The organism is Streptomyces sp. NPDC001617 (genome assembly GCF_053596855.1).
The window spans coordinates 1-57,671 of sequence record NZ_JBSFHA010000039.1 but is presented as its reverse complement, the minus strand read 5'-3'; the positions used below and the strand labels follow the sequence as shown (position 1 = coordinate 57,671).

Annotated in this window: 38 protein-coding genes and 4 pseudogenes (1 of these 42 running past the window's edge); 25 read left to right on the top strand and 17 right to left on the bottom strand. The window is 68.8% G+C overall.

Annotation, left to right across the window (positions count from 1 at the left end; all coding sequences use genetic code 11):
- Window positions 1-2,601, bottom strand: partial view of a helix-turn-helix transcriptional regulator gene (locus tag ACWC09_RS27470; protein WP_450853394.1) — the 5' portion only. 324 nt of this gene lie to the left of the window's left edge; only the first 2,601 of its 2,925 coding nucleotides appear in the window; it begins with the start codon at window positions 2,599-2,601; its stop codon lies off the left edge, out of view.
- A 1,014-nt stretch (window positions 2,602-3,615) separates the two neighbouring features.
- Between ACWC09_RS27470 and ACWC09_RS27465 the strand changes: the two genes are divergently transcribed.
- Entirely contained in the window at window positions 3,616-5,451 is a 1,836-nt protein-coding gene (locus tag ACWC09_RS27465; RefSeq protein ID WP_450853393.1) for a BTAD domain-containing putative transcriptional regulator, read from the top strand.
- Between the two features lie 293 nt (window positions 5,452-5,744).
- On the opposite strand, the pseudogene ACWC09_RS27460 reads toward ACWC09_RS27465, so the two are convergent.
- A pseudogene (locus tag ACWC09_RS27460) lies at window positions 5,745-6,074 on the bottom strand (transposase family protein); the annotation flags it as partial.
- A 53-nt stretch (window positions 6,075-6,127) separates the two neighbouring features.
- Here ACWC09_RS27460 and ACWC09_RS27455 point away from each other — a divergent pair.
- A complete protein-coding gene (locus ACWC09_RS27455; RefSeq protein WP_450853446.1) occupies window positions 6,128-6,301 on the top strand; it encodes a hypothetical protein in 174 nt (57 codons plus the stop codon).
- A gap of 70 nt (window positions 6,302-6,371) precedes the next feature.
- A complete protein-coding gene (locus ACWC09_RS27450; RefSeq protein ID WP_450853444.1) occupies window positions 6,372-6,497 on the top strand; it encodes a hypothetical protein in 126 nt (41 codons plus the stop codon).
- Window positions 6,498-6,628: 131 nt separating this feature from the next.
- Here the strand turns inward: ACWC09_RS27450 and ACWC09_RS27445 are convergent.
- The 4 genes and pseudogenes from ACWC09_RS27445 to ACWC09_RS27430 form a co-directional block, all read right to left on the bottom strand.
- Window positions 6,629-6,739, bottom strand: a pseudogene (locus ACWC09_RS27445) (JmjC domain-containing protein); the annotation flags it as partial.
- Between the two features lie 75 nt (window positions 6,740-6,814).
- Window positions 6,815-9,373 (bottom strand): class III lanthionine synthetase LanKC, encoded by a 2,559-nt coding sequence (gene lanKC, locus ACWC09_RS27440; RefSeq protein WP_450853392.1) that lies wholly within the window; start codon window positions 9,371-9,373, stop codon window positions 6,815-6,817.
- Window positions 9,374-9,425: 52 nt separating this feature from the next.
- Window positions 9,426-10,706 (bottom strand): MFS transporter, encoded by a 1,281-nt coding sequence (locus ACWC09_RS27435; protein ID WP_450853391.1) that lies wholly within the window; start codon window positions 10,704-10,706, stop codon window positions 9,426-9,428.
- Window positions 10,707-11,124: 418 nt separating this feature from the next.
- Complete coding sequence (locus ACWC09_RS27430; RefSeq protein ID WP_450853390.1) at window positions 11,125-11,286, bottom strand: hypothetical protein; 162 nt, start codon at window positions 11,284-11,286, stop codon at window positions 11,125-11,127.
- Between the two features lie 320 nt (window positions 11,287-11,606).
- On the opposite strand from ACWC09_RS27430, the gene ACWC09_RS27425 reads away from it, so the two are divergent.
- The 9 genes and pseudogenes from ACWC09_RS27425 to ACWC09_RS27385 form a co-directional block, all read left to right on the top strand.
- Window positions 11,607-12,686, top strand: a complete 1,080-nt coding sequence (locus ACWC09_RS27425) for a radical SAM protein (RefSeq protein ID WP_450853389.1) — start codon at window positions 11,607-11,609, stop codon at window positions 12,684-12,686.
- Entirely contained in the window at window positions 12,683-13,366 is a 684-nt protein-coding gene (locus ACWC09_RS27420; RefSeq protein WP_450853388.1) for an iron-containing redox enzyme family protein, read from the top strand. The genes ACWC09_RS27425 and ACWC09_RS27420 overlap by 4 nt, the downstream gene beginning before the upstream one ends.
- A complete protein-coding gene (locus ACWC09_RS27415) occupies window positions 13,363-13,563 on the top strand; it encodes an aroma-sacti cluster domain-containing protein (protein ID WP_450853386.1) in 201 nt (66 codons plus the stop codon). The genes ACWC09_RS27420 and ACWC09_RS27415 overlap by 4 nt, the downstream gene beginning before the upstream one ends.
- 29 nt (window positions 13,564-13,592) lie before the next feature.
- Window positions 13,593-16,649, top strand: coding sequence for an adenylate/guanylate cyclase domain-containing protein (locus tag ACWC09_RS27410; protein WP_450853385.1), 3,057 nt, complete (start codon window positions 13,593-13,595; stop codon window positions 16,647-16,649).
- Window positions 16,646-17,455, top strand: coding sequence for a S8 family peptidase (locus tag ACWC09_RS27405; RefSeq protein WP_450853384.1), 810 nt, complete (start codon window positions 16,646-16,648; stop codon window positions 17,453-17,455). The genes ACWC09_RS27410 and ACWC09_RS27405 overlap by 4 nt, the downstream gene beginning before the upstream one ends.
- 58 nt (window positions 17,456-17,513) lie before the next feature.
- Window positions 17,514-18,083 (top strand): GAF domain-containing protein, encoded by a 570-nt coding sequence (locus ACWC09_RS27400; protein ID WP_450853439.1) that lies wholly within the window; start codon window positions 17,514-17,516, stop codon window positions 18,081-18,083.
- Between the two features lie 153 nt (window positions 18,084-18,236).
- Complete coding sequence (locus ACWC09_RS27395; protein ID WP_450853383.1) at window positions 18,237-21,239, top strand: helix-turn-helix transcriptional regulator; 3,003 nt, start codon at window positions 18,237-18,239, stop codon at window positions 21,237-21,239.
- A gap of 935 nt (window positions 21,240-22,174) precedes the next feature.
- The gene (gene lanKC, locus ACWC09_RS27390) at window positions 22,175-24,778 is read left to right on the top strand and encodes a class III lanthionine synthetase LanKC (protein ID WP_450853382.1); all 2,604 of its coding nucleotides are present in this window, start codon (window positions 22,175-22,177) and stop codon (window positions 24,776-24,778) included.
- A gap of 588 nt (window positions 24,779-25,366) precedes the next feature.
- Window positions 25,367-25,591, top strand: a pseudogene (locus ACWC09_RS27385) (IS256 family transposase); the annotation flags it as partial.
- Between the two features lie 47 nt (window positions 25,592-25,638).
- Here ACWC09_RS27385 and ACWC09_RS27380 read toward each other — a convergent pair.
- The gene (locus tag ACWC09_RS27380) at window positions 25,639-28,518 is read right to left on the bottom strand and encodes an AAA family ATPase (RefSeq protein ID WP_450853380.1); all 2,880 of its coding nucleotides are present in this window, start codon (window positions 28,516-28,518) and stop codon (window positions 25,639-25,641) included.
- A gap of 174 nt (window positions 28,519-28,692) precedes the next feature.
- Here ACWC09_RS27380 and ACWC09_RS27375 point away from each other — a divergent pair.
- Together ACWC09_RS27375 and ACWC09_RS27370 are read left to right on the top strand one after the other, a co-directional pair.
- A pseudogene (locus tag ACWC09_RS27375) lies at window positions 28,693-29,291 on the top strand (transposase); the annotation flags it as partial.
- 525 nt (window positions 29,292-29,816) lie between these two features.
- Window positions 29,817-30,101, top strand: coding sequence for a hypothetical protein (locus ACWC09_RS27370; RefSeq protein ID WP_450853443.1), 285 nt, complete (start codon window positions 29,817-29,819; stop codon window positions 30,099-30,101).
- A 702-nt stretch (window positions 30,102-30,803) separates the two neighbouring features.
- Here the strand turns inward: ACWC09_RS27370 and ACWC09_RS27365 are convergent.
- From ACWC09_RS27365 to ACWC09_RS27340, 6 genes are read right to left on the bottom strand one after another with little or no spacing between them, the layout of a single operon-like run.
- Window positions 30,804-32,510, bottom strand: coding sequence for a thiopeptide-type bacteriocin biosynthesis protein (locus tag ACWC09_RS27365; RefSeq protein WP_450853379.1), 1,707 nt, complete (start codon window positions 32,508-32,510; stop codon window positions 30,804-30,806).
- Window positions 32,501-33,694 carry a hypothetical protein gene (locus ACWC09_RS27360; protein WP_450853378.1) on the bottom strand — a complete coding sequence of 398 codons (1,194 nt, stop codon included), beginning with the start codon at window positions 33,692-33,694 and terminating at the stop codon, window positions 32,501-32,503. Before ACWC09_RS27360 ends, ACWC09_RS27365 begins: the two co-directional genes overlap by 10 nt.
- 13 nt (window positions 33,695-33,707) lie before the next feature.
- Window positions 33,708-35,654 (bottom strand): TOMM precursor leader peptide-binding protein, encoded by a 1,947-nt coding sequence (locus ACWC09_RS27355; RefSeq protein WP_450853377.1) that lies wholly within the window; start codon window positions 35,652-35,654, stop codon window positions 33,708-33,710.
- A complete protein-coding gene (locus ACWC09_RS27350) occupies window positions 35,651-37,333 on the bottom strand; it encodes a hypothetical protein (protein ID WP_450853375.1) in 1,683 nt (560 codons plus the stop codon). The genes ACWC09_RS27355 and ACWC09_RS27350 overlap by 4 nt, the downstream gene beginning before the upstream one ends.
- A complete protein-coding gene (locus ACWC09_RS27345; RefSeq protein WP_450853374.1) occupies window positions 37,330-38,502 on the bottom strand; it encodes a lantibiotic dehydratase C-terminal domain-containing protein in 1,173 nt (390 codons plus the stop codon). Before ACWC09_RS27345 ends, ACWC09_RS27350 begins: the two co-directional genes overlap by 4 nt.
- Window positions 38,499-41,117: a lantibiotic dehydratase gene (locus ACWC09_RS27340; RefSeq protein ID WP_450853373.1), complete on the bottom strand. Its 2,619-nt coding sequence runs from the start codon at window positions 41,115-41,117 to the stop codon at window positions 38,499-38,501. The genes ACWC09_RS27345 and ACWC09_RS27340 overlap by 4 nt, the downstream gene beginning before the upstream one ends.
- A gap of 330 nt (window positions 41,118-41,447) precedes the next feature.
- On the opposite strand from ACWC09_RS27340, the gene ACWC09_RS27335 reads away from it, so the two are divergent.
- Complete coding sequence (locus tag ACWC09_RS27335; RefSeq protein ID WP_450853372.1) at window positions 41,448-41,609, top strand: thiazolylpeptide-type bacteriocin; 162 nt, start codon at window positions 41,448-41,450, stop codon at window positions 41,607-41,609.
- A gap of 639 nt (window positions 41,610-42,248) precedes the next feature.
- On the opposite strand, the gene ACWC09_RS27330 is transcribed toward ACWC09_RS27335, so the two are convergent.
- From ACWC09_RS27330 to ACWC09_RS27320, 3 genes are all read right to left on the bottom strand, one after another.
- Window positions 42,249-43,451, bottom strand: coding sequence for a beta-ketoacyl-[acyl-carrier-protein] synthase family protein (locus ACWC09_RS27330; protein ID WP_450853371.1), 1,203 nt, complete (start codon window positions 43,449-43,451; stop codon window positions 42,249-42,251).
- A gap of 84 nt (window positions 43,452-43,535) precedes the next feature.
- On the bottom strand, window positions 43,536-44,912 hold the full coding sequence (locus tag ACWC09_RS27325; protein WP_450853369.1) for an FAD-dependent oxidoreductase: 1,377 nt from the start codon (window positions 44,910-44,912) through the stop codon (window positions 43,536-43,538).
- The gene (locus ACWC09_RS27320; RefSeq protein WP_450853368.1) at window positions 44,909-45,667 is read right to left on the bottom strand and encodes a hypothetical protein; all 759 of its coding nucleotides are present in this window, start codon (window positions 45,665-45,667) and stop codon (window positions 44,909-44,911) included. The genes ACWC09_RS27325 and ACWC09_RS27320 overlap by 4 nt, the downstream gene beginning before the upstream one ends.
- A gap of 313 nt (window positions 45,668-45,980) precedes the next feature.
- On the opposite strand from ACWC09_RS27320, the gene ACWC09_RS27315 reads away from it, so the two are divergent.
- The 4 genes from ACWC09_RS27315 to ACWC09_RS27300 all read left to right on the top strand — a co-directional run bounded on the left by ACWC09_RS27315 (window position 45,981) and on the right by ACWC09_RS27300 (window position 48,985).
- Window positions 45,981-46,976: an acyl-ACP desaturase gene (locus tag ACWC09_RS27315; protein WP_450853367.1), complete on the top strand. Its 996-nt coding sequence runs from the start codon at window positions 45,981-45,983 to the stop codon at window positions 46,974-46,976.
- A complete protein-coding gene (locus ACWC09_RS27310) occupies window positions 46,973-47,785 on the top strand; it encodes a cupin-like domain-containing protein (protein WP_450853365.1) in 813 nt (270 codons plus the stop codon). The genes ACWC09_RS27315 and ACWC09_RS27310 overlap by 4 nt, the downstream gene beginning before the upstream one ends.
- A 215-nt stretch (window positions 47,786-48,000) precedes the next feature.
- Window positions 48,001-48,237, top strand: coding sequence for a hypothetical protein (locus ACWC09_RS27305; protein ID WP_450853363.1), 237 nt, complete (start codon window positions 48,001-48,003; stop codon window positions 48,235-48,237).
- Between the two features lie 460 nt (window positions 48,238-48,697).
- Entirely contained in the window at window positions 48,698-48,985 is a 288-nt protein-coding gene (locus tag ACWC09_RS27300; RefSeq protein WP_450853361.1) for a hypothetical protein, read from the top strand.
- A 473-nt stretch (window positions 48,986-49,458) separates the two neighbouring features.
- On the opposite strand, the gene ACWC09_RS27295 is transcribed toward ACWC09_RS27300, so the two are convergent.
- Window positions 49,459-49,599, bottom strand: a complete 141-nt coding sequence (locus ACWC09_RS27295) for a hypothetical protein (protein WP_450853360.1) — start codon at window positions 49,597-49,599, stop codon at window positions 49,459-49,461.
- A 232-nt stretch (window positions 49,600-49,831) separates the two neighbouring features.
- Between ACWC09_RS27295 and ACWC09_RS27290 the strand changes: the two genes are divergently transcribed.
- The 6 genes from ACWC09_RS27290 to ACWC09_RS27265 all read left to right on the top strand — a co-directional run bounded on the left by ACWC09_RS27290 (window position 49,832) and on the right by ACWC09_RS27265 (window position 57,607).
- Window positions 49,832-50,659, top strand: coding sequence for a 3-hydroxybutyrate dehydrogenase (locus ACWC09_RS27290; protein WP_450853358.1), 828 nt, complete (start codon window positions 49,832-49,834; stop codon window positions 50,657-50,659).
- Between the two features lie 140 nt (window positions 50,660-50,799).
- On the top strand, window positions 50,800-52,200 hold the full coding sequence (locus ACWC09_RS27285) for an MFS transporter (protein WP_450853357.1): 1,401 nt from the start codon (window positions 50,800-50,802) through the stop codon (window positions 52,198-52,200).
- A gap of 71 nt (window positions 52,201-52,271) precedes the next feature.
- Entirely contained in the window at window positions 52,272-54,212 is a 1,941-nt protein-coding gene (locus tag ACWC09_RS27280; protein WP_450853356.1) for a helix-turn-helix domain-containing protein, read from the top strand.
- Between the two features lie 31 nt (window positions 54,213-54,243).
- On the top strand, window positions 54,244-55,008 hold the full coding sequence (locus ACWC09_RS27275; protein ID WP_450853438.1) for a CoA transferase subunit A: 765 nt from the start codon (window positions 54,244-54,246) through the stop codon (window positions 55,006-55,008).
- Between the two features lie 2 nt (window positions 55,009-55,010).
- The gene (locus ACWC09_RS27270; protein ID WP_450853354.1) at window positions 55,011-55,661 is read left to right on the top strand and encodes a 3-oxoacid CoA-transferase subunit B; all 651 of its coding nucleotides are present in this window, start codon (window positions 55,011-55,013) and stop codon (window positions 55,659-55,661) included.
- A 482-nt stretch (window positions 55,662-56,143) separates the two neighbouring features.
- Complete coding sequence (locus tag ACWC09_RS27265) at window positions 56,144-57,607, top strand: extracellular catalytic domain type 1 short-chain-length polyhydroxyalkanoate depolymerase (RefSeq protein ID WP_450853353.1); 1,464 nt, start codon at window positions 56,144-56,146, stop codon at window positions 57,605-57,607.
- The last annotated feature ends 64 nt before the right edge of the window (window positions 57,608-57,671 follow it).

Sequence of the window (57,671 nt, the reverse complement as noted above, 5' to 3'; positions counted from 1 at the left end):
CATGGCAGCGTCGGCGGCGTCGCCTGCGGCCCTTTTGTTCGCGGACGCGAGAAGCAAGGACTGCGCCTCTCTGAGTGTCGCCCCGGACCGGGCGCTCAGCTCCGCGGCCTCGGCGAACAGCCGAGCGGCCTCGGCGGACTCGCCGTGGTGAGCGGCGACCTGGGCGAGACCACGCAGCGCCGCTGAGCGCTGAGCGCGCAGCCCCAGCTGCGCCGCTTCCTTGTGCGCGAGCTCGGCCCAGTGTGCGGCGTCTTCCGGTTTGCCGGTGGCAAGCGCGGCATTGGTGAGCAGTTCCAGATAGCCAGGACGCACCGTGGGCTGCAAGTGGCGCACGTCACTGTCACCACCGCCGCGCAACAGGATGTCTACCGCCCGGTGCGGATCGCCGGCGTCGAACGCCGCGTGGGCGAGCGCACAAGCCGCCAGACTCGCCCACCAACTGTCGCTGTTGCAGACCGCCACCGCCTCCTCGGCCACAGACAGCGCGGCCCGACGACCCGGAGGACGGGCCTCAATCAGGACGTGGGTCTGGAAGGCCAGGATGAAGGCAAGGAGGTCCCTGCAACAGCCCAGTGACCGCGCGATCGACTCCGCCTGCTCGGCGAGTTCCAGTGCCGTGGTGATCCGGCAGGTATCGAAGTGGATGTGCGCCTGCACCGTCAGGAAGTGCGGCAGGAGGGAGACCTGGCCGGTGCGCCGGGCGATCTCCAGCCCACGCTCCAGGTGGCCTTCGGCGTCGTTGTAACTCTCCAGGAACACCTCGGTCCAGCCCAGTACGCACAGGTATTCACACAGCTCGGCAAGGTCGGTGTCGGTCAGTGCGTCCATCAGTTCGGCCGCCGACCTGGCGAAACTGCGGGCCCTGACCATGTCGCCCTCGTAGGCCTCTCCCAGGGCGATCAGCGTCAGGGCGCCGGTCTCGCCGATCTCGTCGCCGAGGGAGCGCGCGGTCGCCAGGACCTCGGCCATGTCCGCCCGGACCTCCGGGAAGCGGGTAGTGGCGATCGCGCAGGAACACAGTTCGAGGCCGAGTCTGACGGTCTGCGCCGGCGATGGCCCGGGACTGCGGTCCAATTCGCGGCGGAGCAGCGCTTCGGCCTCCCGATGGTGTCCGAGTTTGCGTTCCATCCGGACGCCCAGCATGACCGCGGAGGTACGGATGTCCTCATAGCCGTCCGCCTCCGGCATGTCCATCACCTGGTGCAGCAGGTCCCGGCTCTCCTTCAGCCCACCGCTCATGCCGAGCGCGCGGGCCCTGAGCAGCATCAACTCACCACGTTTCGCCAGGTGTTCACGGCTGTCCGGCAGAATCCGCAGCACGACCTGGAGCCAGTGGGCGGAGGTGGCCGGGGCGATCGCGACGGTCTGCTCTGCGGCGGCGATGAGGATGGCAGCCGCCTGCTGGTCCCAGCTGCTCACTGACTGTTCGACATGGTGCGCCTGCTGCACGACGGAAGCGCCGGCCCCGGCGAGTTCGGCCGCTGCCCGGCGGTGCAGCTCGTCGCGTCGCCAGGGTTCGATGCCTTCGTGGACCAGCGCCCGGATCAGCGGGTGACGCAGTGCCAGCCGCCGCCCATCGTGTCCCCGCCGTACCAGGTCGCGCACCGTCAGCCCGCGCAGGGCCTCGATGACGTCCTGGGGGGTGGAGTCGGTGAGGGAGCCGAGCATCGCGGGTGTGGTGTCCTCCCCGAGGACGGCCGCGGCCTCCACGATCCGGCGTTCCAGCGGGCTCAGCGGCGCGAGTTCGTCGAGCAGCAACGCTCCCAGTCCGATGGGCGAACCGTCCAGTTCGCCGACCATTGCGGGGATTACCGCCTGGGAGGGCTCCATCCCCGGGCGTGTCCCGCGGTGGGCCTTGAGGAGCGCAAGGAAGTACAGCGGGTTGCCGTCGCTCGCCTCGTACAGCTGGGCCGCCAGCGACGGCGGAAGGTCGCCGGCCAGCTCCTCGACGCAGTCGCGTTCAGGGAGGGGCCCCAGGCCGATCCGCAGCACAGTCCCGGCGTCGACGCCACGGGTGAGTGCGGCGCTGAGGGCCGCAGGAGCCTGCCGGTCCCGGCGTGAGACAACGAGCAGGAACGGCGCCGGTACAGGGTGACGGACAAGGTGGTCCACCAGTTCCAGCGACGCCGGATCCGCCCAGTGCAGGTCCTCCAGCATCATCACGAGCCCCGCCCCGCCCAGCCGGCCCAGCGCGGCCGCCGTGGCCTGGTACAGGCCGAAACGGTCGGCGGTGCCCAGCCCGGCCGGGGCTTCGCCGGCACCATGCAGTACCGGAGACAACTCCGCAAGCCCGGGGAAGCGGCGCTCTGTCACCGGGTCAAGGTCGGCGAAGGCATCGGCGAACGGCCGGAACGGGCTATGCCGTTCGTACTCCGTGGCCCGCCCCCGCAGCACCGTCAGCCCGTGCCCGCGGGCCCGAGCACCGAACTCCGCCACGAGCCGGCTCTTGCCAATCCCCGCCTCACCCGTGACGTCGACGACCGCTGGACCCCCCTGCCCCAGCTTTTCCAGCACCGAACTCAACCGGCCGAGCTCCACGCCCCTGCCGACGAACGGCGCCCTGCCGGTCGGTTCCTCCGTCTGGCCATTCTGGTCAACCACGAGGATCTCCCCTCCGACGCCGGAGCGCAGTCACAGCCGCAGGCGGCTGATTCGTCCGGGGATCAACCCCCAGACGGAACGCACAGGTTCCAGTTCGTGTAGGGCTTTTGTACAACATGCCACTGCCAGTCGCTCCTCTGGGTACTGGCGCTGGTGTCAGTCTCGCCGTTCGCGGAGGGGCTCACCGACCGGCAGGCCGTGCGGGTGGTGCGTTCGCGTCCACGAACCGGAAGCAGGTGATCGAAAAACCTCTTCGGCAAAAGGCGCTTCACCAGCGACTGACCATCACACCGTCATCTGCCCTGGAGGCAAACGAAGCACTGCCTGATCGAGAGACCACCAACGACTGGGGCACCCTGTGCCCCAGGTCGAGTCCCCGATAGTGCGGCCCGTGCGATCCGCGGGCATCACACAGCAACTTACCCCTCGGCCGCGCACTCACCTTCCGCCCCGAGCCGAACTCGAGATCCTGATCGCGCCTCACCGGGACACGCTCGGCGGCAACCAGCACGCCTCTCCACTCAGTCCGAACGGCCACGGCCAACAGATGCAGAGAGCTGCTGTGGGCTGTCGAGCCGTTGCCCCGTCCACCGCCAGGCCGCTTTGCCCGAGCCGGGCGAGCACTCGCCCGACGCAGCAACAGGACCGAGACGGTTGCGGGGCCGCCTCCGCCGACAGGTCGGATGTGGGGGTTTCCCCAATGTTAGGGATCACCATCCACGGCACAGTCGTCTCCGGACTGACGGCTTCTGGCGGTGCGTAAGTCCCGCCGCAAATACCTCCGTCGCCTCCCGTCCAGTAACACAGGAGCGCACGTGTACGTCCCCGTGATGGGCCCCACCAAAGTGACCGCCCGGGACTCCGGCGTCGAGACGGCATCGGGTGACCGCGCCCGGCGGGTCGGCGAGCCCCCAGGTGAACACTCAGGAGACTGCGCCCGAGTCAGCGAAGCGGGACGGCACCCCGGGGATGCCGAGGTCGACGGAGTGTACGACGAAGCGGAGGCCGATCAGCATGAGTGACCTGCCCGACCTCGGACCGCGTCCGGAGGCTGTGCGCTTCACCGTTCTGGGGCCCCTCTCCGCCCGGGCACGGGGGCACGCGCTCCAGCTCGGCCCTCTCAAACAGCGATTGGTTCTCGCCATGCTGTTGTGCCGCCCCAACGCGCTGGTCTCGGTCGACCTGCTGACTGAGGCGGTATGGGTCGACGAGCCTCCGAGAACAGCACGCAAGAACCTTCAGGTGTACATCTCTGCACTGCGCAAGACACTGGCCGAGGCCGGTGTCGGGGATCGACTCATCAGCCGCACGGGAGGCTATCTGCTCCAGTTGGCCGACTCCGAACTGGACTCTCTGGAACTGCAGGCGCTTGCGCGGGCCGGTCGCACGGCGGCCGACGACGGCGACACCGAACTCGCAGCCCGGCTGCTCAGCCGGGCGAGGCACCTGTGGACCGGTCCCCCGCTGCCCGAGCTGGCCTGCTCGGAACCAGTCCAGGACGAGGCCGCACGGCTGACGACTCGCTATCTGGCCGTCTGCGAGGACTGGTCCGAGGTCGCACTGGAGGCCGGCCAGACCCGTGAGGTGGCGGAGTTCGTGAGCGTCCTGGTCGAGGAGCACCCGCTTCGGGAACGACTACGGTCCGCGCAGCTGACGGCCCTGTACCGCTCGGGACGCCGGGCCGAGGCTCTGTCGGCGTATGACGAGCTCCGGCAGCGCCTCTCCCGGGACCTGGGTCTGTCGCCGAGCCCGGTGCTGGAGTCGGTGTACCGCTCGGTCCTCGCTGAGGAAGGGGGAGGCCCTGGGCGACCGCACGCCGACGAAGTCATGCGCCGCGGTGCGCCTGTCGCGCTTCCCCCCGACATCGCCGACTTCACCGGCCGCAACGACCCATTGAAGGAGTTGCTTGAGATGGCGGCTCCCGGTGGCACATTGACCCTCGTCATCGGGACGGCCGGTGTAGGGAAGACCGCGCTGTCCGACCGTGCCGCACACCGGCTGGCGGACGAGTTCCCCGGCGGACGGATCCGTGTGAGTCTCCGGGAGAAGGACGGATCGCCTCGGTCTCCGACGGCTCTGACGGCCGAGCTGCTACCGTACACGAACCCGGCCGGGTCGTTGCCCGCGGATCCCGCCCACGCCGCCGCGCTATGGCGTGCCTGGCTGGCGGGACGCAAGGTCCTGCTCCTGCTCGACGACGCACCCGACGAGGCCAGCGTCCGGCCGCTGCTGCCCGACACCGGCCCAAGCGCCGCCATCGTCACCGCCCGCACCCAGCTGGCCGGGCTCGCCCCGGCCCATCGGATACACCTGTCGCCGTACTCCACCGCCGAGGCCCTGGAGCTGCTGGGCCGGCTCATCGGCCCGGGCCGAATGCTCTGTGACCGGTCGGCAGCCGAGCAAATCGTCGCAGCCTGCGGAATGCTGCCACTCGCGGTCCGGGCTGCGGGCCTCAAGCTGGCCATGCTGCGCCACCTGCCGCTCGGTGAATACGCCGCCCGGCTGACCGACCCCCGGAGGGTACTTGACGAATTGGCCGTGGGCGACATCGACGTGGGATCCCATATGTCCGACGCATGGCGGCAGCTGGACGAGTCGCGCCGTTCCACGCTACGGCGCCTGGCGACGCTGCCCATGTCGAGGACGTTCACCGTGGAGGAGGCCGCAGTGGCCCTCGGGTGCGAACAGGACCAGGCTCAGCGGGAGCTGGAGCTGATGATCGAGCACGGCGTCGTCGTCTCACCCTCCAGCGAGGTCACCGCCCACACGGCGACCTACTCCCTTCCCCATCTCACCCACCTCTTCGCCCGCGAGGCGACCTCCGACGACCTCGTGTCCCGTCAGCCGTAGCACGGAGTCGTCGCCGATCGGGCTGTGACGCAGTGCGGTCGGCTTCACGCCGCCTGTCGGCCGTCCGGACGGGATGCGGACCAAGTCTGGCCGCTCCAAAAGCCGCGCGCACAGGGGCCGACGCCGCATGCTCCTTGCTCTGACCGTGCGGTACTTCACCCACCATCTGTGATCCCGACCCGCGAGCGCTCGGCCGACCGGCGCGGAGCGCTTACGGCTCCACGCCCGTGTGAAGTGGCTGAGGTTCGGCACCTTCAGCCGAGGCCGAATGGAAGCAGCTCACTGAACCTCTTTCATCCTGAATAGTCGCAGGTGAGGAGGGTGTGGATGGCTTGGACGGCAGTGCCGATACGCCGCGTTCAACATCGGGCTCGCCGTAGTAGTCGCCAGGACTTCAGCTGTGCGAAGGCGCGTTCGCCGGGAGCCCGCAGCCGGGCGTGGTCACGGTTGAACTGCTGGTAGTGCTCGGGCTGTTCGTGGTGGTCGTAGTAGGGGGTGCGGACGGTTGCGCCGGCACCCTGGTAGGCCCGGTCGGCGAGGACGAGGATCTGCCGGGTCAGGCACGATTGGATGATGCCGTGGGCGCGGGCCACGGTGAGGTCGTGGGTACGTACCGGTGTCGCGCTGGGGCTGTCGGGCTGGCGGTGGCCTCTCCGGGTGGCTATACCGTGGCTGGGTGAACAACCCCTGCTTGGACGCGATCAAGATTCCGCGTTCGACCAGCCGCTTCAGCTTCAGCCGGACGTTGTTGACGTTGCTGGGCGCGATCTCCAGATCCATCGCCTCGCAGTCCGCCCGTGCCCACAGCGGGGCGTCGGCCGCGGCGAACACCGCCATGATCTGCCGGTAGGCCGGATGGTCCGGCAGCTTCGCGGCCGGGGCGTCGGCGGGGACGGATCAGGCAGCGCCAGCAGGGTCTTGTGGGTGATGCGCACCTCCTCGGCGACCCGGTCGAACTCCTCCAGTTGCGCGGCGAGTTCCGCGCTTGGTGCCCGCGTGACCTCGGCCTGCGCGATCTCACGCTCAATGAGCAGGCTTTGCAGTGACGTGTACAGGTGTTGGGCGCTGACCGCGTGAATGAAGATAGTGAGGTGGGCTGACGGCCCAGGAGCAGCGGAGCATCATCGGTCACCGCACCGGTCTGCCATTCGCCGTCCGCCGGGCACCCATGCACACGCCATTGCTTGCTGCCGCTCAGCTGAAGGACGAAGGCGTCTGCATCATCCCTGTGGAGGGTGAGCCCCTGTGTGTGAGGGCGTGTCACGAAGAGGGCAGCATCCGTGTCCACGAGCACGCTTGCTTCCGAATCCGTCCTATGCCCGTATAGCCGAAGCTCGACCGCCGCTGACGGCCCCGGGGACCGTCAGCCGATGCCAACCGGGAGCAGCGCACCAAGATCGCCCTTGCCCTCGAACACTGTGTGCAGGGCGAGCAGGATGCCCGCCGAGCCGGTCGCGAGGTCGGCGGACAACCGCGTCAGCCCCTTCCCGGGGAAGTACAGGCCGCTGGCCTTGGGTACTGCGTGCCAGGAAAGCCTGCGGATCGATCCGAGCACCTGCTCCTCCTGACCGGGTTCGCCGAGCAGGCCCAGGATCGCGATCAGCCCGGCCCGGCCGTGGAAGAGCCCCGGCTCACGGACGAACTCGGAGGCGCAGATGGGACGGACGGCCGCCGCTAGCGCGGTGAGGGCAGGATCTTCGGCGTGGGTCAGGTACTCCCGCGCGACGAGCGCCATTCCACCGCTGCCGCCCTCCAGGTAGGCCAGGTGGCGGTGGCCGTACTTCGCCTGGACCGTGCCGTCGGGCATGGTGACGCAATGCCCGAGGTCCCAATCCAGGGCGTCCCGCGCCGCCGTCAAATACCGCTGCTCCCCGGTGATGCGGTGAAGCCGCAGGTGGAGCAGGGCGGGACCGCTGAAGCCGTCCAAGAATCCGGCGGTGGACGGCATCCGCAGGCCATCCTGGTCCCCCTCGCGGAGCAGGGTGTCCAGTCGCCGGGCGGTCTGCACGGCCTCGTCGAGCAGTTCCGCGTCGCGGTTACGTTCGGCGAAGTCGCAGAGGCTAAGCGCCACCCCCGCCTGCCCGCCGAAGAGGCCGGGCCGCACCGGATCGCCGGCCGTGCGGGCCAGCCACAGCACCTCAAGTGCCTCATCGTGGCGGCCGAGTTCCTCCAGTACCACGGCGGCGCCGTGCAGTCCGTCGTAGAGCCCGGAGCCCTGCTGGTGGCGAGCGCGCCGCGCCGAGTCCACCAGCCAGGCGACGTACTCCGCGGGGACCGCCGTGCCCGCCCGGTGCAGAGCAAGCAGTACGCCCGCCGCGCCATGGGCGAGGGTGTGACCGCCGGTGTCGAAGACCTCCCAGTGGGCCGGGAACAGCCGGTCGACGCGATCCGGGGTCGCGCAGGCGTGGATGCCCGCGACCAGCTGATCGCGTACCGCGGGCCAGTCGAAGGGCAGGCGGTCGAAGAGGTCGTCAGCTTCGTAGGTCGGCCGAGGGACGGTGCCAACGGCCCCCCGGCCCTTGATAACCGGCCGGCGCGGGCCCTCAGTGGGGGGCAGCCGGAAGTGTTCCCGCACCGCGGCTTCGAGCACCGCGGCCTTGGCCGGATCGAGGTCGATCATCTCTGTCAGCAAAATCAGCGTGGACAGCCAGGTCGCCCACAGGCCGTACGCGTCGGCTTCGGCACCCGTCGCCCCGGCAGGGGCCGTGAAACCGGCGGCGCCGACCCTCGGGAGGTCGGGCGCGTCCAGTGCGGCAGCATACTCGAAGTCCACCAGCACGACGGAGTCGTCGGGCCGCACGATGATGTTGCGAGGGTGCACGTCCCGAAAGCACACGCCTCGTTCATGGATTGCGTCCAGGGCCGCGGCCAGGTGGCCGGTCACGGTCGCGACCCAGCTCGCGTACGCGTGGACGGCCGTTTCGGAGCTGTCTCTGCCAGGGAGCGGGTAGCGGCCGATCGTGGCTTCCAGGAGTGTCGGCCCCTCGATGTACTCCTCGATGAGGAAGTGGTGCTCCCAGACGGTACGCAATCCGTAGAGGCGGGGCACGCACTCGAGTCCCTGGAGCGTCAGGAGTGCGCGGTACTCGTTGTGCAGGCGCTCCACCCCGTCGACGCGGGCGCCGTCCAGTCCGCTGAACGGCCGTGCTTCCCGCAGGACGACCTGCTGGCCGGTCTCGCGGTGCTCGGCGCGGTAGATGCCGCCCGCGTTGGAGAAGTGCAGGGCCTCGCGGATGATGTAGGGGAAGCTGTCGTCGCGCGCCTCCCGCCGGGCGGCGACATACGGTTCCAGGACGGGCGGCAGCTTCACCCACTCGGGTACGTGGAAGACCGGTGCCCGCACATCGGGGACGAGTTCTCCGGAGGGGGTGAGAAGCGCCGGTACGGGGACGCCGTTCTTGTCCGGGCACCGCTGATCAACGAAGGCCCCGTAACGGACGTATACCGGTCCGCGGCCGATCCGCAGGTCACTGAGGATGTACGGGCCGGGGAGGCCGTCCAGGGCGGCGACCAGCTCGCCCAGCAGCTCATCCAGTTGGGTGTCGTCCGCCGGATACACGGTGACGAACTTTCCGCTGCTGCCCCGCGGCATGTTCTTGCCGGACATCATCTGCAGCGCCTGTCTGCTGCGCAGGAACTTGAACGGCACGGCGCGGGCCACGCAGATGGCGGCTGCCCGGTCGAGGGTCAGCTCCGTGGTATGCGGGGTCGCCGACAGATGGATCTTCCAGCCCTGGCCAGTCGGCGGAGCGTCGGCGGGGGTCAGCACCACCCACAGCCCCGTGGTGGAGCGACGCCAGCCCTGCGGGATCTCGCCGAGAACCAGCGGGAAACGCGTGGCGTGGTCATCCAGTCGGGCGGGGGTCTCGAAGTACAGGGGGTCAGCGGTGCCGTAGATCAGCGCTTCGCGAGGATCTGCCATGGTGGCCTCTCTCCGGTAAGGGTTCAAGGGTGAGCGCGTGGGGCTGATGCAGCTACTCGCTGGTCACAACCGGGCCCGGGACGCCCGCCATATTTGGCGGGGGCTGCCTGCGCACGGACGGCGCCCAGGAGACCAGCGCCGCGCACGTCAGGAACACCCCGCCCAGCACCAGATACGTCGTGCTCGCTCCGCAGGAGACGAGTAGCGCGCCACCGGCCAGCGGGCCGAGTGGCTGGACGAGCGAGGAAACGAAGCCGGCGGCGCTCTGCACGCGCCCGACCATGTGCTCCGGAGTGGCCGTCAGCAGAGAGGTGAGGAAGCCGATGCTCGCCACGGAGGCGGTGGCGATGACCAGGGAGCACAACATGCCCACGTACAGCGGGCTCCGGCTCGCCGGCAGCAGGAGGGCCGCCCCGGTGCAGACCCAGCAGGTGGCACCGATCAGCATTCCGGGCCGCAGACCGGAAGGAACCTTCGGGGCCAGCAGCGACCCTGCCAGCGAGCCGACCGCGGTAAGCGAGACGATGGTGCCGCCGCCGATCCCGGAGCTTCCGCCGCGAGAGGCCGTCGCCAGCGCCACGAACATCATGGAGCCAAACGCCGCGTTCATGCCCAGCCCGAACACGAGCAGTACGGTGCGCAGATACGGTCGGCTCCAGATGAATGTCACCCCGGCCACGAACTCCCGCTTGGAGAAGGCGGAACGGGCCCCCGGATCCGGTGCCGAGCGGGTGCGAACGAAGGCCAGGCAGCTGGTGGACAGCAACAGGCCGATGGCCTCGGCGGCGAACGGAAGAGCCGGGTGCACCGCGTACAGCGCCCCGCCCGCTATCGGACCGACCAGGCGCGCGGCGGCACCTCTGGCCTGCAACCGGGACGAGGCGCCGCCGAGCAGTTCGCTGGGCACGATCGCGCGCAGCAGGCCCAGAGCAGCAGGGCCGTACAGGCTGCTGATCACAGCCCCGATCGCGGCCACCAGCAGCACCAGAGCGAGCGGCGTCCGGCCCATCAGGACAGCGACCGCCAGTGCCCCGGCGGCCAGCGCGCTGGCCAGGTCACATACCCGCATGAGCCGCCTCCGCTCGACAGTGTCGGCCAGCATGCCCCCGGGCAGCATGGTGATCAGCAGCGCACCGACCGAGACGCTGCCCACCGCACCGGCCTCGACGGGAGAACCGGTCTGGTGCAGCACCAGCAGGGGAAGTGCGATCGCGGACATCTGCGAGCCCAGGGAAGCCAGCAGTCCGCTGATCCACAGCAGCCGGAAGTCCCGGATGCCGCCAAGCCCGACGGCACTGCCCTGACCGGCAGTGCCAGACGACGAATCATTCAAGAGATCGCCCTCCAGGGAGTGGGCCGCAGGACGGCAAGAGGAATTTACGCACCTGGGAGTCGTGGACACAGGCGAGGGGGCTCACAGGCACCCGGGACATCTCAGGTACGGAAGATTGGAAAGGGGTGCGGGCCGTTTCCGCCCCCCACCCAGGTATCAATCCAACCCGTTGATCGTGCTCAAGTACCTGAGGCACGTCCAGATACCGGCTTGTCGACACCGTCGCCCAGACCCTGGTGGTCTAGGACCGGGTGGGCCTCAACCTCCGTGGCATTCTTTGACTCGTACGCGTCATTAGTCGACCCGGTGTTGTTGGCCACGATGATCTCCCGTGAGTCCGCGACGGCGGTCAGGGTGCAGCAGTCGGATAAGCGGTGGCGGCTCCGCCGCTGCGGTGGAGCCGCCCTGCGCCTGAGTGTTACCTGGGGTTCTCGATCGAGCTGACGAGGCTGATGCAGGCGCTCTCGGACTTGTCCATGTCCTTGCCCAGGCCCTGGTTGTCCAGAACCGAGTGGGCCTCGACCTCCGCGGCGTCCTCGGACTCGGACGTGTTGTTGGTCGGCTCGGTGTTCTCAGCCATGACGATCTCTCCTCTGTTCGTGAAGACGGTTGGCAAACGAAGCCGGGCGGGAGCTGCCATCCCCGACGAGACGAGAAGTTAGGCAGGGGAAGTTCGACAACGGCCCGCCAACGGTATGGAAAAGGCGTTCTGCCAGGTCGGAGGAGATTTTCGGTCACCTGGCCGCGCCTGCCGTCCGGTCGCCAACTTCACGTCGCACTCCTGGACGGCAGATATACCGGTTACACGCCGCTCCCCAGCCGCATCCGAACCGCCCGTCCGGACACTTGCGTGAGACAGCCGCGCCCGGGCGGCGCACCGAGCGACGGAGAGGGCGGCACATGGAACTGGCCGAGCTCATCGCATTGCGGCCAGTACCCGGCGCCGGCCTGTTGCTCACCCTCACGCGGCGCTGCCCGCTCAGCTGCGCGCACTGCTCGACATCGTCCACGATGGCTGCCGAGGAGCCCGTTGCGGAGCAACTGCTGCGATTCGTCGGGTCGTTCACCGCAAAAGACCGTCCCGAGGCGGTCATGCTGACCGGTGGGGAACCTCTGCTTCTGCCCGGTCTGGCGTACCAACTGGCCACCCGCATCAGGACGGCCGGCTCGCGCAGTGTGCTGCTGAGCGGGATGTTCTTCGCCCGAGGTGAACGCATACCGCCGCCGATCATGCGCGCGATCAGTGCCGTCGACCACTTCTCGGCAAGCCTTGACCCCTTCCACGAGCGGGAGATACCCCGCACCCACGTCTTCCGGGCGGTGCGACAGGTGCTCGACTCGGGAATCCCCGTCAGCTTCCACCTCACCGGCACGGCACCGGAGGACCCCTACCTCGCGGACGTGACCAACGCGATCAGGCGGGAGTTCGCCGACCGGGTGCCAATGCTGGTCAACGAGGTACGCCCGGTGGGCCGGGCCGCCGCCTGGGCCGCCGCCACCGCGCACCGCCCCGACGGAGACCGCGCGCTGCCGTGCGCCATGGCCGCGTGGCCGGTGGTGGCCTTCGACGGCGCGGTGCTGGCCTGCTGCAACCAGCAGACGGTGGACCGCAGACCTGCCCCCGCGCACCTGCTGCTCGGCCACATCGCCGAGGACGGCTGGGCGACCGTACGCCGCCGTTCGCTGTCATCGCCGGTACTGCGGATGGTCCGGGCCGTCGGACCCGCCCATCTCTACGGCCGGTACGCCCCCGGATCCGGCGAGTCCGGCTACTGCGCCGGATGCCGAAGCCTGTCCGAGCACTCGGAGGTGATCGCCGGTGCCGTGCGGGACGCGTCCGGCCTCGTCGGCGAGCTGCTGGACCGGGAGGCCGCCAGGATGCAGACCGATGCCGGTCCGGTCGAGCTACTGCGGCGATACGGCTGCGCACCCTACGCCGACCTGGTGACGCTGCCGGCCGTCACTGGAGACCCCCGGTGAACCGTCTGACCTCTTCCGCCGCGCTACGCGTCAAACTGGACCTCGTCGCGCCCGCGCTGCATTCCGCGGCGACCGCGCTGTGGCAGCCGTCTGGCCTCGGACACCGCTATGTCGAGTACCTGTACACCATGCACGCGCTGATCCGGGCATCCGTACCCCTGATGGAGCAGGCGGCCCGGCGCTGTGCGCAGCTTGCTCCGCACGATCCGGCCGCCGACCCGCTCGGCCGGTATCTGCAGCGGCACGCGGAGGAGGAGCGGGGGCACGACCAGTGGCTTCTCGCCGATCTGGCCGCCGCCGGAGCCGACCCCGCGGCCGCGTTCGACAGACTGCCCTCCCCCATTGTCGCCGACTTGGCCGGAGCACAGTACTACTGGATCGAGCACCATCATCCCGTCGCCCTGCTCGGCTACATCCTCGTCTTGGAGGACAACGCCCCGGCGCCCTGGCTGGCGGACCGGCTCGCCGCCAGCACCGGTCTCCCCGACAAGGCATTCCGTACGGTCCGTGAGCACGCGGACCTGGATTGTGGACACGTCGCCGCACTGGATGCACTTCTCGACACTCTGCCGCTCACCACTGCCCATCAGGCCTTGGTAGCCGTCAGCGCGCTCCGTACGACCGACGGGGTCACCCGTCTGTTCTCGCACCTTGCGACCGCTCCGGGAGGAACTGAATGACCGAGGACCGCTCGCCGCTCGAACTTCTGCAGAGGGCGGGGTTCGCCGTCGACGCTCTCACCGAGGAGCAGCAGGAGGTGCTCGGCTCCCTCACGGAGCATGAACTGGCGGTTCTGGTGGACATCAAGGGCCGGCTGGACGAGGTGGGGCCCGAAGTGCAGGCCCACAGTGAGATCGCGGGCGGCGCGCTCTTCTGAGCCGCGCCACTATCCGGGAGGAACCCGACATGCTCTGCCTTGTATGCGGATGCGTGCTGCCGCCCGTGGCCCGTTTCTGCCTGTCGTGCGGAGCGCGGTGCGCCCCCGCCGGTCCCGTTGCGGTGGAGTCCCGCAAGGTGGTGACGGTGCTGTTCTGCGATCTGGTGGGCTCCACCGCGCTGTCCGGAGGCCTCGACCCGGAAACACTGCGCTCGGTGACGCTGCGCTACTTCGAGCTGATGCGGCGGCAGATCGAGTTCCACGGCGGCACCGTGGAGAAGTTCATCGGTGACGCGGTCATGGCGGTCTTCGGGGTACCAGCCATGCACGAGGACGACGCGCGCCGTGCGCTCGCCGCAGCCCTCGGCATGGTCGCCGCCCTGGACGGACTCAACAACGAGCTCGACACGACGCTGGGCGTGCGATTGAACGTCCGGATCGGCGTCAACACCGGCCAAGTGGTGTCCAGTTCCGACGCCTCGGCTCGGCAGGCACTCGTCTCGGGCGAGACCGTCAACGTCGCCGCCCGTCTGGAACAGAGCGCCAGAGCCGGTCAGATCCTGATCGGCCCAGGCACCCTGCTGTCCGCCGGCGCCTCGGTACGTGCCGAGCCGGTCGGACCGCTGTCACTCAAAGGCAAGACCGATCCGGTGCCCGCCTACCGGCTGCTGGGCCTCGACGAAGACGATCCCGAACTGCTGCGCCGCTTTGACGTACGTTTCGTGGGACGGCAATCCGAACTGGCTGCGCTGGACGCCGCCTTGGCGGACGTGACAGATCGTCGGGGCGCGCAGCGAGTCCTGGTCCACGGGGAGGCAGGGCAGGGGAAGACCCGGCTGCTGAGGGAGTGGATCCTCTCCCGCGCGATCCTGTTCGGCGTCGGCCGGTGCCGACAGTACGGTGACCACGGCAGCCTGAGCCCGCTCGCCGACGCGGTGACCCCCCTCCTCACGGCGAACCGAGCCTGCACCCAGGGCGATACGGAAGCGCTGCACGTGCTCTCCGGCGGTCTGCTGCTCGACGGCACGCCCAGCCCGACGGTGGAGGATACGTGTGCCGGCCTCGTCCACGTCCTGACCGCACTGTCCGCGCGGCAGCCGGTGGTGCTGGTGATCGACGACTGCCACTGGGCCGGGCCGTTGCTCCTCGACGTCCTGGACCGGCTGGTCCGGGAGCTGGACCGGGCCGCCGTCCTGCTTGTCTGCCTGACCAGGCCCGAGTTGCTGGAGTCCCGGCCCGCGCTGGCGTTCGCTCCGGTGCGGACGTTGCCTCTGCGGGGTCTGTCGTACGACGAATCGGCGCTCTTGACCGCTGAGTTGGCGGATGTGAGCGCCCACTGGGACACAACCCCGACCCGTCTCCTGGAGCGCGCGAACGGCAATCCCCTGCACCTCGAACAACTGCTGGCCGCAGCCGCCGAGACCGGATCCCAGGACGAGCTTCCGCCCACGGTGCAGGCCGTGCTGGGAGCGAGGATCGACGCCCTGGACCCGCAGGAACGCGCCGCCCTGGACATGGCGTCGGTGCTGGGGCGGGAGTTCAGGCCAGGTGAGCTGGCCGGGCTCTGCGGTATCGCTGACGGCGTGGGACCGGCTCTTGCGCGGCTCAGCGCGCGGCGGCTCGTGGAGCCTGGCCGCGAGGGGTCCTTCCAGTTCAGCAGTGGTCTGGTGCAGGAAGTGACGTATGAGTGCATGGCGAAGCGGGCCAGGGCCGAAGGACACGAGAAGGCCGCCGCCCTGCCGTCCGTGCTCGGGTCCGGGCAGGCCGCGGTGGGCGGTCACCTGGAACGCGCGTACGGCTACCTCGCTGATCTCGGGCAATTCGACGACGCCACCGAAACACTGCGCGTCCGGGCCGCCGACGCGCTCGACCGGTCCGGAGCCCAAGCGCTGGCCCGCTCCGACCTTCCCTGGGCCGAGGATCTGCTGGCTCGGTCCGTGGCGCTGCGTCGGGCAGACGAGCCGGACGCAATCGCGGCCACCCGCAGGCTCGGCGAGGTCCGCTCGGCCCTAGGCCGCGCCGATGAGGGTCGCGCGCTGCTCCTGGCCGTACTGGCGGCGTCGGCCGACCCGGTGGAGACCGCCCACGCCCGGCTGGCGCTGGCCACGCTGGGCTCTGGCGGGGCCTCACCCGCCGACGCGGCAGACACCGTCCTGCCGGTGTTCGAGGCAGCAGGAGATGAACTGGGCCAAGCCCGTGCCTGCCTACGGCTCGCCCAGCAGTACCAGTCCCAGGGCCGGCACGGCAAGGCGGACCGCCTGCTCACGCGGGCCCTGGCCCACGCGGTACGCGCCGACGCGGAACCCGAACGGGCCGCCGCACTGGGCGCGATCGGCATCTCCCTGTGGCGCGGTCCGGAGCCGGTGCCCCTGGCGATGGCCCGGTGCCGGGCGCTGCTCGCCGAGCACGGCGCCGGGCGGCGTACCGTGCGGATGACCCTGAATTGCCCGATGGCCGTCCTGTTCGCCCTGCGGGAAGACTGGACAGCCGCGCGCGAGTGCCTGACCGAGGCCGGACGACTGGCTGAGGAGCTGGGCTACGCCGAGACCCGGATCGTTCTTCCCCTCTTCACCGCGATGGTCGAAGCGCTCGCGGGACATGGGGATCAAGCCCTCGCCCTGCTCGACACGGCCGCCACTTCCGCTCGGCGGCTCGGGGCGGCCGCGCTGCTGCACAGCATCGGCCTGGAGTCCGCCAGGCTTCTGGTGGACCGCAGTACCTGGTCAGCGGCCGCCGCCGTTCTGAGGCAGCTCGGACAGGACGGCGAACGCCGGCACGCCGAATCGGTGGAGTTCGGCGGCCTCCTGGGCCGCGTCGCCGCCGCCCAGGGCCGTCACGACGAGGCCCTTCGGCTCGCCGCCAGCGCCCTCGACGCCGCCGACCGTACCGACTCCCCGGTCGTACGGGCCCTGGCAGCTCTGGACCAGGCACACACGTTCCGGCTGCTCGGCATGGACGACGCGGCGCAGGCATCCGCAGCCCGTGCGAAGGCGGTGTTCCATGCCAAGGGCCATCTGCCAGGGGTGCGCTGGGCCATAGAGGCCGGCCACCGGCCCGCTCCCGACGAACGAAACGAGCACCGATGACGACCGGCACGACCGCGCAACCCGGTGGGCTCACCTGGAGCCTGCGGGGCAAGCGCCCCGAAGATATCCGGGTGGTGGCCGACGACGTGCGTGGCATGACCGCGGAGGCCACAGGCCACGGGGTGCGGGTCTGCGTGGTCGACTCCGGCGTGGAACGGGACCACCCGGCCGTCGGACGGGTGAACGGCTCCTGGGTGGTCGTCAAGGACGACGAAGGCATCCGGGTCGAGAAGACGGACACCGGAGACACCTGCGGCCACGGAACGGCCTGCGCGAGCATCGTCCGCCGTGTCGCGCCGGACTGTGAGCTGCACAGCGTGCGGGTGCTCGGCGAACGGTTCTCCGGTACCGGGGACATCATGCTCGAAGGGCTGCGCTGGGCCGTCCAGCAGGGCTTCGACGTGGTGAACCTCAGTCTGTCCACCACCAGGACCCGCTTCGCCGAGGAGCTCCACGCCCTGGCCGACGAGGCGTACTTCAGCGGCACGGTGATCGTCGCGTCGGCGCACAACACCCCCGTGGAGAGCTTCCCCTGGCGGTTCGCGTCAGTGATCTCGGTCGGCAGCCACGGAGAGGACAACCCCGAACTGCACCTGTACAACCCCCGACCACCGGTGGAGTTCTTCGCCCCCGGCCAGAACGTGGAGGTGGGCTGGATCGGCGGCAAGACCATCCGATCCACGGGCAACAGCTATGCCACGCCCTACATCACCGGGCTCTGCGCCCGAATCCTGTCTCAAGGCCCGCGCATGAAGCCCTTTCAACTGAAGAGCGCGCTCTACGCCTCCGCCGCCAACGTCCACTAGCAAAGGTGCCGCTGTGTCCCATGACTTCCAACTCCCCGGATCCCCTCAGGCGGACACCATCGGCACGTCCGGCGATCCGGTGGCGCTCGAGCTGCTCCAGTCGGTCGTGGACGTGGCCCGCGCCATCTTCGGCGCGCAGGCCAGTTCCGTCTTCCTGCTCGACGAGGAAGCCGGCGAACTGGTTTTCCAGGCGGTTTCCGGCCAGGGCGAGGACTTCCTGGTCGGCCGGCGCTTCCCGGCGGGCCGCGGCATCGCCGGCTGGGTGGCGATCTCTGGTGAGCCGATCGTGGTCGACGACCTCGCCGCCAGCCCGTCGTTCGACCGCTCCCTGGCCCAGTCCACACAGTACGTGCCGGACGCCCTGATGGCGGCCCCGTTGATCCACGGCGACCGGGTGCTCGGCGTGCTGGAAGTCCTCGACCCGACGGAACAGGCTCGCTCCAGCCTGCCCGAGCTCGACCTGCTGTCCCTCTTCGCCGGGCAGGCCGCCACCGCGCTGCGGTTCGCCACGTCACGGCACACCGCCCCGGACCGCATCTCGACGGGTCTCGCACCCCACCGGCGAGCCGCGGCCACTCAGCTGATCCGCGACCTGGAACACCTTCTGCTGGAGGCGCCGGAGCGGTGAGGACACGGGTGCCCCGCTGACAACGTCCGTGAGCAGATGCGTAGTTCCACGGAGGCCGATGGGCCACAACCGAGATGAAGATCAGTTCGGCCCGGAGGGACGCCGGCGTCGCGAAGCCAACCGCTGACACTGGAGCCAGAACTGAGGAGCCCTATGACCGAGCAGAGCCAGCAGCAGGCCGGGGCGCGGACGGTGCGGGGCGCGTTGCGGAGCGCAGGCCCCAGACCATTGGTCGGACGGGAACAGGAGATGGCCCTCCTGCGGTCCGCGGTCGCCGCCTGCGCTGACGGCGCCTCCACCGTCATCGAGATCACCGGCGATCCCGGGCTCGGCAAGACCAGGCTGCTGTCCGAACTGGCTGATCTGGGGAGGGCGGGGGGCCTGTCAGTCCTGTCCGGCCGTGCCTCGGAATTCGAGCAGCAGCGCTCCTTCGGGGTGTTCGCCGACCCCATCCGCTCGTGCTTCGGGCGCCTTACGCAAGCCGAGCACGGGCCCCTCGGCGAGGAGATGGATGCACTGCTGGACCTGGTACTTCCCCACAGCGCGGGTTCTCAGCCCGGACGTCCCCGGTTTCTCGACATGGAGCGGTACCGGCTGCACCATGCCGTCGGCCGGCTCCTGGCGGATGTCGGCGGGAACCGCGGGGTACTGCTCTGTCTCGACGACCTGCACTGGGCTGATGAGGGAGCTGTGGCACTGCTCCACTACCTTCTCCGCCAGCCACCCAGGACCCCCCTGATTCTCGCCTGCGGACACCGCCCCCGGCAGGCGGCGGCGAAACTGCTGGCGTCCTTCCAGCACGCCGCCACCGACTACCGCATGGAACGCATCACGCTCTCCCCGCTGGACCGCCAGGCGTGCGAGCGGCTGCTCGGCGCCACACACACCGCGGGCCAGCGCGACCGGCTCTGCTCGGTCAGCGGAGGCAACCCGCTCTACCTGGAAGTGCTGACCCAACTCACCGTGGACGGCACCGACGCGACGGAGTGTCTCGCCGATCTGCCAGGTACCCTGCGGGCGGCTCTGGCCCGCGAGATCGCTCTGCTGACCGAGGACGAACTCACCGCGCTCCGCGCCGCCGCCGTACTGGGCGATCCCTTCGACCCCATGCTGCTGGGCCCGGTGGCCGGTCTGGCCACCGGGCCGGCTCTGAAGGCGCTCGATGTCCTGGCGGGGATGGACCTCATCAGGTCCGGCAGCCCAGCCGGCCCCCAGCAGGACGCACGCCACCTGCTGCAGTTCCGGCATCCGCTGCTCCGTGAGGTGGTGTCGCGGGACACACCGCCCGGCTGGTGCCTTGCCGCGAACGCCCGAGCCGACGAGACACTGCGGAGCTGTGGGGCAAGCCCTGTCGAGCGCGCGCCCTACGTCGCACGCTCGGCGCAGGTCGGCGACCTCGAAGCCGTTCGCATCCTCACCGAGGCGGCCACCCTCGCCACCCACTCCGCACCGGCGACCGCGGCCGTCTGGCTGCGTACGGCGCTGCAGTTGTCCGCCCCGGACCGCTCCGGGGAGTCGGCCCGGCGCCGGACAGGGATACTGATCGGCCTGGCGAAGGCATGCGGGATGACCGGCGACCTCACCGCCTGCCTCGACGCCCTCGCCCAGGCCCTGGACCTCGTACCGCCGGACCGACGCGATCAGCGCATACCCATCGTTGCTCTCCGGTCGGTGATCGAACGGATTCTCGGAAGTACCAAGGCGGCGAAGCTCGCCCTCACGGACGAGCTCAGCCAGTGGCCGGAGACCGACGCAAGGGCGAATCCGCTTCGGCTGCAGCTCGCTACCGTAGGAATGGCCCGAGGTGACTTCGACGAGGCAAACGGACACCTCGACGCACTCCTGGCCCACACTCCCGCGCCCGTCGACCGCAAGACCCTCACCTCGGTGGCGGCCTGCCGCGCCCTGGGCGCAGCGTACAGCGGGCGGACGGGTCACCTACGGGCGTACGCCTCCGAAGCCGCGGCCTCGATCGACATCATGGAGGACGAGGAACTGTCCACCTTCCTCGACGAGATCGGCCAGCTGGGCTGGGCCGAAGTCCTTGCCGAGCGCCACCACGACGCCATCCGGCACATGACCCGCGGTATTCGCATCGCCAGGCTCACCGGGCAGAGCTACATGATGCCGTACCTACTGCTCTGTCAGTCCTACGCAGAGCAGGCGACCGGCAACCTCGAAGAGGGCATAGCGTCGGCGGCGAGCGCCGAGGAAATGGCCCATCAGCTCGACCGACCGGACCTCATCGGTTACGCCCTGACGCTGCGCGCCGCGGCCACCGCGCTGTGGAACGGGCCGGCCGCGGCCGTCGACACGGCCGAAGGCGCCCTGCGGTCGGTCGGCCGCCGCGGACGCCTGTGGGAGCTGTCCGCCGCGGTGCTCGCCTCCGTCCGCCTCGACCAGGGACGACCTGACGACTGCATCGAACTGCTCCGGACCATCACCGGCACCGACCGGTCGGTGACGACGCACGCTCTCAGAGCCATGTGGTGTTCCACGGCCGCTCAGGCCGAGATGGCCCGCGGTGACGCGGCCGCGGCCCGCGCCTGGGCGGAGTACGCCGCCCAGGCAGCCGCCGCCGTGACGCTGCCGGGACAGTCGGGCTACGCCGCGCTCGCCATGGCTGTCACCCGGGACGACGATCCGTCCGCCGCCGCCGAGCTCTTCTCGACCGCGGCCGAATCCTTCGCAGCCGGCGGCCTGGCCTTGGCGGAGTGCCGCGCACGGCTCCTGCTCGGCAGGGCGCTCACCGCAGCCCAGCGGCTGGACGACGCCGTCACGGCCGTCGGACGCGCGAAGCAGATCGCCGACGCCCACGGCGCGGGGCATCTGAGCACTCTCGCCGTCAACGCCCAGCGTCAGATCGGTGCCCGCCGGCCCCGGTCGGCCAGCGACACACCACCCTATGGAGCACTCTCCGAACAGGAGCACCGCGTCTCCCGGCTGGTTGCCGACGGTCTGTCCAACCGCGACATCGCATCGAGCCTGTTCGTATCGGTCAAAACCGTCGAGGCCCACCTCACCCGTATCTTCCGCAAACTTGGCGTGAGTTCTCGTTCCGCTCTGATCGGCGCCCTCGCGGACCAGCCGACAGCGGAAAACCAGCGCTGGTCTGGGAGACGCTACGAGGCGTCACCGTCTCACAGACTGCCGTAGGAAGCCGCTGAAAGCGTCGTTCGACGCCAGCCGGGGTAACGCCGTCGACCGCGACACAGATACCGAACACGTGGTCACGACTCGTCCAACCGCTGACGAAGCCCCGGTTGTTGCTGATCTGCAGCCGCTTTCAGACCGGCTCAAGGACACCAGGTGGAGGCGTTCGGCACCTGCGGCTCGCGCGACGACAATGTCTTCGACCTCCAGTTCCGACGAGTCGACCGGAGCTACGGCGACCCACTGACGACTGCGTGTCAACGGCACCATCGTGAAGGCCACTGAACCGGAACTCCGCGGTGGCCCCTGCGGGCGACCTTGCAGGCCCCAGCGTCCGATGTACCTTTCCGTCGACGATGTGTTGCCCGGCGTTGCAACTGCCGATGAAGGCGGCATTCAAGATGCCGACGGCCTCTGATGGCGACGCCCCACTCGCGGGTGTTCCGGCGGGGCGGTCGTGTGCGAGGTCGTTTTCGTCGGCGAGGTGCCGGTAGCGGACGATCACTCGGTGAGCAGCTGGTCCGGATGCCCGGCGATCTTCAGGCGGTGGGCGGCATAGTCGGTCGTCTCGGTGGAGGTTGTGCCCGGCATCGTGTATCGCAGGCGGTGCGCTGTTCGAGGGCGCCAGGACGACGGCCTCGTCGTCCGTCTCAGGGTGGGCTGGCCCACCAGCGCGAGCACCACTTCCGCGGTTGACATACCGATCCTGATCCGTGAGGCAACCGGAACCCAACCCATCGTCCACAGACTCCAGTTGTGGCTGTGGTGATCACCCGCCGCATCCTATTCCGTACCACGGCCGCGTAGGGCGACGTGGTGGCCGCGGACCGACTCGACCAGCCTGAGCCGGTTCTCTCCAACGACGGACGTGAAGCCAGTGGCCACAGAGTTGCGGTGCCTGTGCAGGTCGGCACTCGGGGCACTTCAAGGAGAATCCGATGCCTGACACCATCAGCGAGGCCATCGCCGACGAGCAGTACTACGCTCCTCTCGCGACGATGGCCGACCCCGGCCCGCGCTTCGCTCCCACCCGGACACCGTCCGGCTGGCATGGAGCAGACCAAGACATCTGGAAGGTCTGGAGCAACGGGCAGACCCAACGCGCCGTCCAGGGCTGGAAGATCCATGTCTCGGCACAACTCGAGCGCGCCCAGCACGTTCTGGACGTGGTCGCGGACATCTGCTTCGCCGAGAACGTCCCGTTCAAGCATGTCGCCGCCCAGTTCTTCTTTCTGTTCCTCCACCACAAACATGCCCACCGGGCGCAGTCGGGCAAGTTCTGCGCGGTCTATCCGCCGGATACGGAGACCGCGCGACGGCTCATGGACCTCCTTTGCGACGCGTTGGACAAAGAGGAGGGACCCTATGTCCTCTCCGACCGCCGGTACCGGAACTCGCGGACCGTCCACTACCGTTACGGCGCGTTCAGCAGTCGAAGCCGACTATTGCCCGACGGCACCACAGAAGGGATCGTCCGTGACGGCTCGGGGCGCGATGTCGTGGACATGCGCCAGCCCGCCTTCCTGCTTCCCTCCGGCATCAGCGACCCGTTCGTCACCGAGGAGCCGGCAGAGCACCAGGGCCCGATCCTCATTCGCGACTACGAGATCATCAAAGCGCTGCAACCGAGCAATGGCGGAGGCGCGTACAAGGCGCGGGACACTCGCACCGGACGGATCGTCTTCATCAAGGAAGCCCGCGCCCACAACGGCCTCGTCTGGGACGGCACCAGCGCACAGGAACGGCTGCGACACGAGCACAACATCCTCACCATCGTGCACGAAGCCGCTCCTGGAGTGTGCCCCGAACCGCTGGATTACTTCACAGAGTGGGAGCACGACTTCCTCGTTACCGAGTACGTCGTAGGAGAGTCGCTCCGGGGCTGGATCAGCGGCACATCACCGATCATCAGAGCCGGTCGGCCAGCCGAGGAGTTCGCCGCGTACTTCGCCGACTGCCGAACCCTTCTCGGGTGTCTGGAAGAGTCGCTCGACCGACTGCATACCCTGGGATACCGGTTCGGGGACGTCAGCCTGGGAAATGTCATCGTCACACCCGCCGGTAACCCCAGGCTCGTCGACTTCGAGGCCGTGTCAGCCCTCAGCGGACCTCCTGCCGCCATGGGTACCAAGGGATTCGTCCCGCCACCTGGGCTGACCGCCGACAACTCCGATCCGCTCCTGCGGGACCGGTTCGGCATGGCCGCCGTTGCACTCGCGCTGTTCGCACCCTTCCACGAGGTCGCCGAGCGCGCCCCGTCCAACCTCGCACTGCTGCGGCGCGATCTGAGGATCTCGGCCCTGCCCCCGGCCGATCTGTGGACGCGGGCAACAGCGTTCTACCAGCCCGGCGAGGACGGCTCCGCCGGTCTGCCCACCCCCTCCGAAATCGACGCCGATCCCCTGGGCTGCCTCGGCCGGCTCGCCGAGCAAGTGGCGGCGGGGGTGCTCGAGATGTCCGACGTCGGCAGGCATGACTGGGTGTTCCCGCCGTCACCCGAGGCCTTCCACACCAACACCTTGTGTGTCGCTTACGGGACCGCCGGAGTGGTCCACGCCCTGCACCGCGCGGGCCTGCCCATTCCGGAGGACATCGAAAAGCGGCTGCGCCGCGACGCCCTGACTCAACGTGCCAAGCTGCCACCCGGGTTGAGTGTGGGGTCGGCGGGCATCGCCCGGGTCCTGGCCGCGCTCGGCCACCTGGACGAGGCGATCGACCTCGCGGGGGACGCCGACAGTCACCCCATCACCGCGTCGTCCACCACACTGGCCGGCGGGCAAGCAGGGGTCGGCCTGACCTGGCTCGCCCTCCACCACTTGACCCAGGACGACAGCCACCTGGAGCGGGCCGCCGCCTCCGGTGACGCGATCCTTAGGACCAACGACCTGGTGCCAACGCTCGGCAACCACGATGCCCGTGGGCTGTTCCACGGCCGCTCCGGGCTGGCTCTCTTCCTCTACTATCTGGCCCGCGACACGGGCGATACCTCCTACCTCGAAGCGGGCCGCCGACTGCTCCACGAGGAACTGGACCGCGCGATCTCCCTGGATGACGGCACTTACTCCTTCTCCGACAACGCCGTGATCAAGCGCGCCATGCCCTACCTGGCCGTGGGCGCGGCGGGAGTGGGCATGGCCCTGGCCCGCTATGTCACGACCTCAGCGGACGAGCGTTGCGCCACGGTACTGCCCGGGATCGTCGCAGGCACCCGCATGTCCTGCCCGCCGGGATCGGGTCTGTACACGGGACTCGCCGGACTTGCCTACTTCCTCACGGACTACGCCGAACTGGCTGGCGGCGAGACACGCCGCCAGGACGCCGTCCGGATCGCTACCGGCCTGGTGAAGTACGCCATCCCCCACAACCGTGGCGTCCGCTACCTCGGCGAGGGTTCGCACCGCTTCAGCGCCGATCTGTCCAGTGGCGGGGCCGGGGTACTGCTGGCGCTGCAACGGGTTCTGCACGGCCCCGGTGACGAGCTGTTCACCTTGGACCATGTCGCGCAGCCCCTGATGCCACCACGACCGGACGGCACCGAGTGAAGGACGGCCACGGGCAACTCCGCGGGCGAGTTCCTGCTTGCCTGGCAAATCCGACTACAAAGTATTCCCAAGCCCTGAGCGAATCCGCAAATTCACGGCACTCCAGATTTCCAGAAACAAACCCCAACCGGCACCTACGTACTCATCACGACCTATACTTGCCGAACCGAAAAAGGGAAATATTCATCACACCCTAGGGACGGCTCACTCGACCGGTTATCATGGTGCCGGAAAATCCAAATCTCCACACCAAGAAAATAGGTGATCCCGAATGATTCAGATTCTCGCCCTCCAGGGACTCGACGCCGAACCCGAAAGCGCCTACCCGTGCTTCAGTGTCTCCTGGAGTGACTGGAGCCACGTGACAAACTAGCCTCGATCTTTCTTGAGGGGGCCGCCGACGGAGTCGGCGGCCCCCTCTCGCTTTCGGTGGCTGAGGGTGGGCAGGCTGACAGACCAGGTTGCGAGGAAGTGGTGTACGGGTTCGACCTGATCCCGGGGTTTGCTCCGGCATCAGGATGAGGTCCGCATAGATGAACGGCCACCGGCTGATCTTCGAGGTGCCGAAGCCCGAATGAGATCAGCACGATGACCGCACCCGACAATCTGCCCCTGCACGTCCTTGCCGAGGACAACCTCGCCGCGGCGAGTCCCGATCGGCTGCGCGCGATGGTCAAGACGTTCGCCGACGCACTCATGTCCGCTGAGGCCCACGCCCTCTGCCACGCCGAATACGGCCAGGTCAGCGAGGAGAGAGTCAACCACGGATCGAGCAAGGCGCCGATCGGTTGGTGCTTCGATCGCCGTGGGGGATTCGGGACGCCACGGTCTGAGCCACCGTTCGTGCCACTACAGGTTCGTCACCCGCGCCGGTCGAGGGCGGCACGCGTGATGAGTCCCGCCAGCGCTGAGCGGGACGGCACGGAGGTCTTGCGGTAGATGGCCGACAGGTGGGTTTCGACCGTACGGCGGCTGAGGTACAGCTTCGTCGCGATGGCCGTGTTGCCCAGTCCCTCGGCGACGAGTTCGGCGATCTCCCGCTCACGTGGGGTGAGTTGGTCGAGCTCCGTGGGTGGGCGCGGGGCCTCCTCGGCCTGGGGGCGCACCAGCGCGGCCAGGTCGGACAGCAGGCGAGCGCCGCCACTGTCGGCGATACGGCGAGCCCGCTCCCACATCCTGACGGCGCGCGGACCGTTGCCCGCAGCTTGCAACTGGACGGTCGCCAGCAGCAGGGAGTACGCCTCCCAGAGCGCCGCGCCGGAGGGTGCGTACGCGTTCGCCGCACGCTCGAAGAGGTCTGCGGCCGCGTGGCTGTCGCCCTGGTGCTGGGCGAGCGCTGCCTCGGCGCGCAGTGACGCACCGCGCTGGCCCTGTAGGCCCATCCGGTCGGCATCCGCGACGGCTCGTGCGGCCCAGCGCGCAGCCTGCTCGGTGTCACCGAGCGCGAGGGCGGTGCTGACGAGGGCGTCCAGTTGGCCGGGGCGTATGGAGGGCTGCAACCAGAGCAGTTCGGGACCTCCGGCCTTCAGGATGGCGTCCTGCGCGCGGTGCGGGTCGCCGCTCGCGAGCGCCGTGTGTCCGAGTACGCACCTGGCCAGCAATGCCCACCAGTGGCGGCTCGTGCCGGCCGCGGCCACGGCCTCTTCCGCGGTCGTCAGGGCCATGGTGTCCCCCAGGGGGCGGCGCAGGAGAAGGATCAGCGACTTGAAGCACAGGGTGAAGGCCAGGAGATCGCTGCTGCCGATGGCCCGTGCCACGGATTCCGCCTCCTCGGCCGACTCCAGGGCGGACGGCAGCCGGCAGGTGTTGAGGTGCACGAAGGCCCTGCTGCTCAGCAGGTGCGGCAGGACGTGGACCTGGCCGCTGCGGCGGGCGATCTCCAGGCCCCGGTCGGCGTGGCGTTCCGCGTCGGCGTAGCGCTCCAGCAGCGCTTCCGCCCAGGCCAGCCATACCAGCGATTCGCACAGTTCCGTGAGGTCGGGGTCGGTCAGGCCGTCCGCGAGCCCGGCGGCGGCGTCGGCGAATCGGCGGGCCGCCGTCGTCTCCCCCTCGTAGGCCTCTCCCAACGACCCCAGCGCCAAGGCCCCCATCTCTCCCATGATGTCGCCGTGGGAGCGGGCTGTCGCGAGCGTCCGTTCGATGTCGTCGCGTACGTCGGGGTAGGAGACGGTGTTCAGGGCGGCCATGCCCAGCGCGAGTCCGAGGGAGACCGCCTGGCGGGGCTCGGGGCCTGGGCTTCGGAGCAGTTCCCGCTGCAGTAGGGCGATCGCTTCCGGGGAGTGTCCGAGGTGCCGTTCCATCGCGGCGCACAGCGATATCGCATCCCCGCGCAGCGCTGTGTCGTCCGGTCCGGATCTGCTGATCAGTCGGTGGAGCAGATCGCGGCTCTCCCGCAGGCTGCCGCCCACGGCGAGTGCTCTGGCGCGCGCCAGCGTCAACTCGCCGCGCTGCTGCGCGTGTGCGGGCGTCTCCGGCATGAGCCGCAGAACGACGTCCAGCAGACGGGCCGCGGTCGCGGGGGCTGTGTGGGCGAACTGGGCGGCAGCCTCGCGCAACACCGCCGCCGACGCCGGATCCCAGCCGACCAACGACATCTCGACGTGGTGAACCCGCTCGGCGGCGGAGGCACCTGCCAGCGCCAGTTCGTCTGCCGCGCAGCGGTGAATCTCAGTGCGGCGTGGTTCGGGAGTGTTCTCGTAGACCAGTGCCCTCAGCAGCGGGTGACGCAGAGCCCAGCGGCCGTCGGACCCTCTGCGCAGCAGATCGCGCCGCGTCAGTGCACCGATGCAGTCGTCGAGTTCCTCCGCCGTGGTGAGCCCGGTCGTCAGGCGCAGCATCGCCGGCTTGGCATGGTCGCCTAGGACCGCAACTGCTTCGAGGGTACGGCGCTGCGCTCCGGTCAGCGCGGTCAATTCGTCCAGGAGCAGCGATCCCAGTCCGCCCGGCACCCCGGACGCGGTGTCGTCGTGGGCCCGGACAGCGGTGCCGTGCAGCGACGCGCCATGCCGGTAGGCGTGCAGAAGGGAGAGGAGATAGAGGGGGTTGCCCCCGCTGGCATCGTAGATCTCCTTCGCATCGGCCGGTGGCAGGTCGGAGGCCAGCGTCTTGATCGAGTCCTGCTCGGGCAGCGGGCGCAGCGGCATTGGCAGTACGGCTCCGCTGTCGACGCCGCGTGTCAGAGCGGCGGTCAGCGAGTGCGGCGTCTGCCGTACTCGACGGGCCATCACCAGGAGCACACGCCCGCGCACTGGATGCCGGATCACATGGTCCAGCAACTCCAATGACGCAGGATCCGCCCAGTGCACGTCGTCCAGAACCATCACCAGCCCGCTCCGCTCCCCGAGCCTGGTGAGCACCTCCGCTACAGCACGGTAAAGGCCGAATCGATCGCGGTTGCCCGGCGTGGCACCCCGCACGCTGTCGATGCCGCGCAGCACTGGCGCCGCCGCGCCCACCAGGCCATCCAGGTCGAGAAAGGCATCGGCGTCGGCGAACGCGTCCGTGAGCATCTGGAACGGAGTGTGCCACTCGTACTCCGTGGCTCTGCCGCGCAGCACGGTCAGCCCACGCTGCCGCGCCCGCGCGTATATCTCGCTCAGCAGCCTGCTCTTCCCCATGCCGGCGTCTCCGGCAATGTCGACCACAGCGGGAACGCCGTCCCGCCCCAAACTGCCGATCGCCGAGTCGAGGCGCTTCAGTTCCTCAGCTCTGCCGACCAGCATCGTCACTGTCTCGTCCATCGCTGACACCAGCGTGTTTCCATCCCTCCCAAATCAGTATGATCATTCCCTAGCCTGCGCGTTTCATCTGGGGTCGCGTCCAGATCATGATCGGAAAAGCGCAAGTGCCTTCTGAGCTGCAACGATGAGGCTTGTTTAAGGTCCCAGTCGTTCCAGCAGTAAGGCACTTTCTGCGTGCACACTACCCGGTCACGCCCCAAGCTCGTCGTCAGCGCCGACGGGCACGGGGTGGTCAGCCATGCTGGCTCGCGTCTACTCGCCGATCTGGCCGACGCCACCACGCTGACCAGCGCCTTCTCCGATGCTCTGTGCCGACTGCGGCCTCGTGGGACCGGGCACGATCCCGGCCGCGTCGCGGTGGACCTGGCGGTGACGCTCGCCGACGGCGGCGAGGCGATCGCCGACCTGGCCGTGCTGCGCGACCAGCGCGACGTGTTCGGTCCCGTCGCCTCCACTCCGACCGCCTGGCGGGTACTGGCCGGCATCAACACCGCGGCTCTGAACGCCCTGCGGCAGCGCGGGCCAGAGCCCGCGATGTCGCCTGGCTGCAAGCCGACGAGACCGGACACGCCATACCCGCCTCGCAGGCCGGAGGGCGTGAACTGCCCGGTCTGGTCCTGGACATCGATGCCACCCTGGTCACCTGCCACTCCGAGAAGGAACAGGCCGCCGCGACCTACAAGCGTGGCTTCGGCTACCACCCACTGCTCTGCTTCCTGGACAACACCGGCGAGGCCCTGGTCGGGATCCTGAGGCCGGGCAATGCCGGAGCGGTGCGACACGAGGTCGCACAGTTTGAGTGGTTGCACCGATTGGAGGTTCGACTGATGTCGAAGGTGTAGACCCGGGCCAGTGTCCAAGGCCCGTCCCCGCTTCGACGTGCGTCACTGGCAACGGTGGGGTGCGGAGCTCGAAGAAGACGCCCAAGGGTTCCCGATCCGTCCGGGGGCCACAGGCAAGGGGAAGACCGGACGGGTGAACGCGAGTGAACCCCTGATGATGCCTCGTCACGTTTGGGCTTCGCCAGACGGAAGTCTTCAGCGGAGTGCAGGGACTGGCCGCTGAGAAGCGGCGGGTGCCGGTCGGACAGCGAACCGCCGACCGGGAGGACACCACCGTCCCCGGGGTATAAGGGGCGCCCACCCCGGTCAGGGCTGATGCGTTCTCAGTCGGCGAGATGGGTCGATCGCCTACATATGCGCCACTGTGGTCGGTTCGCCCGGTTCAGCAACGAGAGACGCGACCCCTGATGATCAAGGTTCTCGAAGCCTTTGATCACGAACAGGGGTCGCGTTCGCGTGCCATCCTCCCTGATCGGTGTCCTGCAGCGCCACTGCGCGGACACCGATTCCACCTGCCCGGAACCGTCACAGCTCACCTGCCTGGCGGATGTGCTGGGCCGGATCCCCGATCCCCGGCGGGTCCGGGGCCGCCGCTACCGCCTGGGCTCCCTGCTTGCGCTGTGCATGATCGCCGACCTCGGCGGAGCCACATCCCTGGCGGCCATCGCCCGCCACTGGCCCTGGACCGGCGAGATATCCGCCGCCCTTGAACGGCTTGCGCTCCTGCCGAACCCCGGCTGACCAGCGGATTCGCCTGTCCCTACAAGAAGAGGAACCAGCCCGGAGCAGTGGGACCCGGCGTCCACCCGAGGCGACACTCGGGCCCTCGGAATGCCCGCCATCAGCCACTGAAAGCGAAACGGTCCACCGACTCCGTCGGCGGACCGTCATGCAAGATCGAGGCTAGGCGGGGTAGCAGCAGCACGACGGGGGCCAGGAGGCCGTAGCCTCACGCTCGGGCTTTGCTGCCGGGCCGTGCATGCTGATCACGGACAGTGCGCTGAGATCGAGGTCACTGAGGTCGTACTCGTCCTCAGTGGTGTTGGTTTCGTGGCGGTCAATCACCTTGGGCATATCTGTCCAATCCATTGTTGTAGTTGTGCAGCACGCGAACTGACGTTCAATCGCATGACCACCTTCCAACATGCGACCTTGTCCGGCATCGGTAGAAGTACCTAATCCGAGTACGCGATCAGCCGCACGGCCCTATCGTTCCCTTGATTTTTCGGCGACTACCCGACACGACACCGACCGAGCCAGTTTCTCGATCAACGAGCTCCCGATTGAGTCCGATCCGGGCTCGGCGCCCCCCGATGCGCGTACATGCGCTTGCCCAGGTCAACGTGGATCGCGAGTACGCGGTGCTCGGCGAATTGCTGAGGTCTGGCCGACTGGGGACGGCCCGTCGCGCCCTCGGCCTTGGCGCTCTGGCCATGCGACACATCACCGGGATACGGGTCGGCCGACCGGCAGCAGATAGGCAAGCACGTCATCGATGCCGTCCAACATGAACAGCTCGTGCGCGACGTCGTCATAGAAACCGCCCACCACGCCCAAGGACAACCCTGTGGCCGCCGCCGTGAGGGCCAGGTTCTGGGCGAGATGTCCGGCCTCCAGGTAAGCGAACCGCAACGCACGCAGCCCGTAGCTCGCTCGTAGCGCACCAAGTTCGACGTACAGGCCGACCAGCGCGGGAAGCGTCGACACGTCGACGTGCTGATCGGACGAGTTCTCGTGCCGGAACCACATGGACGCAGTCACGAGTTCGTCGGTTGTCGGAGCCGCCGCGATCGGCAGCAGCGTCCTGGTCGTCGGCTCCAGTTCGTACATGCCCGGACGCATCCCGGCGACGTCGCGGACGATGAGCCGCAGGCGGGCGACGTACTGTCCGCCGGCGCTCGGGTACGGGCGACGACTTTGGCCCCGGGCATCAGGTTCGGCACGGCCGATGTGGGCCGACCACAGGAGTGTGCCGAGGTCCTCTGCGCTCGTGGGGCCGCGGAGGTCCCCACGCCCGCTCCGCCGGCGGGTCATGGCCTCGCCCAGTGGCATGGTCTGCGGCTCTCCGGCCGTCAGTGCCAACGAGGGTCCGATGAACGGGTCGGGTGGGGACTGCTTCGCGACCCACGGTGGCTTTCTCGGCTGCTGCCACTCCATGCGACTCGGTGCGAAATTGCTGGCGTCGAGGTAGCGGCGGTCCACGGCGCCGGGGTGGTCAGCGAAGTAGTCGGTAGTGCCCTCCGGGGCGAGGAGGGACGAAGCGATGAACCAGCAGAGCGAGCGCTCCTCGTCGGGCACCACCCCCATCCGGTTCAGCAGCATGTGCAGTTGCGAGGACCACACCTGGAGCCAGCGTGCCCGGCTGACCGCTTCGTCCGCCTCCAGGCGTGAGCGTGCCGTCGTGATGCAGGCAGCCCACTGGTCACGCAACTGCGTACCGGAAGCACGCGACGCCTGGATGTCGTGCCAGCGTCGGGCGACGGCTGCGGACTGAGCTGCCGCCGCGTCGAGTGCCGACCCCTGGACCGTCACCGGTGCCAGAGTCGTGATGTCGGCGTATCTACGCCAGTTGATCACACTGCGACGCAGCCACCGGACGGTATCGAGCAGGTCGAGGTCCAGCGCCAGCGCGGTGGCCAGAATGAAGTCCGTGGCAGCGGCCAGTCGTTGGGCAGGGCCAGTGGTGCGTTCGACAGCGGCTGCGGCGATCCTGCTGGACTGGCAGAACACCTCTTCCGCTACCTGCAGCGCAGCGGCGCCGCCGTACCGCTCGGTCTCCGGCTCATAGACGGCCTCGCACACCTCACCATGCCCACGCAGGGCCTTCGGATCGCCCGTCGCCCGCCAGTAGGCCTGCTCGACCCGGTCATCGACCGGGTACGGCGCGGTCCGCACGGCTTCGGTCAGCTGCTCATGCAGCTCCTTCGTGGTCGCCGGGTCGGCTCCCAGGGCTCTGATGCGCAAGTGGGGGCCGTTCTCGGCGTAGCGAATGAAGAACCACTCCTCGATCCGGCCGGAGTTGCGCAGTGCCTCCATCAGCGGTGTCAGGGTTGCGGTGATGAAGGTATCGGTGTGCACGGGTCGCCAGTACAGATAGCAGTACAGGCTGCTCCAGGTCGCGATTCGGGGCGAAGCGGGGGTCACTGCCATGAGAAATCCTCCGGATCGGTGAGGTCGTAGCAGAAGTCCAGGGCCCGAGGGCGGCCGATGAGCAGCATGTAGATGCTGTCCTCTCCGGCGTCGGCCTGCACCGCGGCTTCGGTGTCCGGCTCGTTGAAGCTGCGGACCGGACGGCAGAACAGTCCCGACGCAGCGGCTGCGGAGCAGACGTGCTGGGCGGCCGCCCCTGCGGTCATCAGCGTGTTCGCGTAACCGTCCGGGCCCTGCCCGCGTACCACGTTGTCCACATCGGTGGTGATCACCCAGACCACGTTCATGCCGGTCACGTCGACGTCTGCCCAGCCGAATCGGAACGCCGACTGGATCCGCTCGGTTGCTTGTCCCGGCTGGAGCAGGACCAGTCCGTCTTCGCCCAGTTCGTAGAGTCCGTCTTGGACCCCGGACACCCCGCGGACAGCGAGCCGGTGCCGGAGCTCTCCTCCACCCGGTCGGCCGGCCAGCGAACCCGCCGGCGGGCGGCTGTCCAGGATCAGGCGGCGCAGGACGTCGGCAGGCAGGGGCCTGGGATCGGCGGACAGGCCCCGAGGGCTCAGTGCCCCGCTTCGTGCGGCTAGGATCTGCTGCCAGGGCCAGGTCGAGGCTGCGCTTTGACGGAACGTCACTTCTGTCACGACGCCTGACGGTCCGCCGGCGCCCCGGGGCAAGGCGTGCCCGGCCAGCCCTGAGGCGCGGCCCGCCTCGACGAGGGCGGAACTGAGGTGGCCGGCCTCCAGCAGGGCAATTGCGTCACGCAGGGTGCCGTACCCGTCGGACAGCCGATGGGGATCGACGGTCAGTTCGACGGTGACGGAGGTGATCGTCGAGGGATCAGGCAGCCGTCGTTCTCCTTCGAGCACGAGTCTGACCGGATCGATCGGCCACTGGTCTCCGCCCAGCCGCAGTGCAGTGTCCGTGAGGTACACGCAGCGCGGAGACGGGTAGGCCCGGTGGTCGTTGTGCAGGTTCCAGGGCTCCCAACGGCGGGGGGCCAGTGCCACGGTCAGCGTCCGGACCAGGGCCGGGCCGAAGGACGGGATGTCGGCGAGGCTGCCCAGGGCCACGGAGTGCGCAGGTCGGTGTCTGCCGGGGCGTACGGTTCGGTTGGTGACCTGGATCGATTTGCCCGGGCCGTGCGCATAGGCGGCCGCGAGCGCGGTGCGCGTGGGGTCGGTCATGGTTGCTGCCCGTTCAGGGAAAGGGATGAGGGTCGAAAGGCAGGTCCTCGTAGCGGGGGCGGGCGGGCAGGCGGCCCAGTTGCCACGGCACATCCAGCAGCCGGGGCAGACCGCGGGTGCGGCGGTGGACATGACCGAAGGTCATCGGCAGCGCTCCGGGCACGAGCACCTTGGCAGCTTGCAGGCCGAGGGCGTCGCGCACGACCGGGTCCGTCTGGTCGACGACGACGACGTCCATGCCGACTCGTACGACGTGGGCAGCCATCTCCGTCAGCAGAACTCCGAGATCCGGCACAGGTCGTGGCCTTCCGGGCCAGATCTGGTGCCAGGGTCGGGGTGGCCTTTTGTCGGCCAGCAGGAACTCGAAGCGGGAACGGGCTTCGGGCAGTGTGAACAGCCCGGTGTGGTCTTCCATGTGGGCCACTCGCTGCGGCTCGTCCAGCATCCGCCGCAGTCGGTCCCGGTCGAACTTGTCGGGCGACATACGTGCCTGTTCCGCCGTGACTTCCAGGTTGACGACCACCTCGACGACGGCGGACCGGATGGCCTCCCGGGGATCTGGATGGGCTCCGGCCGCAAAGAACGCCTGCGGGGCAGCGGACTCAGGGTCACGGCAGAGCACGAGGGATACCACTGCGGGAACGCCGAAGTCGTTGCTGGAGTCGAAGAGCAACAGGTCGTAGCCGAGGGCATCGAGGCGATCGACCGAGTGGCTCACGAGTGGGTCGTCGTCAGGCGGCGCGACCCGAGCCAGGGGTGTGCGCGCATACCAGGCCATGAGGAACGCGTCCCGCTCGGCGACCTCGAGCAGGCCGTAGAGCACCGCCTCCTCGAGGCTGTTGCCGAGACCGCAGCCGTTGGAGCTGTCCAGGACGAATTTCGGCGAGTCTCCACCGGCCCGCCCTTGGGGAAGGCCCCAGTAGGCCATCTCCTCGGGCACTGCCAGCGCTCGGTCCTGGCCCATCGACCAGCCGTACACCCAGGTCGTCACCATGTCCGGGGTGTAGCGGGCGATCTGGAACTCCGGCAGTTCCTCCAGGTGCGGTTCGTGCAGCCCGAGCTGAGCGGGATCGATCGCGCGCTGCGGTCCGAGCTCGGCGAAGCTGCCGCGCAGCACGGTGCGTTTGCCACGCGGGACCATTCCGGTCATCCGCTCCACGGCTTCGAACAGCGCGATTCGTTCAGCGTCGGCGAAGGTCAGCGCGCGACCGTATCCGCCGTCGCGCTGCTCCCAGTCGCCGACCACTGCAGCCTGGGCGAGGGCCAGTGGGTACTTCTCCTGGCGGGACAGACTCGCCACGGGGCCCAGCCGCCAGTCGTGCAATGCGGCACTCAGCCGTGCTTGCGTCGTGGCTGGGTTGTCCTGACGTAGCCGGTAGGGATCGGTCAGCGGTCGCGGGGCAGGGACGAATCGAGCACGCTCCGGTGTGTCCTCGGGCAGCGGCCCGCAGATCGAGCAGCCACCGCGGCGTGGCCTGGCCCGATGGGTGGAGCAGGTCCCGTCGTGTGTGCGGACCGCCCACATGGTGCCCGACGAGCGGGCGGGGTCGGCGAGGGCATCAGCGACGAGGGCTGCCAGCAGGGGCATCGCGGTCGGTGCGGACACGCCGCCGAGAAGCAGATCACCCTGGTTTCTCGGAGTACGGCCGCCGATGGTCGCGAGTCGTTCCACCTCGACACAGCCCAGGCAGGCCGGAGCACCACGGTGCAACAGCGGCCCCACCAGTGCTGTGGATCCGTCGACCCGGACCGGCAACAGCGTGATTCCGGTCCGCCAGGCGTGGGCGGACAGGGCTACGGCCTGATCGGGGGTCCAGTCGTCCAGTGCCACCACCGCGACGGGTCCGGTGGCAGCCAGAGCCGTATTGAGATCCATCACCGGCCACGGCAGCCCGGCGTCGGCCATCGCGGTGGCGAGAAGGCCGCCCAACTGCGCCGTATCCTGAACGGTACCGGTCACGGCGACACCTCCAGGGTGACGAACCCGGCGACCGCCAGCGCCCGGGTCAGGCCACTGTTCGGTGCCACCGGCGTGGCGGACGGTGCTCGGGCACCGAGCAGTCGACGCAGCCCATGCTGCAGCGTGTCTTCCCGCTCGAACGCGGCTGCGGGCCAGATCCACGCATCTTTCTGCCAAGGCGCGGAGTCCGACGTGTCCATGGCGGGCACCGGAACGGCGCCACAGGGTGGATGCACTGTTGCCGCCGGATCACCGCCGACGGCCCGCCATTGCAGCGTCCCTGCTGCCGCCAGTGCGCAGAAGGCCGCCGCGTCTGCTGCGGTGCCTTCCACAGCCCATCCCAACAGCGCGGTTTCGCTCCGCAGTTCGGCGTGGTAGGCGCCAGGAGCCAGCTGGTCTATTCGAAGGTCCGCTTGGACGCCGAAGCGGAGCGTCACCGCCTTGAACCAGCGGCGGGCATCAGGGGACAGCGCCCACTCCTCCTCCACCGTGCCTTCCGGACGAGGGTGGTGTGTGTGCACCAGACGGCGCAGCCGGACGCCCTCGGCGTGCCTGGTGCCGGCACCCACCACGGCGGGGGCGCCACGGTCCAGGACGGTCAGGTGCTCCGCGGCACCCATGGCGCAGTTCAGCCGAGCCGTGGCGGTATCGGTGCCGATGCCGCAGACGACCGCATCGCCGATGCGGCACTGTGCCAATCCGGCCGGCAGTTGCGGCAGGTCGTCGACTGCGAGCACTGGCAGCACGCCGGTCTCGGGGTCACTCAGGGCCTCGACCTGGGTCAGCACAGTGTCCCGATCGGCCGGTCCGCCTACGAACGGCTTGGCCTCTCCGGAGACCAGCCACGGGTGGTACTCGGCGCGCAGTGGATCGAGGCGGGCGATGAGGGCTGTGGGGTAACCGAGCGTGGACGGCGCTGCCGGCGAGGCGGCGAAGGTGTCTTCACCGGGGTCGAGCAGGCCTGCGATCGCGCACACCAGACGATGTGCTGCGGCGCCGCCGACCAGCGCGGCCAGGACAGCTGGGGAGGGGAGCCCGGCGGACAGCCCGATCCGGTCGGTGATCGCCTCGGCGTCGCGGTGTACCGACACCATGGTTCCCGCTGGGGTGACGAAGCCGACGTCGCCGCCGACAGATGCCGCCACCGACACCTCGCCGGTGGAGAGCAGGACGGGGGTGGCCGACTCCTGGCTGCGGCCGTCCGGTACGAGGATCTGCACCCCGGCACCGGTGAGGGCCCGGGCAGCAGCGGCGGCGACCGGGCCACTCCCTGCGACAAAGACCCCTTCGGAGCGGATCCGCTCCCAGGCGCCGACGGGGTCCGGTGCGACGGCCGCCAGCCAACTGGCGATCCGTGCGGGGGGTCCGGCGGGGTCGCCGGAATCACCCCAGCCCGGGGGTACTTCGACCAGCATGTCGTGTTCGCGCAACTGCTGTGTCAGCGTGACAATCGCGGTCCGGACCGCCGGGCTGGGGGCGATGTCCAGCAATTGTTCGTGAGAGCGGCCGTCTGCCAGGGCCACCGAGACTGCCTGCCACAGCCGCCACAGTCCCGCAGCGCCGTTCATGGTGAAACTGGACTGCGCCCCCCGCACGTGGATCCCGTCGGGAACCGGGCTGGCGTGCACGATCGGGCGCAGGCGTAGCACCGCGGTACGATTCACGGTCGCGTTGGTCATCGTGTCCGCCCTCCCGTCGCGCCGGTGCCTGTCGAAGCTGCCACATGCCTTGCCAGGCTTTCCTGCCAGGTGATCCCGGTGAGGCGTTGGACGGCCTCGCTGAACAGATAGGCGGCCAGATACCGTTCGAGCGGCGTGACATCGCACAGCGCCAGCAGCAGGTAGAGCATGTTGGTCGCGAATCGGTACGGCCCGAAGTTCTCCGCCATGCCAGGCATGTTCAGGAAGTCGAGTTTTCTCAGTTCGGTGTGGTAGGGGCTGTAGCTGGTCCGCATCTGCTCATCCCAGCGACGGACAGTCTCCGGATCACCGATAGCCCGCGCCTGCTCCGTGTACCCATTCCCGAGGACGAGCGGGAGTTCGCCCCGCTCGAACGCGGACGTGCAGACCGCCAACGCGGGCTTGACCCACCTGTTCCAGGCCGGGGCGATCGGGTCTTCGGCACATCCCTCGACGGTGGTTATCCGGGCGACATGGTCGGTGATCTGCTCCGTCCGGCTCCGCCATGCGTGGTCAAAGCGGCTCCGCAGCTTTCCGTCGGAGTCGTTCAGATGCAGGAAGTCTTCCAGGTGGGACCGGAACGACTGGCTCCCGCCGAAAAGACCGAGCGGGTAGGCGGAGGCGTGGACCGCCATGGCGGTGACCGTGAGCCACACTCTGTTCGTCGATGAATTGCCGTGTTCGATCAGCCATTGGGCGGACTCGGCCACGGGCTCCATTCCCGCGCGCAAAAGGTTCGCACGGCAGACCACGGCGGCGGGAGAACCAAGCAGATGAAGAACATGACTTTCGTCTGCGGGCTCGATCCTTACCGAGTTGTTCGGATGAATCGGCTCGTAGGGCCCCGCCACCAGATCCGCACGGCCGCGCAGTACCGCCTCCCGCAACAGCACGGAGGCGTCCTGATCGGATTCGGAGGGCCGCGATGCGAGGTGCTTGCGCAGCGTTTCGGCTGCCACCTCGGCCGCCTCGCTCACCTGGTCCCGCCGACCGGTCATCCTGATCCGCAGATGGGGGCCGTGCAGCCAGTGTCGCTCCAGGTGGACATCGAGCCCCGCCATCTGCGCCTGGCGTGCGGCCGGCAAGACGGCGTCGTAGAGCAGGGGTACCTTCTCCGCCGTGTGGTAGTAGCAGGCCACGTCGACCGCCAGGGGGGATGCAGGTGTCACGGGTGACTCCGATAGGTTTCGGTAACGATCTCGACGGTGCGCGCGCCGGACTCCGGCACTGGCAGGGCTTCCTCGATGATCAGACTGTCGGGGTAGCGGGCCAGGGTGCGCGACAGGCAGCGCAGGTGCAGGGCACTACCGAGGTCCACGTACTGGGACTTGGGCTGTGCGAAGTAGGACATGAGCGCGCTCGTCCCGGCGGCGTCCTCGGGAGCTGCTGCAGAGACGAAGATGTGCTCGGGGATGCCGAGCAGGGCCCGCCAGCGGGACGCCACCTGCACAGGTGACCCCTTGTCCAGCTCGGCACGCCAGGCGTGCACCATCTCCCTTGGAAGCCGCCACTGGGCACGGGAGAGGATCACATCGCGGTAGCGCAACCGGGGCCGGTACCGGATCCGGCCCATGGCGGTCTCACACTCCCGGCTCGGCGCCAGCTTCCCAAGGGACACGTAGCCCGACCCCAGATCGTTCACCAGCGGCATCCAGCGGCCCGGCAGCACGAACGGCACGAGGAAGCCCAGGTACAGAACACTGATCAGCTCGCCCGTGGCGGCGACACGCAGCCGCAACTCGTCGCTGCCGGTGTCGTGGACCAGTTGCAGATGCTCCGGCTGAAGCGTCGCCCAGGCCGCAGCCTCGGATACCTCGTCAGCCACCAGTCGAGGATGGAGATTGGCGTTGAACCCGCCCACCGGGCGGATCTGGGCGACCCGTTCCCCCTCGCCGAGTGCTCCGGCGATCTGCGCCGACACTTCCTGCTTCGCGCTCGGGTCCAAATAGTCGAGGAATCGGCTCGTGTAGCGCCCCCAACCACCGTAGACATGGTTGACGCACAGGCGGGTGACGACGCCGTCCTGGACCGGCTGCACGAACACCCCGTACGAGGCGGGCCGCTGACCGAGCCAGGAAGGCGTTCTGCGTCCGGCATCATCGACCAGCTTCTCCGGCAGCACCACCTCGCCGTCCACTCCGGCGACCGGAACGGCGGAGGCCAACTCGGCGCGCAGACTCAGCAGATCGCGCACCTGGCGGCTGACAGGCTGCCGGTCTTCGGGGCCGGGGAACGTGCCGTCCACGTCCAGTTCGTCACATTCTTCCCATATCTCGGCGATCTCGTCGGCGAAATCGGCAAGCGAGTCACAGATCCCGCCGACGCCGAATCGTGCGACGAACCGGTCCCGTGTCATTCGGCGGACCACTGCGTACCCGTCAAACAGTTCGAACAGGGGGCCGAGTCTGGCAATGTCAGGTAGGGCTTTGCTGCCGTGACCGGCACCGAGCGCCATCACCGCGGGAATGGCGACATCCTCGGTGAGCGGTACCCTGGGGCCCTTGGGTGTCACCCCGAGCAGCGAGAACGCCGCCGACCAGCGGGACCGGATCCGGGCCAGGCATTGGGGTCGGCACTTGGCGGGAAGTTGCGCGTACCTCTCGGTGTCGAATGCGATGTCGGCAAGGATCCCGGCCAGCTCGATGAACCCGATGCCGATCAACCAGCGGGATGCCTCGCGGACGACGTCTTCCGCCTGAGGATCGAACGGAGACGCCGGCTGGAGCAACCCCTGGTCGATAAGCGCGGTCACGTAGGCCACCGCGGCGCGCTCAGCCTGTTCCGGCGAGCCGGGAAGCCGGGAAGCGATACCGGCGGCGAGGTCGTGCGGCCGCAATGCGCCGCCGACCCCGACACGGGCAAGCACAAGGCGCAGCGGTGCGGTCAGCGGCGAGGCCATCTGCTCCTCGCGGACCAAGCCGGGGGGAGCGTCGTCAACCGGAGATGGTCGACGGTAGAACAGCTGCGCCCCGTCGGAGCGCAGGCCGGGAGCGAGCCGGTAGTCCAGTATGGAGCGCACCTCCTGACGCTCGAGAACTGCCTGGACCAGGGCGTCCAGCAAATACCGCTGCACTTGGGCCACAGCGAACGGATCGGTGGGACGCGGATCGTGTCCGCGAGGGTCTTCTTGCCATCGGCCCCAACCAACGTGCGAGAACCAGGACAGCGGGTTCGTCTTGGTGACGGCGCGCATCGCGTACCGCAGCACTGTGGCCTCGGACTTACGGGCCTGTTTGTCGGGTTCATCACCTTGGGCAGCCGTACGCTGCACCGCGCGTTGCAGATCCTCGCTGATCAGCGCAACGGCGCGCTGCAAATCCTCGCTCTGGCAGAGTCTGGCCAGCGCACTACGGTCCGTCCGCAGAGCCGACCCGGCAAGTACGTCGAGCTGGTCACCGATCCGGTCGATCTCGTCACGTGCGGACAACCAGGCGTCCAGCAAAGGCAGCTGTAGGTTCAGATCTGCAAGGGCAGTCCGCAGTGTCCCGCGCGGTGATCGCCGGTTGTAGACGTCCCGTCGCAACGGCACCAGCACCCGGCTACGGACATCTCCTGGTGCGGCGCCGGCACGGTCGTGCAAGGTGTCGCCAAGCTCACGTCTGACTCGTTCGCACCAGAGGGTCAGTTCGACTAGCCGTCCGACGCACTCGCGGTACACGGTCGCGTTCGGGGAAGGCTCCGGAGCAGACAGCGCCACGGTTCGGACCAGCGCGTACGGCGCCACTGTCACCGCTCCTGGAGAGTCGACGGGCACATTCGCCAACCCGACTGTCGTGTCAGTCATCCAGCCTCCTCAGCCTGCCGGTCGGTGAGTGCCATTCAGCGCACGGCGTCACGGATCTTGGACGGATCTTGGAAGGCGACACTTGCCGCCGACCGGCGCGGCCGCATCAGTAGAAATGCCTAATGTCATACGCACGTCTCACACGTATCCGGCTCATCCGCTGATTGCGTAACCGATTCAGTACTTCTACTGATGTCGAACAAAACTCAGGAGCCGGACAGTGGCCGTTAAATGTCACCCCTTGGCCGGACCCATTCGTCGGGCATACGTGACGTCTACCTGTGAAGAGTCCGGACACCTCGTGTCCGGGCGAGACGAAAGGAGAGCTCCATGCCCCAGATCCTCGAAACCAGCACCGTCGAAGACGAGTTCAACCTCGACGACCTCGACCTCAGCTCGCTGAAGGTGGTCAGCATGCACGACTCCACCGGGCTGCCCGAAGGAGGCGCCTCGCTCATGTACAGCAGTTGCTCGTGCTGCTTCCGCGCCTGAGGTGAGGGGCTCGGGCGTGCCGCCGCTTGTCCTGTCGGCTGCGGCCGGCCGGGCCTCCAACTCCACGAATTGAGCCGGTGCAGAGACGCCGGGCCGGTCGAGGCCGATGCGCGGGACCACCAGCCCGCCAGGATCGCCTCCACCACTGCATCGGGCACACCGTCGACTCCATCAGACCCGGAGCGGTTCACGATTACCGCGGTGAAGTTACGTAGTCGTTTTACGTATTTACGCGGACCCCCACCGGCAGGCGTTGTGCCAGATTCCGATCCGTACAGGGGTGGCGGTGCACAAGCCCGTGGGTCCGGCGAACTCCTCTGTGATCGTTCCGGAGGTGAACCCAGACATGAGCCACACTGATCCGGGCAGCGCGGTGCGCTTGTACGTACGGGCGGTGGGCCGTCGGCACCGTGCCTGTCCAGGGGCCCGCCAATGATTTCGACGGTGTACCGAAATCATTGGCGGGCCCCTGGACAGGTGCATGTTCTTCACCCACCGAGCCCTGGAGGGCCGTGCCGGTCCATCGGCGCAGATGCCGCACGCGAGTTTGTCTCCGGCACGGGGCCGCCGCGTCCGCACTGCCCACCGTCGGTTTCTCAGCACGGTCCGGGTGGTCAGGCCGGCCCCGTCCTCCGCTCCTCAAGGGGTCATGACCAGGCAGACGTTGTGCCCGCCGAAGCCGAAGGCATTCGCGATGGCGGCGTCAAACGGACCCCGTCGTCGCTCCCCGGTCACGATGTCGAGGTCGATCCGGGGGTCCTGCTCGTCGAGATTGATCGTCGGTGGCATGGCCTGCTCGCGCAGGGAGAGGACGGCCGCGAGTGCACCGAGGGCGCCGGCCGCGCCGAAGAGGTGGCCGGTCATGGACTTGGTCGCCGTGACGGGCGGTTCGGCGCCGACGACGTCGGTGATGGCACGGGCCTCGGTCAGGTCTCCGTGCAAAGTGGCGGTCGCATGCGCCATGACGAGGTCGATGTCCCGGGAGGCGAGTCCGGCGTCGGCGATAGCGAGCCGCATGGCGCGGGTCTGGCCCTCGGGATGTCCGGCGGTCATGTGGTGGGCGTCGGAGGTGACGCCAGACCCGGCAAGCCGGGCATGTACGTGGGCGCCGCGGGCCGCGGCGAACTGGGCGCGTTCCATGACCAGTACAGCCGAGCCCTCACCGATGACGAAGCCGTCCCGGGACCGGTCGAAGGGCCGGGACGCCTGTTCCGGAGCGTCGTTGCGGGTGGAGTGCGCGGTCGCCTGGGCGAAGCCCGCGAGCGGCAGGGGATGCAGACAGGCCTCCGCGCCGCCCGCCACCACGACATCGGCGCGCCCGAGCCGGATCAGATCCATGCCCAGGGCGATGGCCTCGGCGCCGGAGGCGCATGCGCTGACCGGTGTGTGAGCACCGCCCCGTGCCTGCAACTCCATACTGACGACAGCCGCCGGGCCGTTGCTCATGAGCATGGTTACCGCCCTTGGGGAGACCCGCCGGGCTCCGGAGCGCTCCAGGACGTCGTCCTGCCCCAGCAACGTCAGTACTCCGCCGGTGCCGGTACCCATGACCACTGCCAATCGGCAGGAATCGACCTCGGGGCGGCCGGCGTCCGCCCATGCCTCCCTAGCGGCGATCAGGGCGACCTGCTCACACCGGTCCAGACGGCGAGCCTCCACGCGATCGAGTACGGCCGTCGGGTCCACCCGCAGCCGGGCCCCGATCCGCACCGGAAGCCGCTCGGTCCACTCCTCGTCGATCAGGGAGATCCCCGAGACGCCGGCCAGCAGCGCCGACCAGGTGCTGGGCACGTCGCCACCCAGGGGGGTCGTGGCGCCGAGCCCTGTCACGGCTATGTCCATCGGATGCTTCTCCTTGGGGAAGGCGGCGGGCGGGGGTGTCCGGTGGGTCGTGAGTCGGGAGACAGCCCGGCGAGGTGTCCAGGGTCAGGGCTGCGGCGTGCGGTCGGTGGCCAGGGGCGGCCGGGGTGTCGCGGCGGGCAGCCCCAGCAGCCGAGCGCGGATGGCAGCGGCGATCAGCCGGGGATGGAGCAGGCAGGTGGGCGGAGCCATGAGGTGGTAGACGCGGTCGAGCCCGCGTTGGGCACGGATGTCGCCATGGGTGGCGAGCCGGTCGATCTCCCCGGACCAGAGGCCGAACAGCCCCTCCACCACACCGGGCCGCCGGTCGGGCCCGAGGTGGCCGAGGTCCTCACCGGTGGCGATCGCCCAGGAGAGGTCGGCGGTACGGACCAGCCGGCGCAGCAGCCGGCGCTCCCAGCCGGTACCGGTACCCCGGGCCAGCGCCTGTCGCAGCTGCAGTGCCTGCAGAGCGGCCACCGTGATGCCCTGGCCGTACACGGGGTTGAACGCGCACAGACTGTCCCCGGTCACCAGCAGGCCGACGGGCCAGTGCGCGAGTCGTTCGTAGTGACGGCGCACATTGCCGGTGCGTCGGTGTACCGCCACCTCGGTCACGGGCCGGGCCCGGGCGACGAGATCGGCGAGTGCGGGGTCGCGCAACCGCTTCAGGAAGTCGTCGAAGCCCTCCGGATCCCGGGGCGGGCGGTGATCGCCGGCGCCCACAGCGGCCACCAGCCAACGGCCGCCCTCGACGGGCAGCGCCACTCCCCCGGCCGGAACCTGACGGGTCGGCAGCACGAGGATCCCCGCCGCACCGCCGAGGATGTCGGCCGGTGCGGCATATGCACGGCTGGCATATCCGAACCGGGCGTCGACCGTCGCGGTGGGCACCTGCCCGTAGCCGAGTTGGGCCAGCCACTGGGGCAGCCTGGACGCGCGACCGGACGCGTCCACCACGTGGTCGGCGGTCAAGGGCGGGCCGTCAGCGCGTTGGACGAGCCAGCCGTCTCCGGAAGGTTCGCGGGCCAGGCCGCTGACCCGGATCCCGGTCAGCATGCTCACCTCGGGGAGGGCCAGTACCCGCTGTCTGACGAGATGTTCCACCAACGGACGCGTGGCCGAGACCAGTTCGAAGGCCGGCGTGCCGAAGGGGGCCCAGCCTCGTTCGCCGAGCCAGGCGAGATTGCCGGTGTCCAGCGGGACACCGCCCGCCGCGACCAACTCCGCGCGCAGCCCAGGAAGCAACTCCTCGATCGCGCACAGGCCGCGGTGCAGCAGCACATGCGGCTGCCTGCCCTGCGGAACTCCGTTGCGCGGTGCGGGCAGCCGGGAACCGTCCCCGAGGCTCTGATCCGACTCCTGTTCGAGGATGGTGACCGTCCGGCCTGCCGCCCCGAGAACCGCCGCTGTCAGCAGACCGGCCATGCTCGCCCCGATGACAACGGTGCGGACCGCGCTCATGAGGTACGCACGATCCGGAAGAGCAGATGCCGCAGCTGCTTGAGCCACGGTAGCGGCACGTGACGCCACAGCGGTGCAGCGGCGGACAGTGGAATGCGTCCCCGGATCACCGCTCCGTAGTCGAGTGAAGCAGGGTGCGGAAAATATGCGGGCTTGCAGGCGACGATTTCTTTGAATCCCTTGTTGTAGTAGTAGCGCAACTGGGGGTCGCGGGGCATGCCGTGACGCCTCTCACGCATATACACGTCGACTGGGAGTTCAGGATTCCTTTTCCTCCATGCCCGAAGTCCCGGCATGGGTGAACCCAGATATATGTCACGCCATCCGTGCTTCAAGGCGTAGGGCCAGAAGAACTCGAAGACATCCGTCACGGAGTCAGCATCGAAGCTGGTCAGGCTGATTCCGAACAATGAGTTCCCTGTGTGTGGAGAATCTGACTCAGCGCGGGCGCAGCCGGCCCAGTCGGCTGCTGCACGTACCTGCGCGGCAGTGATCGGCTTCATGAAGAGCGAGGTCAGCGCTGCACCGCTGGACCGGTCGAAAGCACCCACACTGAGCTGGGGATACGCTTGTATTCGCGCTGCCAACTCAGGTCCGTCGGCTGCCTGCTGGCGGTCCCATTTGGTCTGCTCCAGGACCAGGAGTGCGGGTACGTCGTCCAGCCTCAGGAAACGCGTCTCTACGGAGTTGTCCGGGGACTCCAGGTCTGCTCCGGAACGGTCGTGAGGTGTTCGCACGGGAGGGAGCAGGGTCATTGTGCACTTCTCCGTCGGATCGGTTCTTCGGATGCCGGAATTATTAAGCCCAGCCACTCGCCCAGGGAAGACAAAAAGGTAGTCACATTGGGTTTGTACACCGTTTGTTAAGGCGTGGTTCATCCTCGAAATCTGCTCTTTACCGGCCATGTAAACCCGCATGTGACACCGGTTACATTTGTCGGCTCGCCGGCCGATCGAGAGTATTGTCCGAGCGGCGGTCGAACCGAGTCGCATTCCCTTGCGGTCGGATTTCGGTGCTACTCGCGTACACCCGCGGGTGTCGATTCCCCTCACTGCCGCAGGAAGCCGAATGACAACTGTGCCAAGCCCGGACATCCGACTGCTCATGGACCTCGAACCCGTGGCCGAGGCCGGTCTGAACCGGCATCTGGCCGGCGCGAAGGAGTGGTTCCCGCACGAGTACGTCCCCTGGAGTCGCGGCCGCGACTTCGACGGGGTGCTCTCCGGAGAACCCTGGGAGCCGGAACAGTCCATGCTGCCGGAAGCCGTACGCGTCTCGCTGGTCGTCAATCTGCTGACGGAGGACAACCTGCCGAGCTACCACCGGATCATCGCGGAGCACTTCGGCCACGACGGAGCCTGGGGCACGTGGGTGCATCGCTGGACGGCCGAGGAGGATCGTCACGGGCAGGTGATCCGGAACTATCTGCTGGCTTCCCGGGCCGTCGACCCGGTGGCTCTCGAACGCGCGCGGATGGCTCACATGGGCGGCGGGTTCGAGCTCCACCACTCCTCCGCGGCCGAGGTGATCGCGTACGTGTCCTTCCAGGAACTCGCCACCCGGGTGGCGCATCGCAACACGGGCAGGCTCTCCGGCGACCCTGTCTGTGAGCGGCTGCTGACCCGGGTCGCCCAGGACGAGAACCTGCACATGCTCTTCTACCGCGACCTGCTCGACGCGCTCTTCGAACTTGCCCCGGACGTCGCCATGCGCGCGGTCGCGAATGTCGTGACGGCGTTCCGGATGCCGGGCCACGGCATGGACGGCTTCGCCCGCAAGTCTGCGCAGATCGCCCTGGCCGGCATCTACGACCCCCAGCTGCACCACGACGACGTACTCCTCCCCGTGCTGCGCAGGCTGAACATCTTCGAACGCCCGCTGTCCGGCCCCGACGGCGAACGCGCCCGCGAGGAGCTCGCCGCGTACCTCGATGAACTCGACCGCACCGCACGGCGCTTCACGGAGCAACGCGACGCGATACGACAGCGCACCGCGCGCGGCGACCGACCCGCCGTTGCTGCCGCGCAGGGGGGCGGACCGACCCGGAAGGATCGATCCCAGTGACGTATGACATCGACCTCCCCCCTCTGCCGTCGGCCGCCGGCGACCCGGTGGTGGAGCTGCGTCGACGGGAGCCCGCGGTCTTCCGAGGGCTCGCCGCCGACTGGCCCGCCGTCGGCACCTGGACGCTCCCCTACATCGCCTCCCTCGACCCCTCACTGAGAGTCCGGCTCGTCCGCGGCAACCGCGAGAACACACATACGGCGTTCACCTGGACTGACCTGGGTACGTATGTGCGGCAACTGTCCGAGCCGCCCCAGCCGGACGGCGAACTGCTCTATCTCAAGGAGTTCGACCTGCTCAAGCAGTTCCCGGCACTGCAGGAGGGCCTGGGCCGCATGGACTTCCTGCCCGGCGGCGCGGTCACCTCCCGCAGCGCCTGGATCGGGCCCGCCCGGGCGCGCACGGGCCTGCATCAGGACCTGCTGGACAACTGCGCCGTGCAGATCACCGGAACGAAGCGTTTCCTCCTCGCACGCCCAGGGACGGTCGAACGTGCCGAGATGGTGTCCGCCAAGTACGACTCCTGGGCCCGCCTCTCGCGGGTGAGCTTCACGGAACTGGCGTCCGTGGCGGGCGCGGCGGCGAGCGAGGACTACTTCTTCATGGACCTGGAGCCGGGTGACGTGCTGTATGTGCCGGCCGGCTGGTGGCACGAGGTCGTGAACCTGAGCGCCGGCATCCTCCTGAGCGGGTTCTTCGGCTCCAGGACCCACGTCACCCGCTTGTGGACCCAGGTCACCCTGCGCGACACCCTGCACCGCGCCCGACTGCTCAACCGGGGCGACTGTACATGCCACACGGCCCGGTGAAATGCAGCCGGGCCGCACGACAGCGGATACCGCGCGGCGACTTGATCCGCTCCGGCACCCGGCGGAACGTCTGCGGCCTCGGTGAAATCTCGCATCGGCTACCGATCGCGGTGAGGGGGACGCGTGAGGATCGCCGGAAACAGACCTGTCGGGGCCGGTGACGTCGGGCTGGGGTGCCGGTCACGGAGGGCCGGTGGCAGCCCACGCGGGCCGGGGTGGCGAACTCCTGGGCCTGGGCCAAGGAGGAACTGCTCTTCGCCGACGGGTGGCTGACACTCGCAGGGCCGAACGGGTCAGGGAAGTCCTTGTCGGCATCGGTGATGCACCGGCGGCAGGTCGCGCAGGCGGAGGCCGCCGTCGCGCAGGCTCAGGAGGCAGCAGACGGGGCCCAATCGGCGGTCGTAGCGGCCTGGGAGCAGTGGCAGGGCCTGGTTCGGCGTGTGGCGGCATGACGCCGTCCTGATCGACGTCGGAATGGTGCCGGAGCCGGCCGGGGACGGGGTTACGGCCGACGCCGCACAGACAGTCGCGCATATCCAGCTGTCCTTGGAGCGGGCGCACGCAGCGGCCTCCGGACGGCTACAGCGTGCAGTGGACGCCACCGACCAAACGGCGGGACTCGCACAGGAGACGCTCCGCGACCTCGAACAGCAGCTGGAGCAGGCCCGACAGGTGGCGCCGGTGCCACCCGCACCGCTATGGCGCAGCCGGCAGCCCGTGGACGACACCCCGTTGTGGGCGCTGGTGGACTTCGCCGAACACCTGACGGGCGAGGCCAGAGATCGCCTCGAGGGTGCTCTGCTGGTCCAGTGGTCTGCTGGACACACTGGTCCGCGCCGACGGGCAGGCGGTGGCGCAAGATGTGACCCTGTGCCACGGGCTGCGGTGCCGTCGGGGACGAGTCTGGCGGAATTGCTTCGGCCCGACGCACAGGGCCGGATCGCCCCCGAGCGGGTCCACCAACTGCTGCGGTCGATTCCCCTGGCCCCCTCGGCGGGCGATCAGGTCACGATCGCGGTGGCGACCGCGGTCGCACCGGCCGGCTACCAGGCGCGGTTCATCGGGCGAAGTGCTCGCCAACGCGCCCAGCTCCAGCACGTAGCCGACCTGGAGCAGCAACTCGACCAGGCGCAGGAGGCATTGCACCGGGCATGCGAAAGGCTGCGCGCGCTCACGCCCGGGTCAGCGCCGCCGCGGTAGAACGGGACCGGTTCCCCTCCCCCGCCGGGTGGGAGCAGGCCCGCGAGAGGTGGCAGGGCCTTCTCCAGGCGCTGCAGGAGACCCACAACCGGTCCGCTCAGGACATCCGCCCGGCCGAGCGCGAGCTGGTGCAGGCACTGGACGCGGCCGCCGCACGGCGCCGCACCGCCCTTGAACTGCTGGCCCAGGAGGTACGGCACACCGAACAGTTGGCGGCCACTGCAGCGGGAGACGGCCGAAACCGCGGCCGCCAGCCACGCCAAGTGGGAGCAGGCAAAGGAAGCCCAAGCACAGGATGCCGAGTAGGCCGGTGCGTTGACGTGCTCGACACAAATCCGATGCGTGGTCACGGCGGTGACGGCGGCGCAGTTGGTGGGGCGGAGGTAGACGCCGTTAGCGGTACGGGTCCCCTGGAGCCTGTGCGAATCGCTCGGTCGATTCCGCCGAGGTGCGGGGCGGGGTCACGGTCGTGGTCACTGTCCTGCCTGCTTCCGGTAGTCCTGGATCTTGGCGGTCACCGCCTTCTCCGCCGCCTTCAGGGCGCTGTCGAAAGAGGTCTTGCCGCTGAACGCCTGCTGCATCGCGGGGACGACCTCGGCGCGTACGCCCGTCATCGTGTCGAGGACCGCACCGAGAACCAGAAGCGCCCAGCCCGACCGTCACCACACAGGCACCGAGACCTCCGGCGCTTGGCGCCTCCGGGTCGAGGATTCGCGTTCTCACCCTGTCCAAAGGCCGGGACTTCCTGCGAAGAACAAGGGATGGTTGCAGTCACCATGGTCAGGTCGGAAAGTATGTCGGTTGGTCACGTGTGAGTTGTCTGCCGTTGTTTCTAGCGTATCGGCCATGGAGAGTACACAGAGCTCAGTTCAGAGTGTGAGCCGGCTCCCAGGTCCGCGCGCTGTCGGCGACGCCCCGTCAGCCGGTGTCCGGTTTCTGGCCGGTCGGACGGCCCTGGTCACCGGCGCCGCCAGCGGGATCGGGCGGGCTTGTGCGACAGCTCTCGCACAAGCCGGAGCCGGGGTGTATGTGGTGGACCGGGCAGCTGACGGGGCCAAGAGCGTGGCGGAGGAGATCGGCGGCACCGCGTACGTGGTCGACCTCTCTCACCCCGCTGCGGTGGACTCCCTGCCGGATGACGCGGACATCGTGGTCAACAACGCCGGACTCCAGCACATCGCGCCCCTTCATGAGTTCCCGCCGGAACGGTTCGCCATGGTCCAACGGGTCATGGTGGAGGCCCCGTTCCGTATTCTGCGCCGGACGCTGCCGCACATGTACGCGAGCGGATGGGGTCGCGTGATCAACATCTCCTCGGTGCACGGCCTGCGGGCCAGCCCCTACAAGTCCGCCTATGTCGCCGCAAAGCACGCCTTGGAGGGCCTCAGCAAAGTGACCGCTCTGGAAGGCGCTCCTCATGGGGTGACGAGCAACTGCGTCAATCCCGGTTATGTCCGCACCCCTCTGGTCGAGGACCAGATCGCCGCCCAGGCCGTCGCCCATGGCATCTCCGCGGCGGACGTGGTGAAGTCGGTGATGTTGGAGCGCAGCGAGATCAAGCGGCTGATCGAGCCTGAAGAGGTAGCCGCAGCGGTCCTGTGGCTCTGCTCCCCGAACTCCGGCTACATCACCGGAGTCTCGCTTCCCGTGGACGGCGGCTGGACCGCCCGCTGACGGGCGCTCAGCCCACTCAAGGGGCAACGCACGCCGAACACCACGCATCGCAGCGCCGCCCTCCAGGCCCCCGTTTCATTCCTCGACGTTTCCGAGGCCCGGAGAACCCTCTACTCACCCACCTCCGAGACGGTGACACCATGTCAAACGCTCACAGCGTCGTGAACGGTCCTCTGAGTCCGACCGGACCCAAAACCTTGCGGAAGGTGGTCGCGGCCAGTCTCGTCGGGACCACCATCGAGTGGTACGACTATTTCCTCTACGGCTCGGCCGCCGCCCTGGTCTTTGGTCGCGTCTTCTTCCCTGACTCCGACCGGCTGACGGGCACTCTGCTCTCCTTTCTCACGTACGCCATCGGCTTCGCGGCCCGCCCGCTGGGCGCCCTCGTGTTCGGTCATTTCGGCGACCGTATAGGCCGCAAGAGGCTGCTGGTCGTCAGCCTGCTGATGATGGGCGGTGCCACCACCCTCATCGGCTGTGTCCCCGGCTACGACACCATCGGTGTCACGGCACCGATCCTGCTCACCGCGCTCCGCGTGATCCAGGGCTTCGCCCTCGGCGGCGAATGGGGAGGCGCGGTCCTGCTCGTCTCCGAACACGGGGACGCCAGGCGCCGCGGCTTCTGGGCTTCCTGGCCTCAGAACGGAGCCCCGGCGGGCAATCTGATCGCCGTCGGCGTCCTGTCCCTGATGACCACAATCCAGAGCGACGCGGCATTCCTGGCCTGGGGCTGGCGCATCCCCTTCCTCCTCTCCGCCGTACTGGTCGCAGTCGGCATGTGGATCCGACTGTCCGTCGATGAGTCCCCGATCTTCAAAGACGCTCTGGCGAAGGCCAAGGAGCGCAGGAGCGAACAGAAGGCCGAACAGCCTCCATTGCCAGCGGTGCTGCGTCACCACTGGCGCGACATCCTGGTGGCCATGGGAGCACGGATGGCGGAGAACATCTCCTACTACGTGATCACCACCTTCACCCTCGCCTACTGCGTGGAACACCTCGCGATCGAGAAGCAGGCCGCACTGAACGCCGTACTGATCGGCTCCGCGGTGCAGTTCTGCCTGATACCGCTGTTCGGCACTCTGTCGGACCGGATCGGCCGCAAGCCGGTGTACCTCGCGGGGGCGATCGGTGTGGGTGTCTGGGCGTGGGCCTTCTTCGCCCTGCTGGACACCAGATCCTTTCCGGCACTCGTACTCGCGGTCACCGTGGGCCTGGTCTTCCACAGTGCGATGTACGCCCCACAAGCGGCGTTCTTCTCCGAAATGTTCGCCACGCGCATGCGGTACTCCGGTGCCTCGATAGGTGCGCAGTTCGCCTCGGTGGCCGCAGGAGCTCCGGCCCCGCTGATCGCCACGGCGCTTCTGCAGTCCTACGGCACCTCCACCCCGATCTCGGTGTACGTCACCGCGGCTGTGGTGCTCACCGTGATCGCGCTGATAGCGGCGAAGGAGACGCGCGGCCGCGACCTGGCCGATATCACGGCCGAACCCGCGGCTGCGGCACAGCCGATCGCGGGCGACGCGGCCACCACGTCCCACTGAATGAGCCGCCCTGATGGGAAGCCGGTCCTCGGCTTCCCATCACCTTGCTCTCCGGCCAGATGGTGCCCCTCATGACTGAAAAGACCACATCCACCACCAGCCACGTACAACAACTGCTCGAACTTCTCGCCGAGGACGCCCCTGCCGACGCCTTCGCCGCCATCGCGTCCAAAGCCCGGGCCGGCGGCGTCGGCGCACAAGACCTCACGGAGATCGAGCAGGCGACCGAGACGGCCGTGCGCGTCCACCGGATCCTGCGCCAGCGCCGCCGCCGGGAACTGGAACTCACGGCGCTCTTCGACACGGCCGGCGACCTCGCCGCCCTTCGCGAGCTGGACGCGGTGCTCCAGTCCATCGTCCGCCGGGCCAGGATGCTGCTCGGCACCGACACCGCTTACCTGACTCTCCCCGACGAGGAGGCCGGGGACACCTACATGCGGGTCACCGACGGTTCCGTCTCCCCGCTCTTCCAGAACCTGCGGCTGCAACTCGGCGAAGGCCTCGGAGGACTCGTCGCCCAGACCGCGCGCCCCTACGTCACTCCCGACTACCGGACCGACCAGCGCTTCCGCCACACCGACAGCATCGACCGCGGCGTCCTGGACGAGGGTCTGGTCGCCATACTCGGTGTTCCGCTGCTACTCGGTGCCAGCAGCGGTCGTGGCGGCAAGGTCATCGGCGTGCTGTTCGCCGCCGACCGGGCTCCACGTTCTTTCAGTCCCGATGAAATGGCTCTGCTGTGCTCTCTTGCGGCACATGCCGCCATCGCCATCGACACGGCCAGGGCGATCTCCGACACTCGTACGGCCCTTGCCGAGCTGGCCGAGGCCAATGCCCTGATCCAGGCGCACTCGGCGGCGATGCAACGCGCCGCCGAGGCGCACGACCGCCTGACCGACCTGGTGTTGCGCGGCGGCGACGTCCTGGACGTGACCGCCGCCATCTCCGGCCTCCTGGACGGCGTTGTCACCATCCATGACCCGGACGGCCGTTCCCTTGCGCCCGTCGGCCGTGGCGAAGATATTTTCCCCGAGGACGCGGGAGACACCGACGCCCTGGTGAAGGCGGCCGAGAACTCCCGAACGGCTGCCCGCGCCGTGTGCCGGGACAATCGCTGGATCTGCGCCGTTCTCGCCGGCCAGGAAGTGCTGGGCAGCCTTGTCCTTCACAACCGCCCTCGCATCGAGGAATCCGACCGGCGTCTGTTCGAGCGCGCCAGCGTCGTCACCGCCCTGCTCCTGTTGCTCCGGCGCTCCGTGGCCGAGGCCGAGAACCGCGTCCGAGGTGAGCTGATCGTCGATCTGCTCGCCGCTCCCGACCGGGACCCGGCTGGACTGGCCCAGCGCAGCCGCCGTCTCGGCGTCGATCTGGACCGCCCCCACCTCGTCCTGGTGGCGGCAGGCACCACCGGTTCCCGTGAAAGGCTGGCCGGCGCCGTCATGCAGTACCTCTTCGGCAGCGACGGCATCAGCGCCGAGTACGCGGGCTCCCTGGTAATGCTGTCCCCCCACCGCGGCACGCCCCCCGGCGACGCGGCCAAGGCCGCCGCCGCACAGCTCACCCATCTCGTCGGGACACCGGTCACGGTGGCGGCCGCCGGCCCCGCCGCAGGACCACGGGCGATCGCGTCCGCCTACGCCGAATCGGTGCGCGGCTTGCAGGCCCTGCAAGCCCTCGGTCGCGACGGCGACGGAGCATGCGTCGCCGATCTCGGCTTCATCGGCGTACTCCTGGGTGACCGCCACGACGTGGCGGCGTATGTCACCAGCGCCCTGGGACCGCTGCTGAAGTACGACGCCCGGCGTGGCACGGATCTGGTCCACACCCTGGAGGCGTACTTCGCCTGTGGTGGCAGCCTTACACGCGCCAAGGACGAACTGCACGTTCACGTCAACACCGTGGTGCAGCGTCTGGACCGTATCCGGATCCTGCTCGGCGAGGACTGGAACAGCCCGGAACGGGCGCTGGAGCTGCAACTGGCGCTCCGGCTGAACCAGTTGGCATGGGCCTAGAAACGACAAAGCCCTCATGGAAGGCAATCTCATGGACAAGATCGTGGACTCGGTTGCCCAGGCGGTGGCGGACATCCCCGACGGCTCGACACTCGCCGTGGGCGGCTTCGGCCTGTGCGGCATCCCCTCGACACTGATCGGCGCGCTGGCCGACGCCGGTACCTGTCGTCTGCGTGTGGTGTCCAACAATTGCGGCGTGGACGACTGGGGCCTGGGCCTGCTGCTGCGCGCCGACCGGATCACCCGGATGATCTCGTCCTATGTCGGCGAGAACAAGGAGTTCGCCCGCCGGTACCTGTCGGGCGAGCTGGAAGTGGAGTTGACTCCGCAAGGCACCCTTGCCGAGCGGTTGCGCGCGGGCGGCGCAGGTATCCCGGCCTTCTTCACCCCGGCCGGTGTGGGAACCCAGGTGGAGGAGGGGGGGCTGCCCTGGCGCTACGCGGCCGACGGTTCGATTGCCATTGCCTCTCCGCCCAAAGAGGTCAGGGAGTTCGGGGATCGCCGGTATCTGCTGGAGGAGGCCATCACCGCCGACTTCGCCCTCGTACGCGCTCAGGTCGCGGACCGGCATGGCAACCTCGTCTTCCACGCAGCCGCACGCAACTTCAATCCGCTGTGTGCGATGGCTGGCCGGATCACCGTGGCCGAGGCCGAACGCATCGTCGAGCCGGGCGAACTGCCGCCGGATGCCGTCCACCTGCCCGGCGTCTATGTGGACCGGGTGGTCGCCGCCGCCCCGTCCGACAGCCGCATCGAGCGCCGTACCGTCCGCCCCGACGCCACGAAGGAGAACTGACCGTGCCCCTCGACCGTGACCGGCTGGCCGCCCGTGCTGCCGCGGAACTGCGCGACGGCCAGTACGTGAATCTGGGCATCGGCCTGCCGACCCTGATCCCCAGCCATCTGCCCCCCGGGGTTCAGGTGGTGCTGCACTCGGAGAACGGCATCCTCGGTGTCGGTCCCTACCCCCATGATGGGGAGGAACACCCGGATCTGATCAACGCCGGCAAGGAAACGGTCACGGTCGTACCGGGCGCCGCCTACTTCGACTCGGCCTTCTCCTTCGGCATGATCCGGGCCGGCCGAATCGACGTGTCGGTCCTTGGTGCCATGCAGGTCTCGGCCTGCGGCGACCTCGCCAACTGGATGATTCCCGGCAAGATGGTCAAAGGCATGGGGGGAGCCATGGACCTGGTCCACGGAGCCCGTAGGCTCATCGTGGTCATGGAGCACAGCTCCAAGGACGGCTTTCCGAAGATCGTCGAGGAGCTCACCCTCCCCGCCACAGGCCGCCGTGTGGTCAACCGCATCGTCACCGATCTGGCCGTGATCGACGTCACCCCGGAAGGCCTCCGCCTGATCGAGGTGGCTCCGGGCATGACGCCCGACGCGGTCCAGGCCGCGACCGGCGCCAAGCTGCTCGTGCCCGAGGCTTTCGGCGGCCGATGAGCACCACGCTTACGGATCCTGCACTCTGACGTGCGAATAGGCGCGGGGCAAGGCGGTGGTAGGCGGCTCTGAGCGCCCGGTGACCATGATGATCGCCGGGCGCTCGGACGCTGGGACGCTGGGAGTCAGCCTGCGTCCGCAATCAGGTTTCGAGAGGCCCGTCCGTCGAAGGACACACCGGCTCGGTGTGCGCCGTGGCGACCACGACGCCCGCTCGTCGCCATCACCCGAGGGAGCCGGGGTCGAGGTCCGTCGCATGTCGCGGCGTCACCGTCGACACCATGGGTGCGCGAGCCACTTCGGGCACCGCGGTCCTGGCTGTCCCCCACATGTCGCGGGTGAACCGACCGGTCGTACGTTCGGCTTCCAGCAAGTCGGTACGACAGCGGGCCCGGAGGCGTGACGGAGCCGGGCGAGACGGGATCGCCGAGCGCCGCGCCGGCGCTCTCCCCGCTTCCCCCACCACACATCGGAGTCGCACCATGCCTCACCTCACCTGGCGAGTATTCTTCCGACGAGCAGTACTGGCGACCGTATTGAGCGCCCTTGCCGCGGCCCTGACCGCCGTCACTCCCCTCGCATCGAGCGCGGCGGCCGCAGGCACCCTCCAGCAGGTCACCGACTTCGGCTCGAACCCCGGCAATCTGGCGATGTACGAGTACGCGCCGACCGACCTGGCCACCCACGCACCGCTGGTCGTCGCTCTGCACGGCTGCACCCAGTCGGCAAGCGACTACCACGCGAACTCCGGCTGGCAGAAGTTCGCCGACCAGTGGGGCTTCGCCGTGATCTATCCGCAGACCAGTTCGGCCAACAACGTCCTGTCCTGCTTCAGCTGGTTCGACTCGACCAAGGACACCCGGGGCAGGGGCGAGGCCGCCTCGATCATGCAGATGGTCGACACCGCAGTGGCGCAGTACGGCTCGGACCGCAGCCGCATCTTCGTCACCGGCCTGTCCGCCGGCGGCGGCATGACCGCGGACCTGCTCGCCGACTACCCCGACGTTTTCGCCGGCGGCTCGGTCGACTCCGGCATCCCCGCGCAGTGCGCCACCGCGCAGTCGGCCGCCTCCGGCTGCCAGTACACCAATCAGAACCTCACCCCGAAGCAGTGGGGCGACAAGGTCCGCAGTTCCTACCCCGGGTACACCGGCCCATGGCCGCGTGTCGCCGTCTGGCAGGGGTCGTCCGACACCACCGTCATCCCGGCCAACGGCACCGAGTTGCGCGACCAGTGGACCGACGTCTGGGGCATCGGCCAGTCGGCCTCCAGCACCGAGAACCTGACCGGCGGCACCACCGAGAGCATCTACGACGACAGCACCGGCAAGCCCGCCGTCGCCTTGTTCTCGGTCTCCGGTATGGCGCACGGCCTCGCGGTGAACCCCGGTTCGGGCGGCGACCAGTGCGGCGGTACCGGGACTTACTACCTCGACTACATCTGCTCCAGCTACTACACCGCGAAGTTCTGGGGCCTGGACGGCAGCGGCGGCCAGGGCACCGGTTCCCTGCCCGCGCCGTCCGGCCTCACGGTGACCGGCACCACAGACACCAACGCCTCCCTGTCTTGGAACCCCGTCAGCGGCGCCGCCTCGTACAGCGTCTACCGCGACGGTAGGAAGGTCGGCTCCGCGACGGCCACCGCGTACACCGACACCGGCCTGTCCGCCGGCACCGCCTACAGCTACACCGTCGCCGCGGTCGACTCCTCCGGCGCCGCCGGCGCCTCGTCCGCGCCGACCACCGCGACGACGACAGGCGCCCCGCCCAAGTGCTACACCGGCAGCAATTACGCACAGGTACAGGCCGGGCGAGCGCACCAGAGCGGCGGTTACGCCTACGCCGACGGCTCGAACCAGAACATGGGCCTGTACAACGTCGCCGTCACGCACACACTCCAGGAAACCTCACCGGGCTACTTCGTCATCGCCGACTCCGGCTGCTGAACCGACGACAGCCACGCGGCCCGCGCCGGACTGGTCCGGCGCGGGGCGCGGGGGTTGCTCCAGA

What these genes read in the sequence shown, in the direction of transcription:
- ACWC09_RS27350 (WP_450853375.1), bottom strand. Translation starts at nt 37,333, where the DNA reads ATGACCAACGCGACCGTGAATCGTACCGCGGTGCTACGCCTGCGCCCG.
- ACWC09_RS27425 (WP_450853389.1), top strand. Translation starts at nt 11,607, where the DNA reads ATGGAACTGGCCGAGCTCATCGCATTGCGGCCAGTACCCGGCGCCGGC.
- ACWC09_RS27430 (WP_450853390.1), bottom strand. Translation starts at nt 11,286, where the DNA reads ATGGCTGAGAACACCGAGCCGACCAACAACACGTCCGAGTCCGAGGAC.
- ACWC09_RS27320 (WP_450853368.1), bottom strand. Translation starts at nt 45,667, where the DNA reads ATGACCCTGCTCCCTCCCGTGCGAACACCTCACGACCGTTCCGGAGCA.
- ACWC09_RS27335 (WP_450853372.1), top strand. Translation starts at nt 41,448, where the DNA reads ATGCCCCAGATCCTCGAAACCAGCACCGTCGAAGACGAGTTCAACCTC.
- ACWC09_RS27295 (WP_450853360.1), bottom strand. Translation starts at nt 49,599, where the DNA reads ATGACGGGCGTACGCGCCGAGGTCGTCCCCGCGATGCAGCAGGCGTTC.
- lanKC (WP_450853392.1), bottom strand. Translation starts at nt 9,373, where the DNA reads ATGGCAGATCCTCGCGAAGCGCTGATCTACGGCACCGCTGACCCCCTG.
- ACWC09_RS27365 (WP_450853379.1), bottom strand. Translation starts at nt 32,510, where the DNA reads ATGGCAGTGACCCCCGCTTCGCCCCGAATCGCGACCTGGAGCAGCCTG.
- ACWC09_RS27290 (WP_450853358.1), top strand. Translation starts at nt 49,832, where the DNA reads ATGGAGAGTACACAGAGCTCAGTTCAGAGTGTGAGCCGGCTCCCAGGT.
- lanKC (WP_450853382.1), top strand. Translation starts at nt 22,175, where the DNA reads ATGCCTGACACCATCAGCGAGGCCATCGCCGACGAGCAGTACTACGCT.
- ACWC09_RS27360 (WP_450853378.1), bottom strand. Translation starts at nt 33,694, where the DNA reads ATGACCGACCCCACGCGCACCGCGCTCGCGGCCGCCTATGCGCACGGC.
- ACWC09_RS27275 (WP_450853438.1), top strand. Translation starts at nt 54,244, where the DNA reads ATGGACAAGATCGTGGACTCGGTTGCCCAGGCGGTGGCGGACATCCCC.
- ACWC09_RS27340 (WP_450853373.1), bottom strand. Translation starts at nt 41,117, where the DNA reads ATGACTGACACGACAGTCGGGTTGGCGAATGTGCCCGTCGACTCTCCA.
- ACWC09_RS27265 (WP_450853353.1), top strand. Translation starts at nt 56,144, where the DNA reads ATGCCTCACCTCACCTGGCGAGTATTCTTCCGACGAGCAGTACTGGCG.
- ACWC09_RS27405 (WP_450853384.1), top strand. Translation starts at nt 16,646, where the DNA reads ATGACGACCGGCACGACCGCGCAACCCGGTGGGCTCACCTGGAGCCTG.
- ACWC09_RS27330 (WP_450853371.1), bottom strand. Translation starts at nt 43,451, where the DNA reads ATGGACATAGCCGTGACAGGGCTCGGCGCCACGACCCCCCTGGGTGGC.
- ACWC09_RS27325 (WP_450853369.1), bottom strand. Translation starts at nt 44,912, where the DNA reads ATGAGCGCGGTCCGCACCGTTGTCATCGGGGCGAGCATGGCCGGTCTG.
- ACWC09_RS27285 (WP_450853357.1), top strand. Translation starts at nt 50,800, where the DNA reads ATGTCAAACGCTCACAGCGTCGTGAACGGTCCTCTGAGTCCGACCGGA.
- ACWC09_RS27465 (WP_450853393.1), top strand. Translation starts at nt 3,616, where the DNA reads ATGAGTGACCTGCCCGACCTCGGACCGCGTCCGGAGGCTGTGCGCTTC.
- ACWC09_RS27380 (WP_450853380.1), bottom strand. Translation starts at nt 28,518, where the DNA reads ATGGACGAGACAGTGACGATGCTGGTCGGCAGAGCTGAGGAACTGAAG.
- ACWC09_RS27395 (WP_450853383.1), top strand. Translation starts at nt 18,237, where the DNA reads ATGACCGAGCAGAGCCAGCAGCAGGCCGGGGCGCGGACGGTGCGGGGC.
- ACWC09_RS27315 (WP_450853367.1), top strand. Translation starts at nt 45,981, where the DNA reads ATGACAACTGTGCCAAGCCCGGACATCCGACTGCTCATGGACCTCGAA.
- ACWC09_RS27410 (WP_450853385.1), top strand. Translation starts at nt 13,593, where the DNA reads ATGCTCTGCCTTGTATGCGGATGCGTGCTGCCGCCCGTGGCCCGTTTC.
- ACWC09_RS27415 (WP_450853386.1), top strand. Translation starts at nt 13,363, where the DNA reads ATGACCGAGGACCGCTCGCCGCTCGAACTTCTGCAGAGGGCGGGGTTC.
- ACWC09_RS27280 (WP_450853356.1), top strand. Translation starts at nt 52,272, where the DNA reads ATGACTGAAAAGACCACATCCACCACCAGCCACGTACAACAACTGCTC.